59 protein-coding genes and 2 pseudogenes (2 of these 61 running past the window's edge) are annotated in these 55,352 nt (G+C 70.5%); 45 read left to right on the top strand and 16 right to left on the bottom strand.

Annotated features, from left to right (window positions below; translation table 11 throughout):
* The 3 genes from ACZ7SW_RS07975 to ACZ7SW_RS07965 form a co-directional block, all read right to left on the bottom strand.
* On the bottom strand, positions 1–244 hold the beginning of the coding sequence (locus tag ACZ7SW_RS07975) for an alpha/beta hydrolase (protein ID WP_470229646.1). Its footprint begins 734 nt before the window's first position; only the first 244 of its 978 coding nucleotides appear in the window; its start codon is at positions 242–244; its stop codon lies off the left edge, out of view.
* Between the two features lie 117 nt (positions 245–361).
* Positions 362–1,327 carry an aldo/keto reductase gene (locus ACZ7SW_RS07970; RefSeq protein WP_470229645.1) on the bottom strand — a complete coding sequence of 322 codons (966 nt, stop codon included), beginning with the start codon at positions 1,325–1,327 and terminating at the stop codon, positions 362–364.
* 34 nt (positions 1,328–1,361) lie between these two features.
* A complete protein-coding gene (locus tag ACZ7SW_RS07965) occupies positions 1,362–2,471 on the bottom strand; it encodes a zinc-binding dehydrogenase (protein ID WP_470229644.1) in 1,110 nt (369 codons plus the stop codon).
* A 104-nt stretch (positions 2,472–2,575) separates the two neighbouring features.
* On the opposite strand from ACZ7SW_RS07965, the gene ACZ7SW_RS07960 reads away from it, so the two are divergent.
* Positions 2,576–3,925, top strand: a complete 1,350-nt coding sequence (locus ACZ7SW_RS07960) for an amidohydrolase (RefSeq protein WP_470229643.1) — start codon at positions 2,576–2,578, stop codon at positions 3,923–3,925.
* A gap of 63 nt (positions 3,926–3,988) precedes the next feature.
* On the opposite strand, the gene ACZ7SW_RS07955 is transcribed toward ACZ7SW_RS07960, so the two are convergent.
* On the bottom strand, positions 3,989–4,711 hold the full coding sequence (locus ACZ7SW_RS07955) for an SDR family NAD(P)-dependent oxidoreductase (RefSeq protein ID WP_470229642.1): 723 nt from the start codon (positions 4,709–4,711) through the stop codon (positions 3,989–3,991).
* An 86-nt stretch (positions 4,712–4,797) separates the two neighbouring features.
* On the opposite strand from ACZ7SW_RS07955, the gene ACZ7SW_RS07950 reads away from it, so the two are divergent.
* The 9 genes from ACZ7SW_RS07950 (at position 4,798) to ACZ7SW_RS07910 (ending at position 14,504) form a co-directional block, all read left to right on the top strand.
* Positions 4,798–5,754, top strand: a complete 957-nt coding sequence (locus ACZ7SW_RS07950) for an aldo/keto reductase (protein WP_470229641.1) — start codon at positions 4,798–4,800, stop codon at positions 5,752–5,754.
* An 88-nt stretch (positions 5,755–5,842) separates the two neighbouring features.
* Positions 5,843–6,820 (top strand): methyltransferase family protein, encoded by a 978-nt coding sequence (locus tag ACZ7SW_RS07945; RefSeq protein ID WP_470229640.1) that lies wholly within the window; start codon positions 5,843–5,845, stop codon positions 6,818–6,820.
* A gap of 172 nt (positions 6,821–6,992) precedes the next feature.
* Positions 6,993–8,516 (top strand): ABC transporter substrate-binding protein, encoded by a 1,524-nt coding sequence (locus ACZ7SW_RS07940; protein ID WP_470229639.1) that lies wholly within the window; start codon positions 6,993–6,995, stop codon positions 8,514–8,516.
* 60 nt (positions 8,517–8,576) lie between these two features.
* Positions 8,577–9,518 (top strand): ABC transporter permease, encoded by a 942-nt coding sequence (locus ACZ7SW_RS07935; protein WP_116198683.1) that lies wholly within the window; start codon positions 8,577–8,579, stop codon positions 9,516–9,518.
* Complete coding sequence (locus tag ACZ7SW_RS07930; protein ID WP_470229638.1) at positions 9,515–11,341, top strand: dipeptide/oligopeptide/nickel ABC transporter permease/ATP-binding protein; 1,827 nt, start codon at positions 9,515–9,517, stop codon at positions 11,339–11,341. The genes ACZ7SW_RS07935 and ACZ7SW_RS07930 overlap by 4 nt, the downstream gene beginning before the upstream one ends.
* A complete protein-coding gene (locus tag ACZ7SW_RS07925) occupies positions 11,338–12,159 on the top strand; it encodes an ABC transporter ATP-binding protein (RefSeq protein ID WP_470229637.1) in 822 nt (273 codons plus the stop codon). Before ACZ7SW_RS07930 ends, ACZ7SW_RS07925 begins: the two co-directional genes overlap by 4 nt.
* 136 nt (positions 12,160–12,295) lie before the next feature.
* Positions 12,296–12,886, top strand: a complete 591-nt coding sequence (locus ACZ7SW_RS07920) for a TetR/AcrR family transcriptional regulator (protein ID WP_470229636.1) — start codon at positions 12,296–12,298, stop codon at positions 12,884–12,886.
* Between the two features lie 332 nt (positions 12,887–13,218).
* On the top strand, positions 13,219–13,947 hold the full coding sequence (locus ACZ7SW_RS07915; protein WP_470229635.1) for an alpha/beta fold hydrolase: 729 nt from the start codon (positions 13,219–13,221) through the stop codon (positions 13,945–13,947).
* A 47-nt stretch (positions 13,948–13,994) separates the two neighbouring features.
* Positions 13,995–14,504, top strand: a complete 510-nt coding sequence (locus tag ACZ7SW_RS07910; protein ID WP_470229634.1) for a hypothetical protein — start codon at positions 13,995–13,997, stop codon at positions 14,502–14,504.
* 10 nt (positions 14,505–14,514) lie between these two features.
* On the opposite strand, the gene ACZ7SW_RS07905 is transcribed toward ACZ7SW_RS07910, so the two are convergent.
* The gene (locus ACZ7SW_RS07905) at positions 14,515–15,723 is read right to left on the bottom strand and encodes an FAD-dependent oxidoreductase (RefSeq protein WP_470229633.1); all 1,209 of its coding nucleotides are present in this window, start codon (positions 15,721–15,723) and stop codon (positions 14,515–14,517) included.
* An 85-nt stretch (positions 15,724–15,808) separates the two neighbouring features.
* Here ACZ7SW_RS07905 and ACZ7SW_RS07900 point away from each other — a divergent pair, with 85 nt between their 5' ends.
* Positions 15,809–16,798 carry a helix-turn-helix transcriptional regulator gene (locus tag ACZ7SW_RS07900; RefSeq protein ID WP_470229632.1) on the top strand — a complete coding sequence of 330 codons (990 nt, stop codon included), beginning with the start codon at positions 15,809–15,811 and terminating at the stop codon, positions 16,796–16,798.
* Positions 16,799–16,801: 3 nt separating this feature from the next.
* On the opposite strand, the gene ACZ7SW_RS07895 is transcribed toward ACZ7SW_RS07900, so the two are convergent.
* Positions 16,802–17,440 carry a TetR/AcrR family transcriptional regulator gene (locus ACZ7SW_RS07895; protein ID WP_470229631.1) on the bottom strand — a complete coding sequence of 213 codons (639 nt, stop codon included), beginning with the start codon at positions 17,438–17,440 and terminating at the stop codon, positions 16,802–16,804.
* 112 nt (positions 17,441–17,552) lie between these two features.
* Between ACZ7SW_RS07895 and ACZ7SW_RS07890 the strand changes: the two genes are divergently transcribed.
* The 4 genes from ACZ7SW_RS07890 to ACZ7SW_RS07875 are packed head-to-tail and all read left to right on the top strand — an operon-like array spanning position 17,553 to position 22,775.
* Entirely contained in the window at positions 17,553–19,097 is a 1,545-nt protein-coding gene (locus ACZ7SW_RS07890) for an acyl-CoA synthetase (RefSeq protein ID WP_470229630.1), read from the top strand.
* A gap of 11 nt (positions 19,098–19,108) precedes the next feature.
* Complete coding sequence (locus ACZ7SW_RS07885) at positions 19,109–20,299, top strand: acyl-CoA dehydrogenase family protein (protein ID WP_470229629.1); 1,191 nt, start codon at positions 19,109–19,111, stop codon at positions 20,297–20,299.
* On the top strand, positions 20,296–21,618 hold the full coding sequence (locus ACZ7SW_RS07880; RefSeq protein WP_470229628.1) for an MFS transporter: 1,323 nt from the start codon (positions 20,296–20,298) through the stop codon (positions 21,616–21,618). The genes ACZ7SW_RS07885 and ACZ7SW_RS07880 overlap by 4 nt, the downstream gene beginning before the upstream one ends.
* Positions 21,615–22,775, top strand: a complete 1,161-nt coding sequence (locus ACZ7SW_RS07875) for a serine hydrolase domain-containing protein (protein WP_470229627.1) — start codon at positions 21,615–21,617, stop codon at positions 22,773–22,775. The genes ACZ7SW_RS07880 and ACZ7SW_RS07875 overlap by 4 nt, the downstream gene beginning before the upstream one ends.
* A 332-nt stretch (positions 22,776–23,107) precedes the next feature.
* Here the strand turns inward: ACZ7SW_RS07875 and ACZ7SW_RS07870 are convergent, their stop codons facing one another.
* On the bottom strand, positions 23,108–23,350 hold the full coding sequence (locus tag ACZ7SW_RS07870) for a hypothetical protein (RefSeq protein WP_470229626.1): 243 nt from the start codon (positions 23,348–23,350) through the stop codon (positions 23,108–23,110).
* 414 nt (positions 23,351–23,764) lie between these two features.
* Between ACZ7SW_RS07870 and ACZ7SW_RS07865 the strand changes: the two genes are divergently transcribed.
* Together ACZ7SW_RS07865 and ACZ7SW_RS07860 are read left to right on the top strand one after the other, a co-directional pair.
* Positions 23,765–24,337 (top strand): TetR/AcrR family transcriptional regulator, encoded by a 573-nt coding sequence (locus tag ACZ7SW_RS07865; RefSeq protein WP_470229925.1) that lies wholly within the window; start codon positions 23,765–23,767, stop codon positions 24,335–24,337.
* Between the two features lie 100 nt (positions 24,338–24,437).
* A complete protein-coding gene (locus ACZ7SW_RS07860; protein WP_470229625.1) occupies positions 24,438–24,965 on the top strand; it encodes a hypothetical protein in 528 nt (175 codons plus the stop codon).
* A 19-nt stretch (positions 24,966–24,984) separates the two neighbouring features.
* Here ACZ7SW_RS07860 and ACZ7SW_RS07855 read toward each other — a convergent pair whose 3' ends face one another.
* The 5 genes from ACZ7SW_RS07855 to ACZ7SW_RS07835 all read right to left on the bottom strand — a co-directional run bounded on the left by ACZ7SW_RS07855 (position 24,985) and on the right by ACZ7SW_RS07835 (position 27,110).
* The gene (locus ACZ7SW_RS07855; RefSeq protein WP_470229624.1) at positions 24,985–25,254 is read right to left on the bottom strand and encodes a metal-sensitive transcriptional regulator; all 270 of its coding nucleotides are present in this window, start codon (positions 25,252–25,254) and stop codon (positions 24,985–24,987) included.
* A 135-nt stretch (positions 25,255–25,389) separates the two neighbouring features.
* Positions 25,390–25,746 carry a mycothiol-dependent nitroreductase Rv2466c family protein gene (locus ACZ7SW_RS07850; protein WP_470229924.1) on the bottom strand — a complete coding sequence of 119 codons (357 nt, stop codon included), beginning with the start codon at positions 25,744–25,746 and terminating at the stop codon, positions 25,390–25,392.
* Positions 25,747–25,800: 54 nt separating this feature from the next.
* Positions 25,801–25,941 carry a hypothetical protein gene (locus ACZ7SW_RS07845; protein WP_470229623.1) on the bottom strand — a complete coding sequence of 47 codons (141 nt, stop codon included), beginning with the start codon at positions 25,939–25,941 and terminating at the stop codon, positions 25,801–25,803.
* A complete protein-coding gene (locus ACZ7SW_RS07840) occupies positions 25,938–26,336 on the bottom strand; it encodes a DUF302 domain-containing protein (RefSeq protein ID WP_470229622.1) in 399 nt (132 codons plus the stop codon). The genes ACZ7SW_RS07845 and ACZ7SW_RS07840 overlap by 4 nt, the downstream gene beginning before the upstream one ends.
* 333 nt (positions 26,337–26,669) lie before the next feature.
* Entirely contained in the window at positions 26,670–27,110 is a 441-nt protein-coding gene (locus tag ACZ7SW_RS07835) for a DUF6292 family protein (RefSeq protein ID WP_470229621.1), read from the bottom strand.
* A 720-nt stretch (positions 27,111–27,830) separates the two neighbouring features.
* Here ACZ7SW_RS07835 and ACZ7SW_RS07830 point away from each other — a divergent pair.
* The 7 genes from ACZ7SW_RS07830 (at position 27,831) to ACZ7SW_RS07800 (ending at position 32,600) form a co-directional block, all read left to right on the top strand.
* Positions 27,831–28,412, top strand: a complete 582-nt coding sequence (locus ACZ7SW_RS07830) for a flavodoxin domain-containing protein (RefSeq protein ID WP_470229620.1) — start codon at positions 27,831–27,833, stop codon at positions 28,410–28,412.
* A gap of 54 nt (positions 28,413–28,466) precedes the next feature.
* Entirely contained in the window at positions 28,467–28,919 is a 453-nt protein-coding gene (locus ACZ7SW_RS07825) for an acetate--CoA ligase family protein (protein WP_470229619.1), read from the top strand.
* Positions 28,907–30,031 carry an acetate/propionate family kinase gene (locus ACZ7SW_RS07820; protein ID WP_470229618.1) on the top strand — a complete coding sequence of 375 codons (1,125 nt, stop codon included), beginning with the start codon at positions 28,907–28,909 and terminating at the stop codon, positions 30,029–30,031. The genes ACZ7SW_RS07825 and ACZ7SW_RS07820 overlap by 13 nt, the downstream gene beginning before the upstream one ends.
* Positions 29,997–30,407, top strand: a complete 411-nt coding sequence (locus ACZ7SW_RS07815) for a hypothetical protein (RefSeq protein WP_470229617.1) — start codon at positions 29,997–29,999, stop codon at positions 30,405–30,407. The genes ACZ7SW_RS07820 and ACZ7SW_RS07815 overlap by 35 nt, the downstream gene beginning before the upstream one ends.
* Positions 30,404–31,030, top strand: a complete 627-nt coding sequence (locus ACZ7SW_RS07810; RefSeq protein ID WP_470229616.1) for a hypothetical protein — start codon at positions 30,404–30,406, stop codon at positions 31,028–31,030. Before ACZ7SW_RS07815 ends, ACZ7SW_RS07810 begins: the two co-directional genes overlap by 4 nt.
* Positions 31,031–31,140: 110 nt before the next feature.
* Positions 31,141–31,647 carry a universal stress protein gene (locus ACZ7SW_RS07805; RefSeq protein WP_470229615.1) on the top strand — a complete coding sequence of 169 codons (507 nt, stop codon included), beginning with the start codon at positions 31,141–31,143 and terminating at the stop codon, positions 31,645–31,647.
* Between the two features lie 401 nt (positions 31,648–32,048).
* Positions 32,049–32,600, top strand: coding sequence for an HD domain-containing protein (locus ACZ7SW_RS07800; protein WP_470229614.1), 552 nt, complete (start codon positions 32,049–32,051; stop codon positions 32,598–32,600).
* Positions 32,601–32,710: 110 nt separating this feature from the next.
* Here the strand turns inward: ACZ7SW_RS07800 and ACZ7SW_RS07795 are convergent, their stop codons facing one another.
* Genes ACZ7SW_RS07795 through ACZ7SW_RS07785 form a run of 3 tightly spaced genes read right to left on the bottom strand, consistent with a single transcriptional unit; the run spans position 32,711 to position 33,959 of the window.
* Positions 32,711–33,076, bottom strand: coding sequence for a hypothetical protein (locus ACZ7SW_RS07795; RefSeq protein WP_470229613.1), 366 nt, complete (start codon positions 33,074–33,076; stop codon positions 32,711–32,713).
* A complete protein-coding gene (locus ACZ7SW_RS07790) occupies positions 33,073–33,375 on the bottom strand; it encodes a hypothetical protein (protein WP_470229612.1) in 303 nt (100 codons plus the stop codon). The genes ACZ7SW_RS07795 and ACZ7SW_RS07790 overlap by 4 nt, the downstream gene beginning before the upstream one ends.
* The gene (locus ACZ7SW_RS07785) at positions 33,363–33,959 is read right to left on the bottom strand and encodes a hypothetical protein (protein ID WP_470229611.1); all 597 of its coding nucleotides are present in this window, start codon (positions 33,957–33,959) and stop codon (positions 33,363–33,365) included. The genes ACZ7SW_RS07790 and ACZ7SW_RS07785 overlap by 13 nt, the downstream gene beginning before the upstream one ends.
* Before the next feature lie 415 nt (positions 33,960–34,374).
* Between ACZ7SW_RS07785 and ACZ7SW_RS07780 the strand changes: the two genes are divergently transcribed.
* The 16 genes and pseudogenes from ACZ7SW_RS07780 (at position 34,375) to ACZ7SW_RS07705 (ending at position 47,539) form a co-directional block, all read left to right on the top strand.
* Positions 34,375–35,385 (top strand): Acg family FMN-binding oxidoreductase, encoded by a 1,011-nt coding sequence (locus ACZ7SW_RS07780; RefSeq protein ID WP_470229610.1) that lies wholly within the window; start codon positions 34,375–34,377, stop codon positions 35,383–35,385.
* Positions 35,385–36,263, top strand: a complete 879-nt coding sequence (locus tag ACZ7SW_RS07775; RefSeq protein WP_470229609.1) for a universal stress protein — start codon at positions 35,385–35,387, stop codon at positions 36,261–36,263. The genes ACZ7SW_RS07780 and ACZ7SW_RS07775 overlap by 1 nt, the downstream gene beginning before the upstream one ends.
* A 97-nt stretch (positions 36,264–36,360) precedes the next feature.
* Positions 36,361–36,762 carry a DUF6010 family protein gene (locus ACZ7SW_RS07770; protein WP_470229608.1) on the top strand — a complete coding sequence of 134 codons (402 nt, stop codon included), beginning with the start codon at positions 36,361–36,363 and terminating at the stop codon, positions 36,760–36,762.
* A 123-nt stretch (positions 36,763–36,885) separates the two neighbouring features.
* A complete protein-coding gene (locus ACZ7SW_RS07765; protein ID WP_470229607.1) occupies positions 36,886–37,524 on the top strand; it encodes a CBS domain-containing protein in 639 nt (212 codons plus the stop codon).
* Between the two features lie 82 nt (positions 37,525–37,606).
* A pseudogene (locus ACZ7SW_RS07760) lies at positions 37,607–37,691 on the top strand (hypothetical protein); the annotation flags it as partial.
* Positions 37,692–37,721: 30 nt separating this feature from the next.
* The gene (locus tag ACZ7SW_RS07755; protein WP_470229923.1) at positions 37,722–38,240 is read left to right on the top strand and encodes a polyphosphate kinase 2 family protein; all 519 of its coding nucleotides are present in this window, start codon (positions 37,722–37,724) and stop codon (positions 38,238–38,240) included.
* Between the two features lie 69 nt (positions 38,241–38,309).
* A complete protein-coding gene (locus ACZ7SW_RS07750) occupies positions 38,310–39,137 on the top strand; it encodes a universal stress protein (protein WP_470229606.1) in 828 nt (275 codons plus the stop codon).
* Between the two features lie 33 nt (positions 39,138–39,170).
* Positions 39,171–39,743: a CBS domain-containing protein gene (locus tag ACZ7SW_RS07745; RefSeq protein WP_470229605.1), complete on the top strand. Its 573-nt coding sequence runs from the start codon at positions 39,171–39,173 to the stop codon at positions 39,741–39,743.
* Positions 39,744–39,774: 31 nt separating this feature from the next.
* A complete protein-coding gene (locus ACZ7SW_RS07740) occupies positions 39,775–40,056 on the top strand; it encodes a DUF1918 domain-containing protein (protein ID WP_470229604.1) in 282 nt (93 codons plus the stop codon).
* On the top strand, positions 40,043–40,933 hold the full coding sequence (locus ACZ7SW_RS07735; RefSeq protein WP_470229603.1) for a universal stress protein: 891 nt from the start codon (positions 40,043–40,045) through the stop codon (positions 40,931–40,933). The genes ACZ7SW_RS07740 and ACZ7SW_RS07735 overlap by 14 nt, the downstream gene beginning before the upstream one ends.
* Positions 40,930–41,334 (top strand): hypothetical protein, encoded by a 405-nt coding sequence (locus ACZ7SW_RS07730; protein ID WP_470229602.1) that lies wholly within the window; start codon positions 40,930–40,932, stop codon positions 41,332–41,334. The genes ACZ7SW_RS07735 and ACZ7SW_RS07730 overlap by 4 nt, the downstream gene beginning before the upstream one ends.
* Entirely contained in the window at positions 41,331–42,440 is a 1,110-nt protein-coding gene (locus tag ACZ7SW_RS07725; RefSeq protein ID WP_470229601.1) for a CHAD domain-containing protein, read from the top strand. The genes ACZ7SW_RS07730 and ACZ7SW_RS07725 overlap by 4 nt, the downstream gene beginning before the upstream one ends.
* Positions 42,441–42,534: 94 nt before the next feature.
* Positions 42,535–43,149 (top strand): CBS domain-containing protein, encoded by a 615-nt coding sequence (locus ACZ7SW_RS07720; protein WP_470229600.1) that lies wholly within the window; start codon positions 42,535–42,537, stop codon positions 43,147–43,149.
* On the top strand, positions 43,146–44,042 hold the full coding sequence (locus tag ACZ7SW_RS07715) for a universal stress protein (RefSeq protein WP_470229599.1): 897 nt from the start codon (positions 43,146–43,148) through the stop codon (positions 44,040–44,042). Before ACZ7SW_RS07720 ends, ACZ7SW_RS07715 begins: the two co-directional genes overlap by 4 nt.
* Complete coding sequence (locus tag ACZ7SW_RS07710; protein WP_470229598.1) at positions 44,039–46,399, top strand: phosphoketolase family protein; 2,361 nt, start codon at positions 44,039–44,041, stop codon at positions 46,397–46,399. Before ACZ7SW_RS07715 ends, ACZ7SW_RS07710 begins: the two co-directional genes overlap by 4 nt.
* Positions 46,400–46,552: 153 nt before the next feature.
* Positions 46,553–47,539 (top strand): Acg family FMN-binding oxidoreductase, encoded by a 987-nt coding sequence (locus ACZ7SW_RS07705; RefSeq protein WP_470229597.1) that lies wholly within the window; start codon positions 46,553–46,555, stop codon positions 47,537–47,539.
* Between the two features lie 294 nt (positions 47,540–47,833).
* Here the strand turns inward: ACZ7SW_RS07705 and ACZ7SW_RS07700 are convergent, their stop codons facing one another.
* Entirely contained in the window at positions 47,834–48,571 is a 738-nt protein-coding gene (locus tag ACZ7SW_RS07700; protein WP_470229596.1) for a CPBP family intramembrane glutamic endopeptidase, read from the bottom strand.
* Positions 48,572–48,924: 353 nt separating this feature from the next.
* On the opposite strand from ACZ7SW_RS07700, the gene ACZ7SW_RS07695 reads away from it, so the two are divergent.
* From ACZ7SW_RS07695 to ACZ7SW_RS07675, 5 genes and pseudogenes are all read left to right on the top strand, one after another.
* A complete protein-coding gene (locus tag ACZ7SW_RS07695; protein WP_470229595.1) occupies positions 48,925–49,371 on the top strand; it encodes a CBS domain-containing protein in 447 nt (148 codons plus the stop codon).
* A 4-nt stretch (positions 49,372–49,375) separates the two neighbouring features.
* Positions 49,376–50,068, top strand: a pseudogene (locus ACZ7SW_RS07690) (SLC13 family permease); the annotation flags it as partial.
* Between the two features lie 112 nt (positions 50,069–50,180).
* Positions 50,181–51,950: a chloride channel protein gene (locus ACZ7SW_RS07685; RefSeq protein WP_470229594.1), complete on the top strand. Its 1,770-nt coding sequence runs from the start codon at positions 50,181–50,183 to the stop codon at positions 51,948–51,950.
* A 193-nt stretch (positions 51,951–52,143) separates the two neighbouring features.
* Positions 52,144–53,202 carry an alpha/beta hydrolase gene (locus ACZ7SW_RS07680; RefSeq protein ID WP_470229593.1) on the top strand — a complete coding sequence of 353 codons (1,059 nt, stop codon included), beginning with the start codon at positions 52,144–52,146 and terminating at the stop codon, positions 53,200–53,202.
* Between the two features lie 69 nt (positions 53,203–53,271).
* A protein-coding gene (locus tag ACZ7SW_RS07675; protein WP_470229592.1) for a penicillin acylase family protein crosses the window boundary here: on the top strand, positions 53,272–55,352 show its 5' portion. 355 nt of this gene lie beyond the right edge of the window; the window shows 2,081 of its 2,436 coding nt (coding positions 1–2,081); it begins with the start codon at positions 53,272–53,274; its stop codon lies off the right edge, out of view.

The following is a 55,352-nucleotide window of genomic DNA, read 5'->3' as shown; positions in this document are numbered from 1 at the left end:
CGCTCTCGTGCGGGGAGAGGATGGTGATTTCCAGGTCCGGCGCGCCTTCCGGGCCCGGGATCGTCTGCTCGACGACGGTGACCGGTGCGTCGCCGACCGCTTCGGCGGCGGGCGGGAACATCTCGGCCATCGCGCGGCGCAGGCCGGGGATCGTTTCGGGAGTGAACGGGGGTGCGTCGGCCGGAACGATCTCGGCGAGCGCGGGCTCGATCTCCGGGTCGAACGGGACGGGGGGATAGGTCAAGGCAGCCTCCTGAGACGGGCGGGTTTGCGGTCTGTGAGGGGAACCCTGAGGGAATCTGATTCCCTCAGGGTTCCCCTCACAGACGTGAAGTTCGGTGGCGCTGGGGTGACCGGCGGCTCAGGGACCTTCGGGATCTACGGCGTCGCGGTCGGCCCAGAACGGCTCCACCAGTGCGCGGATCTGCTCGGCCCCGACCTTCTCGACCAGTTCGACCGCGGCGAGGTTGTCCTCGAGCTGTTCCGTCCGGGTCGCGCCGAAGAGCGTCGTGACGTTCGCCGGATGCGTCAGCGTGAACGCGACCGCGAGGCGGGCCGCGCTGGTGCCGAGTTCCTCCGCGACCTTCACGACCTTGGCCGCGTCGCGGGTGATCCTCTTGCGGACGTCGCCGGGGTCGCGACCGATCTCGCGGGTCAGTTTGGTGCGCCCGGCGAGGATTCCGCCTTCGAGGACGTCGGAGGCCTGCATGACGAAACCGTCGGCGAACAGCCGGGCGAACGGTTCGCCGTCCGGAATGGACCGGCGGCCGACGCTGTACTTCAGCTGCGCGATCTGCGGACCCGGCACCTGCAGCGCCTCGGCGATTTCGCGCAACCGCGCGATGTTCCCGGCCGACCAGTTGTTGACGCCCCACGCCCGGATCAACCCGGAGCGGGTCAGCCCGGCAAGGTCTTCGACCAGGTCCTCCAGCGCGACGTCGTCACGGCGCAGGTCGCCGAGGATCACCAGGTCCGCGACGTCGAAACCGCCGCGCAGGAAGGCGTTTTCCAGCTGGGGGCGGAATCCCTGGTCGCCGAAGCCTTCGATCCACAGCTTCGCCGAGACCAGGTAGTCCTCGCGCGGGACGCGGGCGGCGCGGATGATCGCGCTCCAGAGCACGTCGGTGAACACCGGCGGATGGCCGGGCATGCCGTAGACGCCGACGTCGAACAGGTTCACGCCGGCCTCGACCGCGGCGCGGATCATCGCGACCGAATCGGCGAAGTCCATCCGGTCGTAGGTGTGCCAGGAACCGAGCGACAGCAGCGAAACGTCCAAACCGGACTTGCCGACCTTGCGGCGGGGCAGGGGCGAGGATGCGGACACGAGACCTCCTTGGCTCGTAAAGGGGAAAGGACGATCAGGGAAGCCGGGGGTCGACGACGGCTTTCGTCTCGTCCAGCCGGTGCATGGCCTCGATCCGCTCGCTCGCGCCGGACAGTCCGACCGGGCCGCCGAACAGCCGGTCCCACGGCATCCGGGAAGCGAACGAACCGAAGAACTCGATCGCGTGGTGGTAATCGGCGATGTCGCCGTTGAGCGAGCCGACGACGGTCAATTCCTTGCCCATCACCGTGCCGAGCGGGACCAGTGTCGGCTCGGGGCCGGTGCTGCCGACGATCACGACCCGGCCGCGCTGTGCCGCCATCGCGACCGCCTCGCGGCCGATCGACGGTGCACCGGCGAAGTCCAGCACGAGATCGCCGCCGTGCCCGCCGGTCAGTTCGGTGACGCGTTCGACGATCGCGTCCGAACCTCCGGCGACATCGACCACGTCGTCGGCACCGAACTCCTTCGCCAGCTCCAGCCGCGACGCGGGAGCGCCGACGGTGATCACGCTGCCCGCCCCGCTGAGGTGCGCGACGGCGGTCGCGAACAGCCCCAGCGCGCCGGATCCCTGCACCACCACGCGAGATCCGGGCCGGACGCCGCCGACCCGGTCGAACGCGCGCAGCACCGTTTTCGCCGCGCACCCGGCCATCGCGGCCCAGGTGTCGGGCACTTCCGCGGGCAGCAGCAGTTTGGCCGCGCCCGGGACGACGTAGGCGTATTCGCACAATCCGGCAGTCGCGAACGGCGCGACGTCCGACCGCTGCAGAAAGCCGTACCCGCGCCGGGAACACGCGACCGGCTCGCGCAGCACAGTGCAGCCGTAACACTCGCCGCAGGTCGATTCCGACCAGCCGATCCGGGCCCCGACGGCGATCTCGCGGCCGAGCGCGTCGCGCGTGTCCGGTCCGGCGGCCACCACTTCGCCGACCATTTCGTGGCCCAGCACCATCGGCAGCATGCCGGGAAAACTCATCTTCCCGGACCAGATCTCGACGTCCGTGCCGCACAGTGTCGCGCACGAGACGCGGACCAGCGCCGCGCCGGCTTCCAGCTCGGCGGGCAGCGGGAGTTCGGTCAGCTCCAGCGGCGCGCCGTGCTCGGTCAGCACCGCGGCGCGGGTGGAAGTCGGGACGGTCATGGGAAACCTTTCCGGGGACTGGCGGGCCCGGGAGGGCCGTGTGATGGGTTAGTCTACGGACGTCGACAAAAATGTCGAGTCCCCGAATCCCTCCAGGAGCGCCTGTGCCGACCTCAGTTGCGGATCTCGTCTTGCGGGCAGCGGCGGTGCACACCATGGCCGGTGCCGCGCCCGCGACCGCGCTGGCCGTGCGGGACGGACGCGTGCTGCGTGCCGGAACCGACGCGGACGTGCGGGAGCTGATCGGACCCGGCACCAAGGTGCTCGACCTCGGCGACCGCGCGGTCCTGCCGGGCATCAACGACGCGCACCTGCACGGCGCCTGGCTCGGAGCGCTGTGGCCGGACACCCTGTTCGCCGACGACGGCGCGCCCGGACCCGGCCCGGAAAAGCCGCTGCGCACCGCCGCCGAACGCCGCGCGGCCATCCTCCGCGCGGGCGAAATCCTTGCCGCGCTGGGCATTACGAGCTACACCGAACCCGGCCTCGGCCCGGGGGAGGACAACGGGCACATCGGCGCGTTCGGCATGTCCGTCGTCGAGCAGTACCGGGAACTGGCCGCCGAAGGTCTGCTGCGGGCCAGGGTGACCGCGCTCTGGCTGTACGGCGAACTCGACGGCCCGAGCACGTTCGACAACTTCCGCACCGGACTGGCCACAGTGGACGGACCGGGCGCCGACCCGCGCCGGCTGAACTTCCGCGGGGTGAAGATCTTCGCCGACGGCATCCCGCCGATGCGCTCGGCCTACACCCACCACTGCTACGCCGACGGCAGCCACGCCCATCTGCTCGTCGGCGGCGCGGACGACCCGGAACGCGAGGAGAACTTCACCCGGATGGTCCGCACCGCGCACGAGGCCGGACTGCAGGTCGGCGTGCACGCGACCGGCGACCGGGCGATCGAGCTGATGTTGGACGCGGTCGAGCGGGCGCGGGAGGAACGCGACGTCGACCTCGGTCACTACGTCATCCACGGCGACCTGGTGAGCGCGGCACAGCTGAAGCGGATGGCCCGGCTGGGGGTCGGGCTGTCCGCACAGGCCGGGATCGCGGTGCGGACCGCCGGGGTGGTCGACGCGGCGATGGGGCCGGGCAGTTCGGATGCCGCGTGGCCGCTGCGGGAGGCGCTGGACGCCGGGATCCCGTTGTGCCTGACTTCCGACGCGCCGGTGCTGCCGCCGGACTGGCGCAAGGAAATCGCCGCCGCGGACCAGTGGATGGGCCCGGCCGCGGACGTGCGACAGCGGATGGAAACCCTGCTTCGCTGCTACACCGTGCACCCGGCTCAGCAGGACGGTGCCGCCTCGTGGAAGGGCACACTCGCGCCCGGGATGGCGGCTGACCTTTGCGTGCTGTCCGCGGACCCCTATGCGGTGACTCCCGCCGAGTTGCCCGAGGTGGAGATCGACCTGACTGTCCTGGATGGACAGATCGTCTTCGACCGCTCCGCGTAACGTCTGTGAGGGGAACCCTGAGGGAATCAGATTCCCTCAGGGTTCCCCTCACAGACGGCTGGCTCAGGTGAGCAGCTGGCCGCCGTCGACGGGGAGGCTCGTGCCGGTGATGTGGGCGGCGGCCGGGCTCGCCAGGAACACCACTGCGGCGGCTACGTCCTCCACTGAAGCCATTCGACCGTCCGGGATTCGCGCCACCCACGCGTCATGCGCGGGCGAGCCGGGCGGCATGGCGGCGGCGAGCATCGGCGTCGCGACCGGGCCGGGCGCGACCGCGTTCACCCGGATCTTGTGCTCCGCCAGTTCGATCGCGGCCCAGCGGGTCAACGCGTCGACCGCTGCCTTGCTGCTTTCGTAACCGCCCATTCCGGGCGTAGGCTGCCGTCCGCCGATCGACGACAGGTTCACCACGACTCCCGGCTCGCCGCGTTCGACCATCCGGCGGGCGACCAGCTGCGTCATCAGGAACGTGCCGTGCACGTTGGTCGAGAGAATGCGCAGCAGGTCCGCGCCGGGGAGATCCAGCAGTCGGCCGTGGACGCTCAGCAGACCGGCGTTGTTGACCAGGACGTCGACCGGGCCGAGCTGGTCGAGCGCCGCGGAGATCGCGGCCTCGTCGGTGATGTCGAGCCGGATTCCGCGCCCGCCAACCGGTTTGGCGGCTTCTTCGGCGCCGTCGAGGTCGGCGAGCACCACGGAATCGCCGGCTTGGGCGAAGGCGGCGCCGATCGCGCGGCCGATGCCGCCGGCACCTCCGGTGATCAGCACGGTACGGGCAGCGGGCATCGTCGTTTCCTTTCGCCGGGAGCGGGGTACGCGGGCTTATAGTATACAAGCGTAGAAAATAAATCCCTTGAATCGCAGGAGGAATCGTGGCGACGGATCGACCTGGACTGGGCCCGGAGTTCCCGCGCGTGCCGGCGTTGTCGCTCGGCTCGTGGAACACCTGGGACCGGATGGAGTTCGGCGACGCGGTGGCGCTGATCGCCCGCGCGGCCGAACTCGGGCTCGCCTTCTTCGACGTCGCGCACTACGACATGGGCCCGCACGCCGAGGGCTCCACGACCGATCAGATCTTCGGCCGCGCGGTGCGCGAAGCCGGGCTCGCTCGGCAAGATTGGCTCTACTGCGGGAAACTCTGGCTCTGGGACTACCCGAACGTCGGCTTCGCGCAGCAGATGAACACCTCGCTGGAGCGGGTCGGCGTCGAGTCGGCAGATCTGGTCGTGGTCGGCGACTACTTCGGCGAAATCGACCTCGAGCGAGTCGTCGCGGAGGTGGCCGAGCAGATCGAAGCTGGCCGGTTCCGCGCGTGGGGCGTGAACAATTGGCGGATTGACGATCTCCGCAAAGCTTTTGACATTGCGCGCAAACGTGGTTTGGAGCCACCGGTTTTCGCACAGCTCAAATACGGGCTCGCGCGCCGGTCGATGGCCGAGGGCGAGTTCTACGCGCCGCTGTTCGCTTCCGGGGAGCTGACGCTGCAGGCGTCGGACATTTTCGAAGGCGGGCTGCTGGTCGGGAATCTGAAGCCCAGCCGCAAGATCGGGGCGGACGTCGGCGGCATCCGGGAGAAGATCGCCGCCGCCTGGCCGACGGTGCGGAAGATCGCCGAAGAGCTGGAAGCGTCGCCCGCGCAGCTGGGAATTGCCTTCTGCCTGGCCAATCCCGCGACCGCGAACGTGCTTGTGGGCGTGTCGCGGCAGGCGCAGCTGGAGGACAACGCGGGCGCGATCGCATTGCTGGAACGCGTCGGCGCGGACCGGATTCGCGAGCTGACTGGGGAGTTGTGGCTCGACCGCGAAGTCGCCGCCGACGGAACCTGGTGAAGGGGCTGGTGTTTTTTGTCGACGTGCGTAGACTAAAGCTTCCCGGGGTGCCCGGAGAGGCATCCCCGACGCCCTGAGGAGCCGCCACATGACGAAACCAGCGCCGGACCGCATCGTCGACATCGCCATCGGGTACATGGGCGCGAAGCAGTTGTTCGCCGCCTCGCGGATCGGACTGTTCCGCGCGCTCGCCGACGGTCCGCGCACGGCGCCGGAACTCGCCGCCGCCACCGGCACGGGCGAGCAGCTGACGCGGATCCTGGCCGACGCGATGAACGCGCGCGGCCTGCTGGAGCGCACCGACGGCCGCTACGAGCTGGCCGAGGACGCGAAGGAGTACCTGGGAGGGAACGGCGCTACGGATCTGGCACCGTTCCTGACCTTCCTCAACGAAATCAGCTACGGCCACTGGCTCCAGTTCGACGCCACTGTGGACAGTGGCAAACCGGGCGACCTCCAGATGGACGAGGGCCGCTGGGCGACGTTCATGGCGGGCGTGATGCGCTACAACTCGCTGCACGCGTCGATGCTCGCGCGCGCATTCGATTTCTCGCCGTACCGTTCGATGCTCGATCTGGGCGGATTGTCGCCGGAATTCGCGATCGGCGCGTTGCGGGCGAATCCGGCACTGGCCACTCGCTTCGTTTTCGGACCCGAGTCCACGCAAGGGATCACCGACGCGGTGAATGCGGCCGGCTGCGCGGACCGCACGAGCATCGACCCCGCGCCGACCGAATCCGCGGAACCGGGCGGGGAGCACGATCTGGTGATGGTGAACCACGTAGTGCACCGGTTCACCGCGGAACAGAACCGGAAAATCCTGGCCAACGCCCGTGCCGCCGCCGGAGACGGCGCGACGTTGCTGCTGCTGGACTTCTTCCTCGACGACGACGAACGGCAGCGCCCGATCGACGCGCTGCACGCGGGGGAGTACTTCGTGATCGACGGAACCGTCGTCTATCCGGAGGCGGAAGTCCGCGAATGGCTGGACGGTGCAGGATGGCGCGTATGCGATGTTCTCGCACTGCCCGGAAGCCCGCGCGTTCTGGTCGCCGACGCCGTCTGAAAACGGCCGCGGGGCCGGGAGATAACAAACGCATCCGGCCCGTTGATTTTTTAGCCGACAATCGTAGACTATCCCGCACCACGGCGAGCCGGGCCGCACTCGAAGGCACGCCGTTCCCGGCGGGGCGCCGAGCGACCCCGCCGGCGGTCCAGCACCCTGAGAGAGGGACTCAATGACGAGGACAAGGACAGCGGCGTTGTTCGCGGCGGCCGCCGCGGCGCTGCTCGCGATCGCCGGATGCACCGGCTCGGGCGCCACCGGGGCGGGCGCGGGCACCGACGAGCTGAAGGCGGGCGTGTTCCTCGACGTGACGTCGTGGGACCCGGCCAACGCCGACATCGGCTTCGACGGCCCGTACCTGTCCGCGGTCTACGACCCGCTGGTCGCCTTGGACAAGGACGCCAAGCCGATCCCCGCGCTCGCGAAGTCGTGGGACTGGTCGGCCGACCGGCTGAGCCTCACGATGCACCTGCGCGAGGACGTCGCGTTCGACGACGGCCAGAAGTTCGATTCCGCCGCGGCGGTGGAGAACCTCAACCACCTCAAGGCGGGCACCCGGTCCGGCCAGGCCTACACCGACGTGAAGAGCGTCGAGGCGAAGGACGCGTCGACCGTCGTGCTCCATCTGTCCGAACGCGACGACGCGCTGCTGTACTTCATGGGTCTCGGGCGCAGCTGGATGGCCTCGCCCAAGGCGATCAAGGCCAACTCGCTCGCCAACGGCCCCGACGGATCCGGCCCGTACACCTTCGACAAGGCGTCCTCACAGCCGCAGTCGCAGTACGTGTTCAAGAAGCGCGCGAAGCACTGGGACAGCGCGACCTACCCGTTCCCGACCGTGCGGCTGTTCCCGATCACCGACCAGGCGGCCAGCTTCAACGCGATGCTGTCCGGTCAGCTGAACGTCCAGTTCGCCAACGCGGCGAACCTGCCGAAGGCACAGCAGAACGGCTGGAACGTCGCGAAGAAGCCGGCGTCGTGGGTGGGCGTGCAGTTCGCGGACCGCACCGGCAGCCAGGTGAAGGCGCTCGGCGACCAGCGCGTGCGGCAGGCGATCTCCTACGCCTTCGACGCGGCCGGGATCCTCAAGGCGGTCGGCAATGACGCCGGAACGGTCACCGACCAGCTGTGGCCGAGCGGCAGCCAGGTGTACGACCCGGCGGGCAACGGCAAGTACAAGACCGATCTCGCCAAGGCCAAGCAGCTGCTCGCCGAAGCGGGCTACCCGGGCGGGTTCAGCCTGAAGATGCCGATGTCCACGATCTTCCAGGCGTGGCAGCCCGCCGCCGAGCAGACGTTCGGGCAGCTGGGCATCAAGGTCGACTGGCAGAACATGTCGATGCCGGACTACCAGAAGAACGCGCCGACGTACCCGATGTTCCTCGCGGTGATCGCGATGGACGGCAACGACATGGCCACGCTGACCGACCAGGTCACCTCGTCGCAGTGGTACAACCCGAAGCCGTCGGTCGACGCCTTCCCGGAGGTGAAGGCGCTCGTGCAGCAGGCGGAGCAGGCCCAGCCCGGCCCGGCGCAGACCGCGGCGCTCAAGGCGCTCAACACGAAGCTCGTGGACCTCGCCTGGTGGAACGTCTGGTACCAGGCCGACAACCTCTACTTCAGCGTCAAGGGCATCACCGTCACGCCGATCACCGGCATGATGTTCCCGACGCTGCGGTTCATCCAGCGCGGCTGACGCGCCCGTCGTCCCCGGGTCCGTCCTTTATGGAGGGACCCGGGGGAGGAGCCGAACGACATGCTCACATTCATCGTCAAACGCCTGGTGTCCGGGATCCTGCTGCTCGTGCTCGTCACGAGCGGCACGTTCTTCCTGGCGCACACGGCGGTGGGGGACCCGACCGCCGGGCTGCTCGGCAACAGCGCGACCCCCGCGCAGCAGGCGGCGCTGCGCGCCCAGATCGGGTACGACCGCCCGTTGCTCGTCCAGTTCTGGGACTGGCTGTCGCACGCGGCCACCGGCGATTTCGGGACTTCCTGGCGGAATTTCCAGCCGGTCGGCGAACAGATCGCGCTGCGCGTGCCGGTGACGCTGTCGGTCGTCGTGGCCGCGACGCTGCTCGCCGCGATCCTCGGCGTGCTCGTCGGGGTCATCTGTGGCCTGCGTCCCGGCGGCGTGGTCGACCGCGTGCTGAAGCTCGCGTCGGTGGTGCTGTTCGCGCTGCCCGGGTTCTGGGTCAGCCTCGTACTGGTCACGTGGTTCGCCATCCAGCTGCAGTGGTTCCCCGCGGTCGGCTACGTGTCGCCGGACCAGTCGGTGGTCGGCTGGCTGCGGTCGATCGCGCTGCCGTCGATCTCGTTGTCGCTCGGCGCGATCGTGATGATCGCCGAACAGCTGCGCAACGGCTTCCTCCAAGTCGCCAACCAGGACTTCGTCCGCACACTGCGGGCGCGCGGCCTGTCGTCGCGCCGGGTCACGACGCACGTGCTGCGCAACGCTTCGCCGTCCGCGCTGACCGTGCTGGCGCTGATGTTCGTCGGACTGCTCGGCGGCGCGGTGGTCGTGGAGATCGTGTTCAACCTGCCGGGGATCGGCAGCCTGACGCAGTCGGCGTCGCAGATCGGGGACATCCCGGTGCTGCTCGGCCTGACCGCGGTGACCGTCGTGTTCGTCGTGATCGTCAACTTCCTGCTCGACCTCGTGCTCGGGTGGGTCAACCCGAAGGTGCGCGACCGATGACCGCTGCCCCGTTCCCCGCCACGCTCGCCCCGGTGAAGCGGATTTCCCTGCGGCGGCGGTACTTCCGCCGCCCGGTCGGGGTCGTCGCGCTGATCGTGTTCGCGCTCGTCGTGCTGGCCGCGGTGTTCGCGCCGTGGCTGGCCCCGTACGACCCGAACCACGTCGACTTCGCCCTGACGCACGCCGAACCCGGCAACGGGCACCTGCTCGGCGGCGACTCCGCCGGACGCGACATCTTCAGCCGCCTGCTCTACGGCGCGCGGACCACGCTGTACGGCGGACTGATCACCTGCGTCACCGGCGTCGTGCTCGGCGTCCCGACCGGCGTGGTCGCCGGGTACTTCGGCGGCGCGACCGACCGGATCTGCTCGTGGATCAGCGACGCGCTGCAGTCCGTGCCCGGCATGATCGTGCTGCTGGTCGTCGCGGCCGGCACCGGCCAGGACTTCACCGTGCTGATGATCGCGCTCGGCGTGTTCCTCGCCCCCGGCTACTACCGCATCACCCGCGCCCGCGCGGTGACTGTGCGCAGGGAGCCGTACATCGACGCCGCGCGCGTGGCCGGTGTCGGCACGATGCGGATTCTGCGCACGCACCTGCTGCGCGCGGTGTACGCGCCGATCATCGTGCAGACCGCGCTCACCGCCGGGCTCGCCATCGGCATGCAGGCCGGTCTGCAGTTCCTCGGCATCGGCTCGGCGTCCACGCCCAGCTGGGGCCAAGCGATGAACGACGGCTTCGTGAACATGCTGACGTACCCGCTGATCCTGCTGTGGCCGTCGATCGCGCTGGGCGTGACCATCGCCGCGCTGGCCTTCATGGGCTCGACGCTGGCGGATCTGGTCAGCGTCCGCGCCGAACAGCCGACCCGGCGCGGCCGGGCTCGCGTGCGGGAAGCGCTCGCGGCTCCTGCCCCGGATGCGCTGGGCGGGGGTGCGGCTTCGGGCTCGCACGAGCACGCGGCGGCGGATTGCGCGCTGCGGATCGAGAACCTGCGGGTCGGCTACGCGACCGACAAGGGCGTCAAGGAGGTCGTGCGCGGGGTGTCGCTGGACGCGGCTCCCGGCGAGGTGCTGGGGATCGTCGGCGAATCCGGATCCGGCAAGACGCAGACGGTGTTCTCCGTGCTGGACCTCTTGCCAGCGGGCGGAACCGCGGTCGCGGACGGGATCTGGGTCGGCGGCCGCGAGGTCGGCAAAGCAGCGGAGCGAGCGAAACTGCTCGGCCGCGAGATCGGGTACGTGCCGCAGGAACCGATGACGAACCTCGACCCGTGTTACCCGATCGGGCACCAGCTCGTCGAGCCGCTGCGCCGCGTGCACGGGCTGGACAAGGCCGCGGCGAAGAAGCGGGCGCGCGAGGTGCTGCTGCAAGTCGGTCTCACCGACCCGGACCGGGTGCTGGCGAGCTACCCGCACCAGATCTCCGGCGGCATGGCGCAGCGCGTGCTGATCGCCGGCGCGGTGGCCGGGCGGCCGTCGCTGCTGGTCGCCGACGAACCGACGACCGCCCTGGACGTGACGGTGCAGGCCGAGGTGCTGGAGCTGCTGCGCGAACTGCAGGCCGAATACGGGATGGCGCTGGTGATCGTCACGCACAACTTCGGCGTCGTCGCGGACATCTGCGACCGCGTCGTGGTGATGAAGGACGGCCGGATCGTGGAAACCGGTCCGGTGGAACGGATCTTCCGCGCGCCCGAGGACCCCTACACCGCCGAGCTGATCAGCGCGTCGCTGGACGACACCGAAGGACGGGACGAGTTGGACGAAGCCTGGGAACGGCGCGGTCTGGCCCACGCGACCGGAGAGGAGGCCGGGCGATGACCGACGGTGCGCCGCTGCTCGCGATCGAGGACCTGGCGGTCGACTACCGGCTCAGCCGCCGGGTGCGCTTCCGGGCGCTGAAAGGGATTTCGCTGGATGTGCGGCCGGGCGAATGCGTCGGGCTGGTCGGCGAAAGCGGGTCGGGAAAGTCCACTTTGGGCAAAGCCGTGCTGGGCCTCGCCGCACCGGAGTCCGGCCGGATCACCTTCGACGGCGAGGACATCACCCACGCGCGGGGCGCGGTCCGGCGCCGGCTGGCGAGCGACATCCAGGTGGTGTTCCAGGATCCGTACGGGTCGCTGGATCCGACCATGACTATCGGCGAAGTCCTCGCCGAACCGTTGGTGGTGGCCGGGACTTCGCGCGCGGACGCCCGCACGGTGGTCGCGGACATGCTCGATCGGGTGCGCTTGCCTGCCGACGCGGTGCACCGGTATCCGGGGGAGTTCTCCGGCGGACAGCGGCAGCGGATCGCGATCGCGCGGGCGCTGGTCCGGCGCCCGCGGCTGATCGTGTGCGACGAGCCGGTGAGCGCGCTCGACCTGACCACGCAGGCGACGATCCTCGACTTGTTCCTGGAGCTGCAGCGCGAGACCGGGGTGTCGTATCTGTTCGTGTCGCACGATCTGGGGGTCGTGCACCGGATCTGTCACCGGGTTTCGGTGCTGTACCAGGGAGAGATCGTGGAATCCGGGCCGACGGCCGTGGTCACGCGCGCGCCGGAGCATCCGTACACGCAGCGGCTGCTGCTGGCCGCCCCGGTGGCCGATCCGGCCCGGCAGGCGGAGAGACGGGCGGCTCGGTTGGGACTGGGGTAGGTCCTTCTTCTCTTGGCTGCCGCCTTGGGGCGCGGCGGCTGGTTGTCCGTGCCCGCATTCCCGGCCGCACTGCTCCCGCGGGCGGCCTGGCAGGCTCACATCCGTCGCGGGAGAATACGAGTTAGAGTCTGTAACCATGCCGAAGGTCATCGATCACGATCAGCGACGACGGGAAATCGTCGAGGTCGCCAAAAAGCTGATCATCGAAGGCGGGTTCGAGGCTGCCACGATGCGCAGCATCGTCACCGCGGCCGGGTTCGCGAACGGTGCCCTCAAGCACTACTTCCCCAGCAAGGACAGCATCATCGCGGCGACGTTCGAGAGCGTGCTGCAGGAGACTTCGCAGCGGATGTCCGAACTGGACCCTTCGCTGGGGCCGGTGGAGTCGTTGCGGGGGTTTGTGGAGGCGGCGATTCCGACGGACGCGCATCAGATCGCGTCGGCTCGGGTGTTGCTGGTGCTGTGGGAGCATTCCGTGGCGAATCCGGATCTTGCTCGGCAGTATCGGGATTTGCTGGACAGCTGGCGGGCTGAGCTGACTGTGCGGATCGCTGCCGCTCGGGGGAAGGGGGAGTCCGTTGACGAGCCGGTGATCGGGGTGTTGGCGGATGAGATTATCGCGGTTTCCATCGGGGCTAATGTGACTAGTTTGATGCATCCGGTGGGGAAGGTCGTGGGGCGGTATCGGGCTTATGTGGACGGGTTGATGGCTCGGATCGGGGATTGAGGTCTCGGGGGTTTCGGCTCGTCGCCTGGCGGCGACATTGCGCACGGGGCGTGGGCGGGCACCCCGAAGCTGATTGTGATGACGGGCGGAGGGTGTTTGTCAAGGCGGGAAAGATGCCTTGACAAACACCCTCCGCCCGCATTTTGGCTTCGTATCGGGGTGCGGGGGTGGTGTGGGTGCTTGGTGGGTTGGGTGCGCGGGCTGCGGTTTGGTGGTGGACCCCCTCGCGTCCGGCGGTTGGTCGTGAGGGGAACCCTGAGGGAATCAGAGTCTCTGAAGGTGGCCCTCACGGAACGCTGGACCGGGTGCGGGGTTTTGTCTACGCTTGGAGAATGACTTCCGCGTTTCCGGTTATTCGCACGCTTTCCGTCCGGCCGGTCACTGGGCCCCCGGTGGTGCTGATTCATGGGTTCGCGTCTTCGGCGACCTCTGATTGGCCTGCCGAGTACTGGGCGGATCCGCTGGCGGCCGCGGGGCGGGAGACGATCGTGGTGCATTTGCCGGGGCATCCTGGCGGGCCCAAGGTCGCTGAGGCCGCGGAGGTCACGGCGACGCGGGTGGTGGACGCGCTGGCGGTATGTGCTGGTGCGGAGGAGGTCGACGTCGTCGGGTATTCGCTCGGGGCGCGGCTGGCGTGGGACCTCGCGTCGCATCCCAAGGTTTCGGTGCGGCGGTTGGTGCTGGGCGGGTTGAGTCCGCAGGAGCCGTTCGCGGCGGTTGATCTCGGGGCCGCGCGTCAGGCTGTCCAAGGTGGACCGTCGCCTGATGATCCGCTTACCGGTGCGATTACCGCCATGGCGGCGGCGGGGGACGCGGTGTCGCTGCTGAATCTGGTTGAGGGGCTGGCTAGCGAGCCGTTCGATCCGGGGGCGGGGGTGCCGCGGGTGCCGACGTTGTTCCTCGCGGGGCGGCAGGACTTCATGGCGCACGGGATCGAGCAGTTGGTGGCGCGGGTGCCGGGGGCGCGGTTGCGGCAGGTCGCGGGGGATCACCGCGGAGCGCTGGTGGGGGTGGAGCTGCGGGAGGCGGTGTTCGACTTCCTCGGGGCCGAGACCGTCTGAGCGCGCCGAAATGGCCCCGGCGGCGCAGTCGTGCCAGCCTGGAGCGCATGACGACTCCGGCGCAGCTCCGCAGAACCGCCCTGTCCTACCCGGAGACGGCCGAGCTCGCCGTTGACGGCACGGTCGCGTTCACGGTGCAGGGCAAGGAGTTCGCTGCCCTGCGACCGGACCGGCAGGTCGTGCTCCGGATGACTGCGTCCGATGTGGACGAAATGCGCGGGCAGCACCCGAGTGCGCGCCGGGTCGCCCGGGCTGGGGTGCGGTTGCCGATCGAGGACATCAACGGGCAGCAGCTCAACTATTGGGTGCGGCGGGCGTGGCTGGCCCGGGCGCCGAAACGGCTGGCGGCTCCGGTGGCCGCTGCGGGAACAGCGGTGGCGGGGGAGGTCGGCGACTTGCCCAAGGCGATCGGCAGCCCGGCGACCCGCGCTTTGCACGGTGCGGGGATCACGACGCTTGCCCAGACTGCCGAATGGACCGACGCCGAGTTGCTGGCATTGCACGGCGTCGGTCCGAAGGCGGTGCGAATTCTTCGCGAGGCGCGGAACTGGAGCTGAGCGGGTCTCGTCAGCGGCGCAGGCGAGTGGCCGCAGCCAGGAGCGGGGTTCCCAAAGCGGTCGCTGCCGCGCCCAGTGCGGTGTCAGTGGCGAGGATCCACCGGACGGTCTTCATCGCCAAGGTCAGGACCTCGCTGCCGCGCTGCCGCATTTCGGCTTCGAACCGGCCGACGGCAGTGGTGACGTCGGCTTCGCTGAGGTGCCGGACCAGGCTGGCGGCGTCGCGAATCGCCGCGCCTGCGCCCATTCCGGCGGTGGGCGGGGTGGCGTGGACGGCATCACCGAGGGCGGTGATCCGGCCTGCGGGCCAGGGGGCGAGGTCGGCCGCGCGGGTGGAGGCGGCGCTGAAGCGGAAGGCGGCGACGCTGTCCGGGTCGGCCTTGGCGATGACCTCCAGGGTGGGCTCGGCCCAGCGCCGCTCGCGGAAGGTGGCCAGGAGCGCGGTCTGCAGGTCGCGGCCGCGCAGGGTGCGGAGAGCGTCGGCGGGTTCGGGGAGCATCGCGCCCCAGATGTAGGTGGGGCCGGTGGTGACGGACATCCGCGATTCCGGGGCGTCGAGCGCGGCGTTGCCGACCGGGTCGAGGAAACCGATGTACAGCGCGGCTCCGTGCGGGGCGATCGCGGTGCCGGAGCGAGACCGCAGCCGTTGTTGCTCGGCCTCGCTGAGGTCTCGGCGGAGAGTGCGGCCGGAGAATCCGATGATGCCTGCCGGACGGTTCGTCGGACCGCCTGCCAGGTGCCGGGCGACCACCGAGTGGGCACCGTCCGCGCCCACCACGAGGTCGGCCGCAACCGGTGCGGCGTCGGCGAAAAGCACCTGCGGTCCGTCGTGGCTGACGCCGGAGACAGTGCGGCCTAAGCGCAGATCGTCGCCGACTGCTTCGGCCAGCAGGGTGCGCAGGGTGATCCGGTCGACGTCCACGCTGCCGCTGTTGCTCAGGTCCGGGCCGTGTCCGAGAAGCCGGCCGCGGCGGTCCCAGAACGCGTCGCGCTCGCGGAGCCGGAGCGCTGAAGCCGAGGCCAGTAGTCGCTGCATGATCTTCGGTTCCACCAGTTCTGACAGCGCCGCCTGCGCCCGGTCGTCCAAGGTGAGGTGGTAGCCGCCGGTCGCGGTCACGTCGGTGTCCCGATCGAACACCGTCACCTCGAATCCCTTGCCGCGCAACCCCGCGCCGAGCGCGAGCCCGCCGATTCCTCCGCCGACCACAACTACCCGCATGCCTGGCAGTCCTTCCGCTCTTGCTGGAACGGAACCCACCCTGCCCTGGGTAGTGGACACCGAGTGGCCAGTACAGAATGGGACGATGGCGAACACCTCGCACCGGGCGCTGCGGCTGCTGTCTCTGCTGGGTTCCGGGCGGGTGTGGCCGCTGCGCGAACTCGCCGCTCGGCTCGAGGCCAGCGAGCGCACCGTCCGCCGCGACATCGAAACCCTGCGCGGGCTCGATTACTCGATCGCGACCGTGCACGGACCCGACGGCGGCTACCGTCTCGGGGCCGGAAACACGTCGCCGCCGTTGCTGTTCGACCATGACCAGGCCCTCGCGGTCGCGGTGGCGTTGCAAACCGCACCGAGCACGATGTTCGGCCTCGGCGACGACGCTTCGCGCGCCTTGGCGACGCTGCACCAGGTGATGCCTGCCGCGCTGCGGGCGTCCATGGAATCCCTGCGTCTGACCCGGCTGCGGAACTACTGGGAATTCCCCGGACCGCCCATCGATCCGGCTGCCCTGACCGCCGTCGGAACCGCGGTCCGGCAGCGCCGGGTGCTCCTCGCCGAAACCCTCCGCCCGGACGGCACGCGCCCGGATCCCGGCGACGCCGACTTCCAGCCCGCGCACCGGATCGAGCCGCATCATCTGGTCGTCTGGGCGGCGAGGTGGTACCTGGTCGCTTACGACCGCACCGAAAGCCAATGGCGAGTGCATCGGGTCGACCGGCTGCACCCCCGGCCGACCACCCGGCAGTTCTCCGCGCGTGAGCTTCCGGCCGAGGACCTGGCCCAGTTCGTGATGAGCACCCACGATCGCGGCGACACTCCCGCGGAGTGGCCGTGCACGGGCTCGGCCCGGCTCAACCTTCCGGCGGACGTCGTCGCTCGCTGGGCACCGGGCGGGTCAGTCGTGGAACACCTCGACGCCAAGCATTCACGGCTCACGCTCGGCGCTTGGTCGTGGGCCGGGATCGCGGGCATTCTGGCCACTTTCGACGCCGAAATGACCGACGTCCGCCCGCCGGAACTCGTCGAAGCTTGCCGGCGGCTTACCCGGCGGTGGGCCACGATCGCCGGATAAACGTCAGGACTGCGGTGCGTCGGCTCCGGTCGGCGCGGGATCGGGCGGGTCGCCTTCGAAACCATTGGCCCAGTACCGGCCGCGCAGCGAAAGGTTCTGCAGCATCCCCGTAGCCTCTTCGGCCGACATCGGCGCGGGTTCCGTTTCCAGCCACCACCGCAGCACGGCGAGTTGTTCCCCGACCCACGCCCTCGCCAGCACGCCGAGGTCGATGCGCGGTTTGACGTCGTGGTGGTCGGCGCGGGACTTGAACACCGAGCACACCGCGTCGATGCGCGCGTCGGTGAACTGCCGCAGCGCCCGGCCGTCGCCCTCGCCGCGCAGGATGAGCAGGTAGAGATCGCGGTTTTCGCGGGCGTGCCGGAACAACTCGAGTGCCGGTTTGCCGGTGAAGCCCACTGAGGACGCCGGGACCAGCGGGCGCAGCTGTTCGTCCAGTTCTTCCTGGAGTTCGGTGACCACGTGCCGCAGCAGCGCGTCCTTGTCCGGGTAGTGGCTGTAGAACGTCGCGCGGCCCAGGTCGGCCCGTTCGGTGATGTCCTCCACCGTCACGTTGGCGTATCCGCGTTCGAGCACCAGCGACACCAGCGCGTCGCGGAGCAGGCCGCGGGTGCGGCGGGTCCGTCGGTCAGTGGTCGGCACTGGGCCCCCCTTCGGTCGTTGCCGGCCCGAGTGTAGCGAACTGTTGACACCGCGACCGTTAATAGACACAGTGTTCAGCATTGGTCAATCTGACGGAAAACAGGGAGTCGCCGTGAACCTGGGCAGCTATGTCACCCGCGCCAGCACGTTCTGGCCCGATCAGCAGGCGCTGGTGTGCGGCGAGCGGCGGTGGTCCTACCGCGAACTGGAGGAGCGGACGAACCAGCTGGCGTCCGCGCTGCTCGCGTCCGGCGTCGAGCGCGGGCAGGCGGTGGCCACCTTCTCCGGCAACAGCGCGGAGCTCGTCGAGACCGAGATCGCTTGCTACAAGGGCGGTTTCCTGCGCGTGCCGATCAGCGCGCGGCTGTCGGCGGGCGAGGTCGAGCACATCCTGGCCGACGCGGACGTGCGGGTGCTGCTGGTCGACGCCGAGCATGCCGAGACGGCGCAGAAGGCGGCCGCCGGGACGTCGTGTTCGCTGATCGATTACGACGGCCGCACGCCGGACGCCCGGTCTTACGCCGACGTGCTGGCCGCGGGTTCGCCGGAGCCGGTCGCGATCGAGGTGGGCGCGGACGATCCGGCGGTCCTGCACTTCACTTCGGGATCCACCGGGAAGCTCAAGGCCGCGGTGCAGACGAACGGAAACCGGCTGGCGAACATGCGCAAGCGGCTGATGAGCCCGGAAGGCGCGCCGTCCGCCTCGGAGCGGTATCTCGCGGCGGGACCGATCACGCACGCCACCGGAATGGGTTTGCTGGCAGCGTTTTCGCGAGGTGCGACGGCGGTGGTGCTGCCGCGGTTCGGTGCGGTGGAGTTTCTCGAGGCGGTCGAGAAGGAACGGATCACCTCGACGTTCCTGGTGCCGGTGATGCTGAACATGGTGCTGTCCCATCCCGCCGTCCACACCGCTGACCTGTCCTCGCTGCGCTGTCTGCGGGTGGGCGGCGCGCCGGTGTCGCCGCAGCGGTTGCGCGACGCGGTGGCGGTGTTCGGTCCGGTCGTGATGCAGGGTTACGGCCAGGGCGAGACCACCAGCGGGGTCACGGTGCTGACCTGCCAGGACGTCGTGCGCGGGATCGAGGAGGACCCGGAGCTGCTGTCCTCGGCCGGGCGGCCGTTGTTCGACTCCGAAGTCCGGGTGGTCGACGACGAAGGACGGCCGGTGCCTGCCGGGGAACTCGGCGAGGTGGTGGTGCGCGGCCCGGACTGCGTGACCGAGTACTGGCACGAGCCGGACCTGTCCGCGGAGACGTTCCGCGACGGCTGGGTGTACACCGGCGACATCGGCTACCTGCGCGCCGACGGCTATCTGTTCATTGTGGACCGCAAGAAGGACATGATCATCTCCGGCGGCTACAACATCTTCTGCACCGAAGTGGAATCCGTGCTCTACGAGCATCCCGCCGTTTCCGAGGCGTGCGTGGTGGGCGTGCCCGACGAGCAGTGGGGCGAAGCGGTGAAGGCGGTCGTCGTCCGCCGGGCCGAGGTCACCGCCGAGGAGCTGATCGAATTCTGCGCGGAACGGTTGGCGCGCATCAAGAAACCCCGCTCGGTGGATTTCGCCGACGAACTCCCGGTGAACCGCAACGGCAAGATCGACCGGCGCGCGGTGCGGGACCGGTATTGGGCGGGCGAAGCCCGGAAAGTCCACTGAGGAGGCCCGGCATGTCCTTCACTCTCACCCCGGCTTACGACGACAACCCGCGGCTGGCGGAGCTGGTCGGCCGGCTGCGCGAATACCTGTCCGGCGAACTCGCTGACTACGAGGCTGCTCTCGGGCTGACCCCGGAGACGCCGCTGACCCGGTCGATGGTGGAACCGGTGTGGAAACGCTGCCGGGCGCTGGGTTTCTACGGCGTCCACCTGCCCAGCGAGTACGGCGGACTCGACCTGACCTACACCGAACTGGCCGCGCTCAAGGAGGAAGTCGGCGCGTCCGGCCGGATCCTCTACCACTGCGTGCTCGGCGACTTCGGCGGCCCGCTGCGCGCGGGCGCGATCTTCACGACGGCCACCGAAGACCAGCGCGAGCGGTACCTGCTGCCGGTGGTCCGCGGGGAGCGCGCGTGCTGCTTCTCGCTCACCGAAACCAATGCCGGTTCGGACGTGCGGGCCATGCGCACCACGGCCACCCCGGACGGCGACGGCTGGCGGATCAGCGGGCACAAGGTGTTCTCCTCAGCTGGTCCCATCGCCGACTTCTCCGTGCTGGTCGCCCGGATGGCGGGGGAGGAGGAGAGCTACTCGGCGTTCCTGGTCGATCTGGACTCGCCGAGCTGCACTGTCGCTGACGGCGAGGTTCCGATGTCCGGCCAGCACATCGAGTCCGACATCATCCTCGACGACTGCTACGTCGGCTCGCAGCAGCTGCTCGGCGAGGTCGGCGACGGCCTGCGCATCGGGCTCGGCCGGGTCACCACCAACCGGCTGCTGCATTGTCCCACCGTGCTCGGCCACGCCCGTCGCGCGCTGGAGCTCACCATCGAGTTCGCCCGCACCCGCCAGGTGTTCGGCGGTCCGCTGGCGGCGCTGCAGTCGATCCAGCACAAGATCGCCGACATGGCCACCGCGTACTACGCGGCTCGCGCCATGACCTACGACGCACTGTCCGAATTGGACTCCGGGAGCAAACCGGCTACGGAGGCGTTCATGTGCAAGCTTTTCGTGGCGGAGAACGCCTTCCGCATCGCCGACGAGGCGGTGCAGATCCACGGCAAGGCCGGGTTGGTGCGCGGGGCCGAGGTGGAATGGCTGTTCCGCCGCCTGCGGATGTTCCGGGTGCTGACCGGGTCGTCGGAGATCCAGAAGAACGGGATCGCCAAGGCCCTGCTCCAGCCGTCCGGGACGCAGCGGTGAAGCCCGCCGGGACTCGGCCGCGGTCCGCCGCGCCGACGGACGGCGTCGCGGGGAGCAGCTGGCTGCGCCGTTGGTCAGTGGTGGCCATGCTGCTGCTGTTCATGCTGATCAACTACGGCGACAAGGCCGTCCTCGGGCTGGCCGCGCGGCCGCTCATGCACGAGTTCGGGCTGAGCCCGTCGCAGTACGGCCTGCTCTCCAGCGCGTTCTTCTTCCTGTTCAGCGTGTGCGCGCTGGCGGTCGGCCTCGCGTCGAGCCGCATTTCGACCAGGTGGATCCTCCTGGTGCTCGCGCTGGTCTGGGCGGTGACACAGGTTTCCGTAGTCGCCGCGAGCGGAATCGGACTGCTTCTAGTGAGCCGGATCGTGCTCGGTGCTGCCGAAGGGCCAGCGCAGCCGATGGCGTTGCACGCCGCCTACAGCTGGTTTCCCAATGCCAAGCGCAACATCCCCAGCGCGCTGATCGTCGGCGGCGGCGCGCTGGGCGGGGCGATCGCGACCCCCCTGCTCACCGTGGTGATCGTGCACTTCGGCTGGCGGGCCGCGTTCCTGGCCATGTTCCTGGTGGGCTGTGTCTGGTGCCTGTTGTGGCTGGTGATCGGCCGCGACGGTCCGGTCGACCACGCTCCCGCCGGTGCTGCGCCGGTCCCGGCCACCCGGGTTCCGTACCGGAGGATCCTGCTCTCCGGAACGTGGCTCGGCGGGTTCACCGGCGCGTTCGGCGCGTACTGGACTTCCACTGTGATGGTGGCCTGGCTGCCGTCCTACCTCGAAACGGCGCTGGGCTACAGCACCGGCGAGGCCGCCGCGATCGCGACGATTCCCTGGGTGGCCGGGTTGATCCTGACCTTCACGCACGGCGCGATCACCCAGTGGCTGCTGCATCTCGGCGTGCCCAGCCGGATCGCCCGCGGCGTCCTCGGCGGCTGTGTGCTGATCTTGGCCGGGCTGGCGATGGTGCTGCTGCCGACCGTGACGCAGCCCGCGCTGCGGATCGTCCTGATCGCCGTGGCGTTCAGCTTCCACGGCGTCACCTTCGCCAACGGCCAGACGGTCAACAGCGAGATCAGCCCGCCCGCACAGCGCGGCGCGGTGCTGTCGGTCAGCGTCGCGCTGGTCACCATTGCCGGGCTGCTCGCGCCGTATGTCACCGGTCGGCTCGTCGAGGCCGCCGCCGGACCCGCCGCCGGGTTCGCCACCGCCTTCGCGATTCCCGGAGTCCTGATGATGGCGGGCGGGCTGGCCGCGCTGTTCTTCGTCCGTCCGGAACGCGACGCCCGCCGCATCGCGGCCTTCGCCGTAGCCAAGGAGAAACCGTGACCAGTCCGTACACAGTGGACAATGCTTACTGGAGCCGCGGCTACGTCGACCCGGCGTTCGTCCGCCTCGGCATGACCCGGGCCAGGGAAACCGGCCCGACCCGCCGGGTGTGGCGCGGCGCGGGCCCGCGCTGGGACCTGCCCGAGGACCACCACGACCTCGACGACCTGCTGGTCGGGGCGCCGGAGGTCACCCTGGCCGAGTTCCTGGCCAGCGCGGAGACCGACGCGATCTTGGTGGCACACCGGGGAAAGATCGTGTATGAGCGGTACTTCCACGGCATGCGGCCGCACGACGTCCACCTGTCGGCGTCGGTCGCGAAGTCGTGGACCGGGCTGCTCGCCGCGCTCCTGATCGACGAAGGCGTGCTCGACGCCGACCAGCCGCTGGCCCACTACGCGCCCGAACTCGGCGGCACCGCGTTCGGCGATGCCACGATCCATCACCTGCTGCACATGGGCACGGTGATGAACTACGGCGGGCGGCCGTTCTGCAAAACCCTTGAAGCGCAACGGTATTTCGCCGCCGTCGGCATCGTGCCCCGGCCCGCGGGCTACACCGGTCCCGCCAGCGTCAAAGAACACCTCGCCACCGCGCAGGCCGTCGCGCCGCCGGGAACCGAATTCCGCTACGACAACGGCAACACCGAGGCCGTCGCGGAAGCCCTTCGCCGAGTCACTGGAAGCACCCTGGCCGAGCTGTGGAGCGAACGGGTCTGGTCCCGGCTGGGCGCGGAGGAGGACGGCGCGTACTGCCTGGATTCCACCCGAACGGAGATCGCCTGCGGTCGCTACAGCGCCACCCTTCGCGACCTTGCCCGGGTAGGGGAGATGCTGCGTCGCGGCGGCGCGGTCGGTGACCAGCAGATCGTGCCGGAACGCGTCGTCGCCGACCTGACCGACGTGCCGCCCGGTCCCGCTCAGCGAGCCTTGCCGACCGGTGCCGCCCGGCCGATCGGGTACCACAATTTCTGGTGGGTCCCGGACGACGGCCACGGCACGTTCGGCGCGCGGGGCATCCACGGGCAACGGCTGCAGGTCAGCCCGGGGCGGGACCTGGTGATCGCGCACTACGGCTCGCACGTGATGTCGCCGTCGGTCCCGGTGCCGCCGCTAGAAGCGGTTTTCGCCCAGATCGGCGACCACCTGACCGGGTAGCGCGGTTCAGGAGCTAGGTCGCGCTGCGGAATTCGACAGTGGATGACCGGCGGACCGCATCGACGGCCCGCCACCTGCCGGGTCGAGCCGACGGTCTCGTCTTGGTCAGCAGCCGCTGCGTTCCCGAGCAGCGGTCCGTGCCCGGGAACGCGGTCGTTGGCCAGCACTGGTCGAGCGGGCAGGGCCACTCCTTCGGGCGCGGCTCGGCGGGACTGTCCCGCTGCGACACCACCCTGGTGCCGGCCGTACGCCACCCCGCTTCGGCGAACGAGGCGGATCGTTCACCGGCGGACGTCACGGGTCGAAGTGACCTTCTGCCTCCGCGGCCGGGCCTAGGCGCCGAGGTCGAGGACCTGGCAGTCCGGGACCTCGACGACCTCGAGCCGGTATCCGGGCACCAGCCGTGCCTGGCCTGGCGTGAATTCCACCCAGACCGAGCCAGGGCGCAGATCGGGGGAGCGGTCGACGACAATCCCCGCCATGCCTTCGAACTGACCGCCGTGTGCGCGTACGTGAAGTCCGGCTGGGAATCCGCCTGGCCGGGCAGGCCCTGGGTCTCGGGTGCGGCGGGTCATGTCGTCCTCCTCCCCAGAGGAAAGCAGCGGGTTGCTGCTTCAACGGTGCCGCTCGCCGGAGCGGCGCGGGCAGAGCCGTACGCCCGAGTCTTTCGCCCAGGTCTTGAGGGACCGGTTGACTGCGGCGCAAGCGAAACGGAGGCCGTGACGGCGTCCTCGGCAGCAAGCGGCGGCAGCGGAGGGGCCGGGGGCGAGGGAAAGAGCCCCGTACCGCCGCCACCGCTCGGGGCGAGAGCGCCGCTGCCGATTCGTCGGGGTGGCCCGCTGGCAGCTCTCGCACCTTTGATTCTTCTTCCCGCCTTCGTGGAACGGCAGGGTGCAATGTCCTCGCCGGAGAGGACAAAGGACCGCGCCGAGGCCCGGGTCGGGTCCGTTGTCTCTGCTAGCGTTGCCCTTGTGGTGCACAAGGTCCGGGTGTCCGAAGCGCGGTCGAGGCTGCTCGCGACGGCCACCCGGATCTTCTACGCCGAAGGCCTCCACTCGGTGGGGATCGACCGGATCGTGGCGGAGGCCAAGGTCACCCGGGCCACGCTGTACCGGCATTTTCCCGGCAAGGAAGACCTCGTCGTCGCGTACCTGCAGGGTGTCTCCGAGATGGAACGCGACGGGATCGGGAAGCTCCTCGTCGGCCACCCGCCCGCGGCCGACGGCCTGCGCGCCATCGCCGGGTTGATCGCCGAGAGCATCCAGTCGGTGCATTTCCGCGGCTGCGCGTTCCTGAACGCGGCGGCGGAGTATCCGGACCCCGAACATCCCGTGCACCAAGCGGTCCTGGCGCACCGCGAGTGGTTTCTCGGCACGGTCACGGACTTGCTCGCACAGATCGGCCAGACTCCGCCGGAACCCGCGGCACGGCATTTCGTCATGCTGCGCGACGGTGCGATGGCCTCCGGCTGTTTGACGGACGCGGCCCAGGTAGGCGACACGTTCCTCCAGGGCGCCGAGGGCATCCTGCGGTTCCGTCTCCGCTCTGCGGAGAGCCCGTAACACTTCTGAAAGACCGGTTGGCGTTGACGCTGCCCGGGGTCTGCCGACAAGCTCAGGGAGAACGAACGTTCTATCTCTCTCGGCTCTCGGAAGGATCACCGTGACCATCGTTGACTCGCCCGCCGGAACCGCTCCGGCGTTGCGTCGGCTGTACTTCGTGCGATTCGCCTTCGCTGTCGTCTGGGCCGCGCTGCTGTTCCTCACGGCCAAGGCGCACGTCGGCCCGATCGGGGTCGTCCTGGTCGTCGCGTATCCGTTGTTCGACGTCGCCGCCGCGGTCGTGGACGCGCGCTCATCCCGTGCCGCGGGGTTGTACGTGAACATCGCGATCAGCCTGCTGGCGGGGATCGGCCTCGCGATCGCCAGCGCGTCCGGCGTCCCGGCGGTGCTGCGCGTTTGGGGCGCGTGGGCCGTCGTCGCCGGTCTTGTCCAGCTGATCGTGGCGATCGGCAGGCGGGGGATGGGCGGCCAGTGGCCGATGATCCTCAGCGGCGGCATCTCGGTGCTGGCCGGGGCGAACTTCATTCTCAGCGCTGGCGCGCCGAACCCGTCGCTGGCGACTGTGGCCGGATATGCGGTGCTGGGCGGGATTTTCTTCCTGGTCTCGGCGATCCGCCTCGGCCGATGACGCCGTCGATGTCTTCGGTTCAGGCGAGCGTGAGGAAGAGCTTCTCCAGCTGTTCTTCGGTCATAGCGGTCTCGTTGCCTTCACTGTCGGTGGAGACGCATTCGCGCAGGCCGCTGGCGATGATCTTGAATCCGGCCCGGTCGAGAGCGCGCGAGACCGCCGCGAGCTGGGTGACTACATCCTTGCAGTCTCGGCCTTCGTCGATCATCGCGATGACTCCGGCGAGCTGGCCCTGCGCGCGGCGGAGCCGGTTGCGGACCTGGGTGACGGTGTCCTGGTCGCCGATCATGGTGTCCTCTCCCTGGCGGTTCGGTGGGGTTGAGGGGATGCGTTCAGGCGCGGCGTTTGCGCCACGGCTACGAGCGCGGCGGCCGCGGTTCGGCCGGATGCCCGGGGCACCACTGGTCGGCGGGAACAGCCGCTTTCACTTGGGTGACATGCTGGCCGCAGCCGGCCCAGGTGGTTTTGCCGCACGTGCGGCACAAGCACGCCCTTCGGCCGGGGCGGGCAGTTCGGTGAGCACCGGACCGAAGAGGGCTCGGCCGTCGATCTCGGTGATCGGGCTGCCGCCGGTCTCCCCGAGCGCGTCCTGGCTCGCCTGGTGCGCGCGGTGCACGGCCGGGTCCGAGTCGGCGGAATTCGCTTGGTCGGCAAGGTCTTCCGGCAATTCGGCGTCGCGCAAGGCCGTGCGGAGCAGCGCGCTGTCCAACGGTTGCCGCTGCTCGTGAAGGCGGCGGCCGAGCGCGACGTGGAACCGGGCGGCCGCGGCCGGGTCTTCGATCGCGGCGCGGACCCGGCCCGCGTGCAGCGAGTCCTCGACCCGCTGGCGGTGCGCCTACGGAACCGTGTTTCCTTCGTTGAGCACAGCGAGGCTCATCGGCCGAATGGAGAATTCCGCGCCCGTGCCGGCGAGCCAGCGGTACGCGAGCCAGGCGAACGGGCAGACCGGATCCCCGTAGAGCACCACGTCGGTCATGCCAGCTCCCGGTCGAGCGCGTCGAGTGCGGATCCGAGCCGTTCGGCGGCTTCCGCGGCGACCTCGCCCGCCTCGGGTGCGACCTCGGCCATGACGGCGGGATTGATCGCCTCGACGGTCGTGCCTTCGGGTTCGTTCTCGCGGACTACCACGTTGCAGGGCAACAGCAATCCGATCTCGCGGGTCGCGGTCAGCGCGCGGTGGGCGAGCGGCGGATTGCACGCGCCCAGGATGGTGTAGCGCTCCATCCGCTCGTCGAGCTTCTCGCGCATGGTCGCCTGCACGTCGATCTCGGTCAGCACGCCGAAACCGGCACCGGCGAGGGCGGTTCGGGTCTCGGCCAGCACTTCGTCGAAACCCGCGGTTGGGTAGGTGCGGGACAAGCTCAGCTTCACGGCGGCTCCTTTCTTCGCCGTTCACGATACCCCCGGGGGCATCGAGTATGCCCCCGGGGGTATCGCGGACCGCGAAGCAGGTCGGCGTCCGGCTTCGCCGCACGGCTGCGGTTGGAAACGGCCCGTCGCGCCCTGGCTTTCTCCAAGGGGTGCGGGATGTGCGCGCAGGAGTGGCCCTGTGACGCGATCGGTATGGCCCCGGAGAAGCGTGACCACCGCGAAACCCGGCGCCGGAGCATGAATCCGGCTACTGGCGTCCAGCTCGCACCGCGAGGTCGAGCACTGGAGGAACCGCCCGCACGACGCTGACCGCCGTACGCGACGGGGGATTCCTCACTGGCCGAACAGAGTGCGCGGAGTCCGGTAGTCGCGAAGACGGGCGATGAGGCCGGCCCGCCCGCGGTTCAGATCCGGCGGCGCGGGCGGCGGCGTGCGCCGGGTCCGCGCGCGGACCGAGCGGACGAATTCCCGGACCTGGGAAGGGGGCGGCACCAGTTCGCCGCCGAGGTAGGCCACCACGAGCAGGTCTTCGCCGGAATGGGTTTCGATGGTGAACGACCAGCCGTGGCGTTCGTCCCAGACCAGCGCCGTGTCGCGGCCGGGATGGACGGCGAGCTGCCCGTCGAGCGCGAGGTAGGCCGACATCGGCGAGTCGAGATCGATCGTGGAGGACTCCGGGCCGACATCGGCCGCGGTGCTCACCGCGTCGAGATAGGCGCTCATTCCGCAGAGCAGGCGGTATTCGTAGTCGGTGGTCACTTGCTGGACGCTCATCAACTCTCGTTTCTGCTACCGCGTGGCACGGCGGGTCTCTCGGCGCCGGCGGGTTCCGTCGGGCGGAGTTCGCCTATGCCCGGAACGCGGCCTTCCCGTTGCCGGCCCGGCCGCCGGTTCGCGACAGTCAGGCTGACAGCGGTGCCCGGCTGCCCGTCTCAAGGCTGCGCTTCGGGCGGACGCCGGAAAAGGGCCGAAGGTCCCCGGCTCCGCCCGTTGTGGACAGAGACCTGAGCGGCGAGCAGTCCGAAGATCAGCAGGATCGGCGGATATGTCAGCAGTTCGCGCAGGAGGAGGAGCTTATTTCACGCTGCCCGCGTCGTGGCCGGGCCCGGCGAGCCCGCGGTCCGTTCGCGCGGCCTGGTCGAGGGAGCCCTGCGACGCGGATTCCGGTGACGGGGAAGTCGCCGGGGTCATGGCCCGAATCTCCCGCCGGACAGGGGCGGGAGGCAGCGCCTCTCGGGCGGGACCAAAGACTCCGGCGCTGCGGACGTCCGCCCGCAGCGACCACGGGTCACGCCGTCTTAGCGTCGGCTTCGGCACGAGCGGGTCCCGGCCGGAGGAGGTGCGCGATGGGCGAGAGGGAAAAGGCTCTGACCGAGGAGAACGCCCGTCGCTGCGGCGGTGCCCGCGCATCGCGGACCAGCGGGCGGCCAAGGAGAACGAACGCGTCCTGCCCGGTCGCGGTGGCCGGCTGAACCCGAAGGAGGGCGAAAGGTCATGAGAATCGTTGTCGCGGTGGCGACCCGGCACGGGGCGACCCGCGAAATCGCGGAGCAGATCGCTGCTTCCCTGCGCGGAGAACTCGCGGAAGCGGGCACGGCCGCGGAGATCGTGGTGGCCGACGCGGGCGGGGTCACGTCATTCGACGGCTGCGACGCGGCGGTGCTCGGCAGCGCTGTCTACATCGGACACTGGCTCGAGCCTGCCCGTGAACTGGTCCGGGCGCGTCAGGACGAGCTGGCGCGGATCCCGGTATGGCTGTTTTCCAGCGGTCCGGTGGGGGAGCCGACCCAACCCGGCGAACAACCGGTGGACGTCACCGACGTGCTCGCCCGCAGCGGAGCGAGGGAACACCGGCTCTTCGGCGGCCGGATCGACCGGTCCCTGCTTCGGTTCCCGGAACGCGCGATGGTCGCCGCGCTGCGGGTGCGCGACGGCGACAACCGCGACTGGCCGGTCATCCGCGCGTGGGGCCGGGCCATCGCCCGCGAGCTGAGTGCGCTGGAGGCCGGTGACCTTCGTCCATCGCCTTCAGGCAATCCGGCCGCGTCGCCGCGCCGGGTGCCCGGAGTTGCATGAAGGTGCGACACCACCCGCGAAGAGAGAAACACGCACCGATCGCGATGAAGACGGATGCCATGGGGGCTGCTGCACAAAACGGCGGGCGGCGTGCTGCTCGGCGTGGCGATCCAACCGATGGCCGACCAAGGCCGCGAACTGCTCGTGGGCATGCGATCGGACCCGGTGTTCGGGCTGGGCGGGGTCGACACCGACCTGATGGCCGACCGCGCCGCGCGGCTCACCGGCCCGGGCGCGGACCTGCTGCTCGACGGCCCGCGCTCGGCCGAGGCGCGGTGGGCGTCCGGCATCGACCGGGCCGCCGGACGCGAACTGCTGCGGAAGACCGGACGGCTGGCGACGCTCGTGCCGGAACTGGCGGAACTGGACGTGAATCCAGTGGCCGCAGGGGGGACGGGTGCGCCGCGCTCGACGTCCGGGTCCGGCTGGAGCGCCGGAAGCCCGCCGATCCGCACCTGCGCAAGCTGTCCGGCTGACCGAGCGAGGAGAAGCCAATGCGAATCCTGACCCTGAACCCCGGGTCCTCCAGTTTGAAGGCGGCGGTCGTGCACGACGGCGCCGCCGTCGGCTGGGCGGCCTGGCAGAACGGATTGTCCCGCGCTGTCGTCGATGCCGTGGAGCGCTGGCCTCGGCCGGACGCGGTCGCGGTGCGGTTCGTCCACGGCGGCGCGCAGAAGACGCCGGTTCTGGTGACCGACCGGGTGATAGCGGACCTCGACCGGCTTGTTCCGCTGGCACCGCTCCACCAGCCGCTGTCGCTGGAGGTCGCCCGGCAGGTCCGGAAGCTCCTGCCCGGCGTGCCGGTGGTGGCCTGTTTCGACACCGCGTTCCATGCGGAGCTGCCCGACGCGGCCGCGCACTATCCGCTGCCGCGCGAGTGGACGCAGCAGAACCGGTTGCGCCGTTACGGATTCCACGGTTTGTCGGTGCAGTACGCGGTGCGCCGTACCGCGGAGCTGCTGCGGCGGCCCGTCGATGAGCTGCAGCTGGTCTGCGCCCACGTCGGAGCCGGGGTCTCGGTGACCGCGGTGCGTGGTGGGCGGAGCGTGGACACCTCGACGGGGTTCACCCCGCTGGAAGGGCCCGCGATGGCGACCCGGTCCGGTTCGATCGACCCGGGATTGCTGCTGCACGTCATGAAAACCGCGCCGATGGGTCCCGACGAGCTGGCCGACGCGCTGTGTCTCCGGTCCGGCCTCGCCGGGATGAGCGGGACCAGCGGCGACCTCGGAGAGGTGCGGACGGCCGCCGCGGCCGGGAACGCCGACGCCGCGCTGGCGGTCGAGGTCTACGTCCACCGGCTCCGCCGGGAAATCGGCGCGGCGGCGGTCAGCCTCGACCGCCTCGACGCGCTGGTGTTCACCGGCGGGGTCGCGCAATACCAGCCGGAAACAGTCGCCGAGGTCGCCCGCGGCCTCGGCGTGCTGGGGGTGCGAGTCGGAGGGCCCGGGCAGTCCGACGCGGACCGGGTGATCAGCGCGTCCGGCTCGGCCGCGCCGGTGCTCGTGGTCCGCGCCCGGGAAGACCTGGAACTCGCCCGCGGTGCGGAAACCGTGCTCGCCGATCTGGGAAATGAGGTGCATCGTGCACGTTCTGCTGACCGAAGCGAAGTTCGGTGACTGCGACGCGCTGAGCGGGCCGTTGCGGGACGACGGGTGCCGGGTCAGCCGGTGCCATTCGCGGGAAGGGATCTGCCGCGCCCTCGTGCCGGGCTGCTCGTGCCCGCTCGACGACCGCGCCGACCCGCCGGTGCTCGCGGTGGACGTCCGCGGCACCGGGGACGAGGTCACGGCGCGCGAGTTCGGGGTCGTGTGCGCGCTGCGGAAACTGGTCCCGGTGGTGCTCGTCCCGCCGGAGCCGGGACTGCCGGTGGCGGCGCCCGCCGGGCTCGCGGACCGGGTCACGGTGACCGATGCCGAGACTGTGCTGGCGACCTGCCGGCCAGCGTCCTCGATCCCGAGGCCGAGACCGAAACCCGCCGGAGCGATCGGATGACCGAAGTCGCTTTCTCCTGGGACCGCTGCGCGCGGGCGGTGCTCGTGGACGCGCTGGCCCGGCTGGACGTGCGCCGCTTCGTGGTCGAGACCCGGACCGGCGAGCTGGCGATCGCCCGCGTCGGCCGCCTCCGGCACGATCCCGGCGGACGGCACGTGCTCGCCGGATGCGGCACCGCGCTGTCCGCCGCCTGGATCGTGCTGCGGGGACTGGGAATCCGCCCGGTATTGACGTTTCCGGACGATCCGGGCCGCCCGGACGTGGTCGCGGCGGTGACCCCCGGAGCGGACGACCCGGCGACCGCGAGCGACTGGAACCGGTACCTCGCCTTGCGCGCGGTCGCCGGGCCTCCGCGAGGCCGTGCGGTGCCGGTCGACGATCCGGTCGTGCTCGCCGCGCTGGCGGAGGAGAACCCCTGGCCGCGCACCCGGGTGTCGCGGCACGCGGGCGGCCGGGGTCTCGGGGTGGTCGCCGAAGGCGCGAGCTGCGTCGACCGCGTTCTGGTCGGCGCGGCGGCCCATTCGCTGCGGGTCGCCGCCGCGGTCCGCGGACTGACGACTGAGGTGCGCCCCGGGGACCAGGGCAGGGTGCCGCAGGCGGTCCTTCTGGTGTTCGAGAGCTGATCCGGCGTTCGCCGAACATCTCGCGCGCGGGGCTCACGCCGGTTTCGGTCGACCCGGACGCCGCGTCCTGCCGGAAAAGGAGCGCCGAATCGGATGTGGAGGAGAAAACCATGACCACAGCGAATGAACACGAAATCGTCGTAGGCGTCGACGGATCGGCGGGCAGCGCCGCGGCGGTCCGCTGGGCACTGGCGGAGGCGAAGACGAGCGGCCGGACCGTGGTGGCGTTGCGGGCCTGGACGTTCGACCCGCTCGCCGACCTGGAATCGGCCGTCACCCGTTCGCCGGGCGAAATCGCGTCCCGGTACCAGCACGAACTGGACCACGTGCTGAGCGAGGCGCGGGCCGAAGCCGAAGGAGTGCGGGTGCGCAGCGGCACGATCGACGGCGCACCCGGCCCGGCACTGGTCCGCGCGTCAGCGGAGGCGGCGATGCTGGTGCTGGGCAGCCACGGGCACAGCCGGGTGCTGCGCATGCTGGTCGGCTCGGTCTCCGAGCACTGCCTGCGCCACGCGCGCTGCCCGGTGGTGATCGTCCCGGCCCGGTCGGCCGAAGAGCGGGAACCGTTGCCGGAAGCGGAAACCGCGGGCGTGTACTACCCCGGGCCCTTGTTGTGAGGAGAGGAAAATGGAGAGGGTGCGCCGGATTCGCTCGGTGACGACGACCGGTGTCACGCGGGTCGCGGCTCAGTTGATGGAGACGCACCGGCTGCCGGTGCTCGAAACCGGACGGCACGATGGCCGGGATCGTCTCCCGGGCGGACCTCGTGCGGGCGTGTTCGCGTCCGGACAACGACATTCGCGAGGAAGTGCGTGCACGAAGGGGTGGTCGAGGTGCGGGAGCAGCTGCGAGTGAAGCTGGACGACCGGAAGATCCAGCCGGGGAGCCCGCGGCGGGAGCGCTGTTCCCGGACCGGCCGATCCGTCGTCCGGGAGCTCGTCGGGCCGCGACCTCGTGGAGGTGCGGCGTTCCCCGCGACCGGGGCAGCAGGTCTGGCGGGCCGGTAACGTCGGACGGCATGGAACTCGTGGCGGAAGCGCGAGAGGTCGGCGAGAGGTTCGTCAAGCCGCTGGGGCGGCGTTGGGAGCACGTGCGAGCTGTCGCGAGTCGCGCGGAGGAGCTTGCTCGCGCGGTCCCCGAGGCGGAGCGGCCGACGCTCGTCGCTGCGGCCTGGCTGCACGACATCGGTTACGCGCCCGAAATCGGCCACACCCGCTTCCATCCGCTCGACGGTGCCCGGTACCTGAAAGCGAACGGATGGCCTGAAGCGGTGGTGAACCTCGTCGCGCAGCACTCCGGCGCGAGGTTCGAGGCGGAGCAGCGGGGCAGGTCGGAGCAACTCGCCGAGTTTCCGTTCGAAGACACCGCGCTCCTGGACGCGCTGGTCGCCGCCGACCTGACGACCGGCCCCGGCGGGGCTCGCGTTTCGTACGACGAGAGGATCTCGGAAATCCTCTCCCGCTATCCCGTTTCCGACCCAGTCCACCAAACCTGGCTGATCGCGGCGCCTGTCCTGCGCGTGGCGGTCGAACGCACGGAACGTCGGCTGGCTGCGGCTCAACGCGAGTAGATCTGCCAGCGTCGTCGGATCGCCCAGCCTTGACGAATTCAGCTCACCCGCGGAACAACGCCGCCTTCAACGCGCCGCTGTCCTGCGGATGCGCGAAAACGTCATACGCCTCATCCATCTCCTGCAACCCAAACCGGTGCGTGACCATCCGGCCGACGTCGAGGTGCCCGCTGGCCAGCATCGGCGTGCTGGACGTGTCGACGAGACCGGTGGTGATGGTGACGTTCCGGATCCGAGGGCTGGACGGTCACCTCGGCGCAGGCCGCTTTGGCCGCCGCGAGCCGGGTGGGTTCCTTGTCGGTCACGATGATCGACGACGGGCTGTAGAGCCGGGCCGCGGTGATCGCCGCGAGGCCGATCGGGTCCGCGCCGACGATCGCCACGACGTCGCCGGGGCCGACCTGTCCATTGCGGACTCCGACCTCGTCGGACGTGGGGATGAGGTCGGCCAGCAACAGTGCCGCTTCGTCGCTCACCGACGGCGGCAGCCGGTAAACGGAGGTGTCGGCGAACGGGACCCGCGCGAGCCGTCGACTAGTTGGCCGAGGATCCAGCCGCGTTCGATCTCGGGGACGTCGCCTTTCCGGATGAGCAGGTCGGTGCCGCAGAGGGGGACGGCGTCGGTCCGGACGATCGCGTCGGTCGGTGCGAGGATTTCCGGGTCCGGGTGGTCGGTCCACGTCCGGCGTCCGGGGCCGTCGGACACGAGTGCCTTCGCCGGACTGCGGGCGTCCGCCAGGACGGCGGACGCCCGGAAACGGTTCAGCGCAGCCAAGTCCGGTCGCCGACGAAGGCGGACCAGCGGCGGCCGATGCCCCAGGTGTCCCCGGCGCACGTCGCGGCGAGCGCGATCAGGACGAGGGCGTAGACCAGGTGGTAGTCGAGGATCGGGTTGGTCGAATGCGTGGGCGCACCCGCGCCGGTGGTGCGGGCGGGCGGCCATTCCGCGGCCCACATGAGCACCAGGAGCACGGTGCCGGAGATCGCGGCGATCCGCAGTCCGGCTCCGGTGACCAGGGCGAGTCCGATGCCGAGCAGGCTCAGCATGAACAGCCAGTCGGCCCACCAGGTTCCGGCCCACGCGTGGAACATCGGCGCGAACGGGCCGACGTCGACCTTGCTCAGGAATCCGTTGGTGGGCGAGCCGCCGTGGAGCCAGGCTCCGGCGGAGGGCGTGGAGTAGCCCAGGCCGAACAGTTTGTCGGCGAACGGCCACAGGAACAGCACCCCGGCGGCGATCCGCAGGACTGCGAGCGCCCGGGCCCCGTAGCTTGCCCAAGGCTGCTGCGCGACCGTTTCGGTGTGGCTGGCGGGAATCCGGCTGGCCGGGGGTGTGCCGTGCTGGGATTCGACGGACATGGGGACCTCCATTCGTCTCTGGCCCGAGTCTGATCCGTCGGGCGACGGCGGCTCTGGAGCCGAAAGTCCCCGCCGGACGGGCCGTTGGGCGCGGACCGGCGCGGAGAAGTCCTCCGGCGTCGACGTGCGGCCGGGGACAGTCCGGCTGAGCAGCTGCCAGCTCTGGCCAGCCGCTCGTCGGGGGAGGCCGCGGGCGCGGCGGACCGCTGCCCGGGTCCACTGGCGAGGCGGATTCCGAGCCGTTGCGCGAGATCCCGCCGGCCCGCTGCGGCGGGGCAGCACTTTGGACGGTCGCGGCGGAGACGGTCGGGAGCATCGGTGACGTTGGTCCCTGCATCCGGTGGCTTGCGACCGGCGCGCGGAGTGGGCCGCTGGGGGTTGGCTCTTCTTGTCCGGAACGACAGGAGTGACCGCGATGGAGAAGACAGCCACTGCGTCCGTCCGCCGGTCCGGCGAGTGGACGCTCGCCGAAGCGGAGGTGCTGGGCCGTTCAGTCCTGCGCGCGCCCTCGGTGCACAACACGCAGCCTTGGCGGGTCGAGCTGACCGACGGCGCGATCCTGCTGCGCGAGCGCACCGATGTCACGTTGCCGCACCACGATCCCCGCCGCCGTGATCTGGCGATCTCCTGCGGGACGGCGCTGGCGAATCTGGAGCTGGCGGTGCGGGTCCTCGGCCGCCGGGCCGAGGTGACCGTGCTGCCGTGCCCGGAGCAGCCGGACGTCGTCGCCCGGGTCGACGCGGCGGAGCCGTTGCCGCCGACCGACCAGGACCTGCAGCGCTACGGGGCGATCATGGTGCGGCGCAGCCACCGCGGCGCGTTCACCGGCCTGCCGGTCGGCACCGCGCAGACCGCGCGGGTTCTCCGGGCCGCGGTGACGACCGGGGTCGAGGCGACCCGGATGGGCGAAATGGATCGGCTGGCGAAGCTCTTCGAGCACGCCGCCCGGGCCCTCCAGGACGACGGACCCTACCAACGCGAACTTGAGCTCTGGACGATGCGGGACGAGGCCGCGCACCGGCACGGAGCGGGAATCCGGTTCTCCGCCCTGCCGCCCGGTGAAGTGCCGTGGGCGGGACTGGTGCGCCGGACGACAGTCGTGCCCGACCCGGTCGTGCTGCGGGAACGGCTGGAGGCCGAAACGGTGCTGCTGTTCACGACGGCCGGCGACGCGCGCATCGACCACATCCGCGCCGGCTACGCGTTGGAGCGCAGCTGGCTCGAAGGAGTCACCCTCGGATTGGCCGGTGCGGTGCTGACACAGCCGCTGCGAGTGCCCGAGGTGCGCTCGGCGCTGTGCGAGGACTGTCAGCTCGCCGGGTTCCCGCAAGCGCTGCTGCGGCTGGGGCGTTCGACCAGGGTGACGCCGTCGAGCCTGCGTCGCGGTGTCGCCGAGGTGCTCGGCGAGAGGTGGCGGGAGCGGTGATGGACACCAGCCCGATCCTGGTCGGCGTCGATGGAAGCGAACACGCCGCGGCAGCCGCACGATGGGCGGCGCGCGAGGCGGTCTTGCGCCACGTTCCGCTGACCGTGCTGGTGGCGTTCGGCCTCGCGGACAGCGGCTTCGCGGGCGGACGGTATCCGCCCGCGGAGTGGCTGGAGGCGAAAGAGATCGCAGCGGAGGAGGTGCTGCAAGCCGTCCGGGAGGATCTCGAGCAGGCCGAGCCGCGCGTCCGGATCGCCGTCGAGACGAGCCCGGCGGGCCCCGAGGTCGCGCTGCGGGAATCCTCGGCGAAAGCGCGGCTGCTGGTGCTGGGCGCACCGACCGGCACGCTGTCCGGGCTTCTCGCGGGATCCCCGGACATCGACCTCGCCGCGCACGCGCACTGTCCGGTGGTGGTGGTCCGGGGCACGGTCCACACCGAAGGCCCGGTTGTCGTCGGCGTCGACGGAAGCCCGCTCAGCGACGCGGCGATCGCCTGCGCTTTCGAGGAAGCCGCGGTCCACGGAGTGCCGCTGGTCGCTCTGCACGCCTGGCTCGACGCCGACCGCACCCGGCTGTTCGGCGACCGCGATTTCCCGTTCGAGGCGAGGGAAGCCGAGCACCGGCTGCTGGCGCAACGACTGTCCGGCTACGGCTCGCTGTACCCGGACGTGCGCGTCGAGCAGGTCGTCGAACAGGACCGGCCGCGCGACCGGTTGCTCGAGTGGAGCGCGCGGGCCTCGCTGGTGGTGCTGGGCAGCCGCGGCCGGGGCGGGTTCACCGGCATGGTGCTCGGCTCGACGAGCCACGCACTGCTGCACCACGCCGGATGTCCGGTGCTGGTCGTCCGGACGGGTGCCCACGCCGCGGACGACTGGTGAACGCGGTCCCCGAGACGGAGCGCCGTTGGCGAGAACCCGGCGGAAATTGGCTCTCCGGCCGGTTACCCACGCGGGCCCGCCGCTCTAGCGTCGGACTGTGCTCATCGTTTCCGCCGTTCTCATCGGCATTGCCTACACGCTGCTCAACTCCTTCCTCGCCGAGCCGCACCGCCGCAGTTTCAACGCGATCATGGTCGCGGGCGCCGGAGCCGCATACCTGAGCAGCGGCGCTTTCGGCCCCGTGGAACTGATCTTCACGGCCGCGGTGACGTACTGCGCCTATCGCGGCCTGAAATCCTGGGCGTTCGTCGGGCTCGCCTGGCTCCTGCACACGGCCCTTGATGTGCTGCACCACCTCAAGGGCGCGCCGATTCTCCCGTTCGCGCACACTTCGTCGCTGGGCTGCGCGATCTGCGACCCGGTGATCGCCATCTGGTGCTTTACCGGAGGAATGTCGGTAAAGGACGTTCGCGCGAAACTGGTCTCCGTACGGGCCTGACCTCGCTTCTGTCACCGAGGACATTGGTCCTTCGCGCCGATGACTCCGGACCGGCGTGCCGGGGCGGTCCCCCTGTCTATTTTCGAGGCAGCACAGGGAACACGCGGACCTCACGGAGGAACGATGAAGACGATCACGACACCGGTTTCCGAGGTGATGACGGCCCGCCCGCTCTGTGTGCGGGCCGAGACTCCGGTGAAAGAAATCGCCGCGATGCTGGCCAGGGAAGGGATCAGCGCGGTCGCGGTCGTCGACCACGCCGGGTCCCTCGTCGGCGTGGTGTCCGAAAAGGACTTGCTGCCGATGGTGCGGGGCGGCCAGTTCCGGTGGCGGCGCCGCGGGGAAGCCCGGAAAGCCGAGGGGCGGAGCGCGCGCGAGGTGATGACGGCTCCGGTCGTCACGATCGCCGCGGACGACACGGTGTCCGCGGCGGCGGCCAAGCTGGAGAAAACCGGGCTGCGGCGATTGTTCGTCGTGCGGGACGGCCGCCCGGCGGGAGTCGTCGCCCGGCGCGACGTACTGCGCGCGCTGACCCGTCCGGACCCCGAGATCGAACGCGACGTCGTGACCGGCATCCTGTACGAGACGCTGCACCTCGGCCCGGACCGGGCGCGCGCCATGGTGCACGCCGGAGTGGTCACCGTCGCCGGCCGCGTGGAGCGGCGCAGCGAGATCGCTCCGGTCACCCGGCTGATCGAAGCCGTCCCGGGCGTGGTCGCGGTCTGCAACGGCCTCGACTACGTCTGGGACGACGTCGCCTGACGCGAGTGGCCGCGAAACGCGGGAGGGCCCGGCTGCCCGGGCGGTCTACGAGGCGGAGCTGGCCCGCCTCCAGATCGAACTGGTGAAACTGCGGGAATGGGTGCGCCACGAGGGAGCCCGGCTCGTCGTGGTGTTCGAGGTATGCGGCGGGCAAGGGGAGCGCGATCAAGCGCTTCACCGAGCACCTCGGCCCGCGCGTGGTGCGGATCGCCGCGCTGCCCGGCCCACTGACCGGGAGACCACGCAGTGATACTTCCAGCGGTACGTCGCGCAGCTGCCCGCGGCGGGGGAGATCGTGCAAGTACTGGTTCTCCGCGAGCCGGGACGAACAGGAACGCCGCTTCCGCACACGGATCGAGGATCCGCTCCGCCGCTGGAAACTGTCCACAGTGGATCCCGAATCGGTGTCGAGATGGGACGGCTACTCGCGCGCCAAGGACGACATGTTTGTGCACACGGACACCCCGGATTCCCCGTGGTACGTGGTGGACGGCGACGAGCAACGGCGCGGCAGGCTCAACATGATCGCGCACCTGCTGTCCAGTGTGCCGTACCGGGAGGTCCCGCCTCCGCCGGTGAAGCTGCCGCCCCGCCCCCGCGGTTCCGGCTACGCGCGGACCGACCGGCGTTTGCTGCGCGCGGTGCCCGGCCACGCGGCGGCCCTGCGGACACAACATCCCGCTTTCGTCCCCGGGGGAAGGGACTTCGGGCTCTGACCCGCACCGGCCTCGGCGAGCGACGGTGGAAGGGGCCGCCGGAACCGGCGGCGGAACGGGAGGCGAGCGGTGACCGCGAACAAGCCCGGCGACGTGGTGCTGGTCGGGATCGACGAATCGGAGACCTCGCTGGCTCCGGTCCGCTGGGCGGCCGAGGAAGCGAAGCGGCGGGACTGCCGGCTGGAGCTGTTCCGCGCCGGGATCGGCGAGCCAGCCGACGTTTCCGGGGAAGGCTCGGAGCGGAAGGCGCATGAGCTGTTCGGACGCACGCACCGCTGGCTGAGCTGGGCCGCGCGGGTGGCCGAGGACACGGCTCCGGGGGTGCGGACCCAACTGGTCGCGAGCGTCGGATTCGCGGCCGATCTGCTCATCGAACTCTCCCGGTCGGTGTCGTTGGTCGTGCTCGGTTCGCACGGGCTCGGCGGGCTGCGCGGCGCGGCGATCGGTTCGGTCGCCTCGCGGGTCGCGGCGAGCGCGTCCTGTCCGGTGGTGGTCGTGCGCGGGCGCACGGTCGCGGACGGTGCGGTCGTGGTCGGCGTGGACGGTGACGAGCGCGTGCTGGAGTTCGCCTTCGACGCGGCGGCGACCGGGCAGACGCGCTTGGTCGCGGTGCGCGCGTGGCATGGGGCGCTGCCCGACGAGCCCGGGTGTCCCGAGGCGGAGGATCGCGCGCTGCGCGAGCGGATTGCCGTATGGGCGGAGAAATACCCGGCGGTCGAGGTCCGCACGCTGGCGGTGCGGGAGCGTTCGGCCGCGCGGGCGCTGATGGCGGTCGAGGACGCGCGACTGGTCGTGATCGGCAGTCGCGGCCGCGGCCCGCTCGCGGGAGGGCTGCTCGGGTCGACCGGGAACCGGTTGCTCGCGCACTCGGAGTGCCCGGTCGCGGTCGTGCACTGAGCCGCCAGTCCGACGAGAAGCGAGGAGAATGCCGTGCGAGCACGGGACATCATGACCCGGCCGGTGGTCCGGGTCGGACCGGGAACGTCGGTCCGCGAAGCGATCGCGCTGCTGACCGACAACTGTGTCGCGGCGCTGCCGGTGGTCGACGAGGGCAATCGGGTCGTCGGCCTCTTCACCGAGGCGGACGCGCTGGCCGGCGTCCTGACCGGCGAACCGGTAGCCCCGGATCTGCGAGTGGACGCCGTGATGACCAAATCGGTCGAGACGGTCGGCCTCGACGCCGACGGGAGCGACATCGCGGCGCGGATGCTCATCGACCGGTTGCGCAGCGTGCCCGTGGTCGACGAGGGCGGGCTGGCCGGGATCGTCAGCCGCCGCGATCTGCTGGCTCCGCTGGTCCGCCGCGACGACGCGATCGCGTCCCGGCTGCGCGCGCTGCTGAGCGATTACGGCGGGCATCAGCACCGGTGGGACGTGTCCGTCACCGGCGGGATGGTGAACGTCCGCGGCGCGTTCGCCGACGAAGCCGAACGCCGGCTCGTCTCCGCTCTCGCCCGGACCGTGGAAGGTGTGCTGGCAGTAGAGCTTTCCGCCGCGCGGTGAGTTCCGCGGGCATCCGGACCGAGGAGGAGAAATGCGCGCACAGCCCGGCGACTGGCTGGTGGTGAGGGGCGTCCGGCTGGATCTGCCGGAGAAGCGCGGCCGGATCGTCGCGACCGGGAAGCCGGACGGCAGCCCGCCGTTCACGGTGCGCTGGCTCGCCGACGACCGCGTCACGACGGTGTTCCCCGGATCGGACGCGATCGTGCTCACCGAGGCCGAGGTGTCCGAACAGGACCGGAGCGAACGCGACCGGTTCGACCGGTCGCGCGTGCTGCGGCGGGCCAGGAGAGGAGCGCGTGATGCCCGGACCTGACGAAAGAGTGGTGCTGGCCGGGATCGACGGTTCCGCGTCGGCGCGCAACGCCGCGGTGTGGGCGGCCCGGGAAGCACAGAACCGGAGCTCGCCGCTGCGGCTGGTGCAGGCGTACCTGATCCCGTCGCCGGGCCTTACCGATCTGTTCGTGGCCGACGTGCGCAGCGGGCTGGAGAGCCAAGCGAAGAGCTGGCTTGACGAGGCCGAAGCCGCAGTGCGGCAGCAGCGGCCCGCATTGCGGATCGAGCGAGTCGTCGCCGAAGGGAGCCCCGTCGCCGTGCTGCTGCGGGAAAGCCGCGGCGCCGAACTGGTGGTGCTGGGTTCGCGCGGGCTCGGCGGGTTCACCGGGCTGCTCGTCGGATCCACGGCGGTGGCGCTGGCGGCGCACGCGCTGTGCCCGGTCGTGGTCGTGCGCGGGCGGATGCCGGACGACGTCCCGCTCTCGGCCGGACCCGTCGTGGTCGGGCTGGACGGTGCGGCCGACAGCGACGAAGCGCTCGGGTTCGCCTGTGCCGAAGCGACCGCGCGGAAAACGTCGCTCGCGGTCGTGCACACCTGGAACGAACTGGGCCTGGACGGTTCCCCGCGGAGCATGGAGATCGTGCCGGACGAGATCGCGGCGGGCGAACGCTGCCGGATCGAGGGGCAGCTCGCGCTGTGGCGGGAGAAATATCCGGACCTGCTGATCGACGTGGAGATCGTGCGCGGACGGCCGGTGCGCACCCTGCTGGAGCACGGCGAGGACGCGCAGCTGGTCGTGGTCGGCAGCCGGGGCCGCGGCGGGTTCACCGGGATGCTTCTCGGCTCCACCAGCCAGGCCCTGCTCGCACACTCGACCTGCCCGGTGGCGGTCGTCCGGCCGAGGAGCCTGCCGTGACCACGGCGCGCGGCCGGGCCGCCCAACGGGTGCTCGCGACCTACGAGACGGTTTTCGCGGCGGGGGCACTGGCCGGCGGCATCTGCCTGATGGTCGGCGCGCCCGGGTTCCGGCTGCCGATCGCCGCCCTCGTGCCGCTTGGGCTGTCCAGCTGGGAGCTGCCCGGGCTGGCTCTTGTGATCGCGATCGGCGGCACGCTGAGCTGGGCCGCGCTGGCGGCGTGGCGCGGCGACCCGGGGGCGCACTGGTTCGGATACGCCGCGAGCGTCGTGCTCGCCGGCTGGCTCGCGATCCAGTTCGTCGTGCTGGGCTTCGGCGAGCCGGTGCAGTGGGTGACGCTCACCCTGGCCGTGCTGCTGGTCCTGCTGTGCAGGTTCGCGCAGCGGGCGGTGCCGTCATGACGCGCGCGGCGCGGCCGGTGACGTATTACGACACGACCGGCCTGCGGCTGCGGCGGAACGGAATGGCGATCAGCCGCGCGGGCAGCGCGTGGCAGCTCGATTTCGGCGACGGCCGGGGATGCCGCGTCGAGGCTCCAGGCGTGGAACAGGTGCCGCACGAGCTGTCGAAGCTGGTCCGCGCGTACAGCAGGGACCTGGATTTGGTGCCGATGCCAACGCAGCCCGGCGACGAACGGGGCGCTGGCGAGGAGCCCCGCACGGCCCGGCAGGTGGTGCTCGCTTATCTGGAGCGCCAAGTCGAAGCGCTCGCGCGCGCCGATCTCGCGGTGCGGCTGGAGGAACCCGAAAGCGTGCACGATCTTCGGGTGGCCGCCCGGCGGATCCGGGCCACGCTGGAGACTTTCGCGCCGGTGCTCGGCGGGCGGCTCGCCGGGAGATTCCGGTTGGCGTTGCGCTGGCTCGGCGCGAGTGTCGGACCGGCTAGAGACCCCGAGCTGCGACGTGCCCGGTTCGTCGCCGTGCTGGACCAGCTGCCGCCCGGTTCGGTTTCGGACGAGGTGCGCACCGGTGCCGAACAGGTTTTCGCCGCGCAGGCGGACGAAGCGGCCGCCGAGTGCGCGGTCGTCCTCGACTCGCCGCGGTACCTGCGACTGCTGAACGCGCTCGACGTGTTCCTGGTCGTGCTGCGCGAGCAAAGCGCTGGCGCACAAGGAAAACGCGCGCGTCGAGCGGCGGAGAAGGTGCTTCCGGGACTGGTCTGGACGGTGGTCGAGGAAACCGATTCCCAGGTCGGCGAGGGAACCGTGCACGCGGTGCGCACGAGCGTGAAGCGACTCCGGTACGCGGTCGAGGCGGCGGGCACGGCTTTGCCCGTCGATCGGTCCCAGGTGCTGAAGACCTTGCGGGGATTGCGAGAACTGCTCGGCGAGTACCAGGACGCCGTGGTCGCGCAGGGCAGGCTGCGCGCGCTCATCGAGGCCGGCGAGGGGACGCGGGCCCACACCCTGGTGCTGGAAGCCGAGATCCGCTGCGCCCAGCAGTGCGCCGAGGCGCTTCCCGCCGCATGGCGCGAGGCATACCGGCAGCTGGCTCCGCTGCGGCGCTGAGGACGTTGGTCCTTCGCACCGGTGACTCCGGACCGGCGTGCCGGACCGGTCCCGTTGCCTATTTTCGAGGCAGCACAAGGAAAGGACGGACCTGATGCGCGCACGCGATCTGATGTCCGCACCGGTGCGGACAGTCCACTCGTGGACGCCCGCGAAGGAAGCGGCCGAAATTCTCTCCGAGCACGGTTTCACGGCGCTGCCGGTGGTGGACGACGACGACCGGTTGATCGGCATCGTCACCGAGGCCGACCTGATCCGCGGCCGGATTCCGGCGGACGCGCGGTCGGAGTACCGCCGTCCGCACCACCCCGGCACGGCCGAAACGACCGTCGGTGCGGTGATGACCTCTCCGGCGACCGCGATGTCGTCCGGCACCGACGTCGCCGATCTGTGCCAGGCACTGGTGGACGCGCAGATCCGGGCGATGCCGATCGTCGACGGCAGCCGGGTGATCGGCATCGTCACGCGCGGCGACGTCGTGCGGGTGCTCGCCAGGGAGGACCACGCGATCGCCGCGGACGTCCGGCACCGCCTGGAGATCTACGGCGGAACGGGCCGCTGGGAGGTCGAGGTGCACGACGGGATCGTGCGGATCGCCGACCGCTACGCCGACGAAACCGATCGCCACGTCGCGACGCTGCTGGCCTTGGCGGTGCCCGGCGTGGTCGGAGCGGACACCGTGTCCGCGGAACAGGAGGTGGGGCGATGACTGACCGGATTCGCACGGTGCTCGTCGGGATCGACGGGTCGGAAGGCGCCGCGGCGGCGGTCCGCTGGGCCGCCGGGCTGGCGGTGGGGCGCGATCTCGAACTGGAGCTGGTGCATTGCCTGCAGCTGGCCGGGCTTGCCTACGGCGGCGGTCTCGCCGGCGGCACGGTGCTCTTCGAAGGCATCCAGCAGGACGGCGAACGCATCGCGGCCGAAGCGCGCGAGCTGGCGTTGTCCGTGGACCCCGCGCTCGAGGTCCGCAGCGAGGTGTTCACCGATTCGGCTCCGGCCCTGCTGATCGACCGCTCCAAGAAAGCCCGGATGGTCGTGCTCGGCCGCGCCGGGAGCGGTGGTTTCACCGGCATGCTCGTGGGCGCCACGACCTCGGCGGTGGTGAGTCACGCCGGTTGTCCGGTGGCGGTGGTCGGCGGGAAACACGGTGACGGCGCGGTGCCGCAGGACGGGCCGGTGGTCGTCGGTGTCGACGGCAGCCCGAACAGCGAGGCGGCGATCGCGGCGGCGTTCGAGGAGGCCAGCTTCCGGAAGGCCCCGCTGGTCGCCGTGCACGCCTGGGTCGACGTCGTCTACGACTCGACCGAGAGCTCGGCACGGCTCATGCCGCAGTGGGAAACCCTGCAGCCGACCGAGGAACGGCTGCTGGCACAGCGGCTCGCCGGCTGGCAGGAGAAATACCCCGACGTCGAAGTGCGGCGGAAGCTGGTCCGGGACCGGCCGCGGCACGTGCTGCTCGACGAGTCCGACCGGGCGCGGCTGCTGGTCGTCGGCAGCCGCGGGCGCGGCGGGTTCGCCGGGATGCTGCTGGGGTCGACCAGCCAGGCGCTGGTGCACCACTCGTCGTGCCCGGTGCTCGTCGTGCGGGAGCCGAAGCGGTGACGGCCACCGAGGTTACCGTCGCGACGCTCACCGACGAGGAATTGGCGCGCGTCGACGCCCAGTGGCGCGCCGCGAACTACCTCGCCGCGGGCCAGATCTACCTGATGGGCAATCCGCTGCTGCGGGAACCGCTGACCGCCGGGCAGGTCAAACCCCGGCTGCTCGGGCACTGGGGCACCTCACCCGGCCTGAACTTCGTCTACGCCCACCTCAACCGCGCGATCCTGGTCCACGACCTCGACGCGATGTTCGTGACCGGACCGGGGCACGGCGGCCCAGCGCTGCTCGCGAGCACCTGGCTGGAGGGCAGCTATTCGGAACTGTGGCCGGAGGTTTCGCGCGACGAGGAGGGGATGGACCGGCTGTTCCGGCAGTTCTCGTTCCCGGGCGGGGTGCCGAGCCACGTGTCCCCGCACGTGCCCGGCTCGATCCACGAGGGCGGCGAACTGGGCTACTCGCTCGCGCACGCGTTCGGCGCCGCGTTCGACAATCCGGGCCTGCTCGTCGCGTGCGTCGTCGGCGACGGCGAGGCGGAGACCGGTCCGCTGGCGGCGAGCTGGCAGGCGACCCGGTTCCTCGACCCGAGCCGCGACGGCGCGGTGCTGCCGATCCTGCACCTGAACGGCTACAAGATCGCGAATCCGACCGTGCTGTCCCGGATCCCGCCGTCCGAATTGGACTCGCTGCTGCGCGGCGCGGGCTGGGCCCCGGTGTACGTCGAGGGCGACGAGCCGGCGGCGATGCACCAGACGATGGCCGCCGCGCTGGACGCGGTGGTCGCCGATCTGGCCCTGCTCCGCCGCGACGGCGCGGGACCGTGGCCGATGATCGTGCTCCGGTCGCCGAAAGGCTGGACCGGACCGGCCACAGTGGACGGTCAGCAGGTCGAAGGGACCTGGCGGGCGCACCAGGTCCCGCTGACCCGGGTCCGGGAGAACCCGGCGCACCTGCGGCAGCTGGAAAGCTGGCTGCGGTCCTACCGGCCGGAAGAGCTGTTCGACGCCGCGGGCCGCCCGGCCGCGGCGGTCACCGCGCTGATCCCGTGCGGCTCGCGAAGAATGGGCGCGAACCCGCACGCGAACGGCGGAGTGCTGCTGCGCCCGCTCTCGCTGCCTCCGGTCGCCGAGCACGCGGTGGAGGTCGCTTCGGCAGGGGAGAGCCTCTCGGAACCGACCCGGGTGCTGGGCCGTTTCCTCCGGGAGGTGTTCCGCGGCAACGCCGAACGCGCGAACTTCCGGCTGTTCGGGCCGGACGAAACCGCGTCGAACCGGCTCGACGCGGTGTACGACGTGACCGCGAAGACGTGGGAGCTGCCCGCCGGCCCGCTGGACAACCGCCTCGCGCCGGACGGACGCGTGATGGAGGTGCTCTCGGAACACCTGTGCCAGGGCTGGCTGGAGGGCTACCTGCTGAGCGGCAGGCACGGGCTGTTCTCCTGCTATGAGGCGTTCGCGCACATCGTGGATTCGATGGTGAACCAGCACGTCAAATGGCTGCGGGTGCACCGCGAAATCCCGTGGCGGCGGCCGGTGGCGTCGCTGAACTACCTGCTGACCTCGCACGTCTGGCGACAGGACCACAACGGTTTCTCCCACCAGGACCCGGGTTTCGTGGACCACGTGGCGAACAAGGCCCCGGAGGTCGTGCGGGTGTACTTCCCGCCGGACACCAACACGCTCCTGGAAGTGGCCGCGCACTGCCTGCGCAGCCGGGACTACGTGAACGTGGTGGTCGCGGGCAAGAACGAGACTCCGGACTGGCTCGACCCGGAGGAAGCCGGGCTGCACTGCGCGCGCGGCCTGGGCATCTGGGAATGGGCGAGCACGCACGTGGACCGGGAACCGGACGTCGTACTGGCGTGCGCGGGCGACGCCCCGACGCTGGAAATCCTCGCCGCGGCGGCGATCCTGCGCGAGGAACTGCCGGAACTGGCGGTCCGGGTGGTGAACGTGGTCGACCTGATGCGGCTGCAACCGGAAGCCGAACACCCGCACGGACTGGGCGACCGGGAGTTCGACGCGCTGTTCACCCCGGACCGTCCGGTGATCTTCGCCTACCACGGATACCCGTGGCTGATCCACCGGCTGGCCTACCGCCGGACGAACCACGCCGGGCTCCATGTGCGCGGCTACACCGAACACGGCACCACGACGACGCCGTTCGACATGCTGGTGCGCAACCGGATGGACCGGTTCCAGCTGGTGATCGACGTGCTGGACCGGGTACCGGGACTGCTCGCGACGACCGCCCCGCTGCGGCAGCGGATGACGCGCACGCAGGAACGGCACCGGCACTGGATCACCGAGCACGGCGAGGATCTGCCGGAGGTGCGGGAATGGCGATGGTGGGGCCGGTGACCGCCGCTTCCGCGGCATCTCGGCTCCGGCGCGGCTGATACCGCCGGGTTCCCTGAGGCCGTTGGTCCCTCGAATTCGGGACTGGTTCCGCTACTCCGCGAGCCCGCGGGGAGAGACGCTCGGTTCAGTGCCCACCTTCACCCGGAGACCGCGATGAACGTTTTCCTGCCGCTCGTAGTCGACCAAGCGCTCGCGGCCGCCGTGCGCGCTCCGTCCCCGCAGAACACCCAGCCGTGGCGGTTCGTCGTCGACGGCGCCCGGATCGAGGTGTGGCTGGACCGGGACCGCGTCCTGCCGGTCGCCGACCCGGCCGGGCAAGAGGCTCGGCTGTCCTGCGGTGCGGCGGTGTGCAATCTGGTGCTCGCCTTGCGGGTCAACGGCGTGCGCAGCCGGGTGCGGATCGTTCCGGACGCGGCTGACCGCGATCTGCTGGCGGTGGTCTCGATCGAGGGGAACACCCGTCCGTCCACTCTGGACCGCCGGCTCGCCGAGGCGGTCTTCCGGCGGCACACGAACCGGCGTCCGATGTCCGACCGGGCGGTGCCGGCGTCCGCGCGGGCGATGCTGCGTTCGGCCGCGCTGGGCGAGGGCGGCCAGCTGGAGTTCCTGGACGGTTCGGGCCGCTACTCCCAGGTGTCCGCGCTCGTCCGGCGGGCGGAAACCGAGCAGGCCACCGACGCGAACTTCCAAACGGAGACAGCGAAGTGGACAGGTCGCGCGGCGGAATGTCCGGACGGCGTCCCCACTGCCGCGTTCGGTCCGCCCGCGGACGTCCCCGGCGTGGTGTCGCTCCGCGCGTCGCACGAGAACCGCTCTATCCCGCCGCGGCCGTTCGAGCAGGATCCGGTGCTGGCCGCGGTGCTGACCCGAGACCAGGGCGCGGCGGCCGACGTCCGCGCCGGGATGATCATGGAACGCGTCCTGCTGACCGCGACCGCGGATGGCCTGGCGACGTCGTTCCTGTCGCAGCCCTTCGAGGCCCGGTCCACGCGGGCGCAGCTGCTCGCGGTCTTCCGCGGCATTGGGCACGTGCACACGCTGCTGCGCATCGGGTACGGGCTGCCGACCCGGACGACCGCGCGGCGGCCCGTCGCCGAGGTGACGACCGTGCGCAGCTCGCCGGAGGTCCCGGCGTTGTGATCCTTCCAGCGCGCGGGATTCTTCTTTGGACGGCGCGCTCGCGGGGCGATCCGGGGGAGGGGCCGCAGGAAAGGCACGAGAGATGGAATCGTCGGCTGACCACGTCAGGCGGTGGTGGCACTTGCTCGTTCCGGGACCCGGTTCAGTGGCGCGGGCTTCGGATCGATTCCAAGCAGGTTTTCTCGCCGCGGCGGTTGCTGGCCGCGGTCCCGTGCGCGGCCGCCGCTGGGTCTTCGCTGGCTTGGCATTGACCGCAGAACTGGAGAAACACCCCCCATCCCTGAGCGTGGCGTTTTAGCGGGCGACCGCCCAAGCGAGCACCAGTCCGCCCGAGTTCGTGGCCACGTGCACGAGCGCCGGGGCGAGCAGACCGCGGCCGAGGTAGCGCCACCAGCAGAGAAACACGCCCACTCCGGCCGCAGCGAGCATCGCCAGCAGCGAGACGACCGCGAGCGGCAGGCCGCCGACGGTCTGGCGCACCGCTTCGTTCTGGGTGAGGGCGAGCGACGGGAGCAGATGCCACAGCCCGAACAGCGCGGACGCGCCGAGCACGGGCCGCCAGCGCCAGCGTTCGCCCGCGCCGAGCAAGGCCGGGAGCACGCCGCGGAAGGCGACTTCTTCGACGAGCACGGTGCCGAACGGGATCCGCACCAGAGCCAGCCACACAAGCTGGCCGAATCCGTGCGAGCCCACCCGCCCGTCGTGGAACAGCACCCGCAGCGGCGGGATCGCGACGGCGAGACCGAACCCCAGCGCCACGCCGGCGAAGCCGCCCAGCCCGAACCGCAGCGCCCGCCGCACCTGCTGACGGCTGAGCCCGATCTCCGCCCAGCGGACCCCGGTGACGCGCGCGAGAAGAAGGAGCACGGCCGCGGTGACCGTGCCGCAGACCGGATAGGCCCAGCCGGGCAGTACTCGATTGGCCAGCACGGTGGCCGTCGCGAGCAGCGAGACGGCGGCGCCGACGGCGAGGGCTCGGTGCCCGGCAGCGGTGGCTTCCGGCTGTTTCGGGGCGATCGCGGAGAAAGACATCGTGAGCCAGTGTGCCTGGGGAATGGGGCAACGGCGACGAGAACCGTACGTGGATCTTTCGCGGGCGGTCACTACAGCTCCCCGCTGACCACCGAGTCCGAGAATCAAGCGCTGGCAGACCGTCCAAGCAAGACGACGGGTTCCGTCCTGGTTCCCGCGTACCCGCCCGGTTTGCCCCGGGCCGGTCTTTGCGGCATCTTTACGCGTGGTGTGCCGGGAAGTCTGGTCGGCCTGCCCGTGTCCAGCCGGGCGACGGGCGGTCCGGTCGACCCCGAGGAGCCCCATGGCGTCAGGCGCGCGGAAAGAATTCCTGAGTCCCGGCGGCACCGTCCGCCCCGCCGTAGCCTGGGGGCATGCGCGCAGCGGACCTGGCCGAGGAGTTCCCGGTCGTCGACCTCGACTCGGACGCGCTGGCGGCCGCGCGCCTGCTGGCCGAGCACCGGCTGCCGGGGCTGGTGGTGACGGAGGCGTCCGGGTGCCCGCATACGGTGCTGCCCGCCTCCGACGTCGTGCAGTTCCTGGTTCCGCCGTACGTGCGCGACGATCCGTCGCTGGCCGGGGTGCTCAGCGAGTCGATGGCGGACCGGGTAGCGGACAAGCTGGGCGGGCGGACGGTGCGCCAGCTGCTGCCCGACGAACCGCGCGAGCTGCCGAGGGCGGACGGGGACGACACGATCCTGGAGGTCGCCGCGATGATGGCCCGGCTGCGCTGCCCGCTGGTGGCGGTCATGCGGGACCGGACGTTGCTCGGCGTGATTTCCGCGTCGCGGCTGCTGGAGCACGCGCTGACGCCTCGCTGACCGCTCGTTCACGGTCGACCCGCAGCGGGTCGCCGACGTCATGGCGCTCAACGAACGCGAGGCGATCCGGCAGCCGAAGCTGCTGATCAAATCCGGTGCCGTGCTGCTGCTGGTGTTCGCCGGGTTCGTGCTGCATTCGGTGGTGCACCTGGACCCGTCGGTCGTCGCCTTGCTGGGCGCGGGCCTGCTCGTGCTGCTCTCGGGCACGCCGCCCAAGCAGTATCTGGACGGGGTCGAATGGGAAACCCTGCTGTTCTTCGCGGGGCTGTTCATCATGATCGGGGCGCTGGTCAAGACCGGCGTGATCGACTGGCTCGCGAAGCTCGCCGCCGGCGCCACCGGCGGGAACGCGCTGCTGGCGGTCTTCCTGATCCTCGGGGTGTCCGCGCTGCTGTCCGGCGTGATCGACAATATCCCTTACGTGGCAACGATGAGCCCGCTCGTGCTCGCGCTCACCCACGACATCCCCGACCCCGCGCATTCCGACGCCCTGTGGTGGTCGCTGGCGCTCGGCGCGGACTTCGGCGGCAACATGACTGCGGTCGGGGCCAGCGCGAACGTCGTGGTGCTGGGCCTCGCCGCCCGCGCGGGCGCGCCGATTTCGTTCTGGGAATTCACCAAGAAGGGCGCGGTCGTCACGCTGATCACCGTGCTGGTCGCCGCGCCGTACCTGTGGCTGCGCTACTTCGTGTTCTGACGTAACGCGGTTTCCGGGCAAAACGGACGGAAATCCTTGCTGCGCCGAGGAGATCGCCGGGTGTGAGCGATCCCGCAACCATGTCCGTGCGCAATTGTTGCATACTGCACTGATGTTGTCGGGTGAGAGTGCGGGGCAACGCGGGCTGGTCGTGTCGGCGCGGCCGCCGGTGGGCCAGTGGGTGCGGGAGAGCCGGACCGGGCTGGTGGGGCTGGCGGTGCTGATCGGCGCGGGCGCGGGGCTGGGCGCGGTGGTGTTCCGGTGGCTGATCACCACGTTCACGCACGTGTTTTCCGGGCACGAGGACTATTCGGCGGCCGGGCGGGCGGCGCATTCGTGGTTTCCGGAGCTGGGGCCGTGGTTCCTGTTGCTGGCCCCGGTGCTGGCGGGTTTGGTGTACGGGCCGCTGGTGTACCGGTTCGCGCCGGAGGCGCGCGGGCACGGGGTGCCGGAGGTGATGTACGCCGTCGCCGAGCGGGGCGGGCGGATTCCGGTGCGGGTGAGCGTGGTGAAGGCGCTGGCGTCGGCGTTGACGATCGGCTCCGGCGGTTCGGTCGGCCGGGAGGGGCCGATCGTGCAGATCGGGTCCGCGCTGGGATCGGCGCTGGGCCGGGCGGCGCGGTTGCCGGAGTCGCGGCTGCGGGTGCTGGTGGCGTGCGGTGCGGCGGGCGGGATCGCGGCGACCTTCAACGCGCCGCTGGCCGGTCCGTTCTTCGCGATGGAGCTGATCCTGCGCGATTTCGCCGCCGAGTCGTTCGGGGCGGTGGTGCTCGCGAGCGTGACGGCGAGCGTCGTCGGGCGGGCGGTGCTGGGGAACGCGCCGTTCCTGGATCTGCCGCCGTTCACGTCGCGGAATCCGGTGGAGTATCTGCTGTTCGTGGCGCTGGGGCTGGTCGTCGGCGCGTGCGGGGTGCTGTTCACCCGGGTGCTGTACTGGATCGAGGACCTGTGCGACCGGCTGTGGCGGGGCCCGGAGTGGCTGCGCCCGGCCGTCGGCGGGATCTTCCTCGGCGGGCTGCTGCTGGCGCTGCCGCAGATGTACGGGGTGGGCTACCCGGTGCTGCGGAACGCGGTCGAGGGCAAGTACGTCTTCGGGTTCCTGGTGGTGCTCATGCTGGGGAAGATCGTCGCGACCAGCCTGACGATCGGGATCGGCGGGTCGGGCGGGGTGTTCGCGCCGTCGCTGTTCATCGGCGCGATGGCGGGCACGGCGTTCGGGATCGGGGTGCACGCGTGGCTGCCGTCGGTCACCGCGTCGCCGGGGGTGTACGGGCTGATCGGGATGGGCGCGGCGTTCGCGGGCGCGGCGCGGGCCCCGATCACGGCGGTGATCGTGCTGTTCGAGCTGACCGGGCAGTACACGGTGATCCTCCCGATGCTGACCGCGATCGTGATCGCCACCGCCGTGAGCCGGACGCTGAGCCGGGACACGATCTACACGCTCAAGCTCCGCCGCCGAGGCATCGATCTGGACAAACATCCCTCCGCGCGGCGGCTGGCCGACACCAAGGTTTCCGCGGTCACCGAACCTCTGCCGGAGCCGTTGCGCGAGAACCTGCCGCTGGAGCTGGCCGCACACGCGCTGGCGCTGTCGGGCCACGGAATCCTGCCGGTGATCGACGAGGACGGCCGGTACCAGGGCTGCGCCACCGCCCGCGCGGTCGCCGAGGCGGTGGCCGAGGACCATGAGGGCCGGGTCGGGGACCTCGCGGAGCTGCCCCCGCTCGTGACGAGCGACTCCACGCTCGCCGACGCGCTCGACGCGCTGGCTCAGGCCCCGGGCACCGGTCTTCCGGTGCTGACCGGAACCGATGAGCTGACCGGGTGGATCACGCACCAGTCGGTGCTGTCCGCGCTGGAACCCGCCGCGCACGGCAGTTGAGTGCGACGGGCCGGAAGAGCGAGCCGCTGACCTCGACGGGCACGCATCGGCCATAGGAGGCCATAGGAACTGAGCGCCTGGCTCGTGATCGGCCGAAAGTGGCCGGTTCGTGGCCTGGCATGGCCGGGCACCGGACGGCGATCCTTGGCCGCATGCCCATACTGGCGCTCCGCGTTGAACATGGACCCCTCCGGTGAGATCCCTGCCGCGCGTCCTTGCCCGGCTGGCCGCCGCCGTCGTGGCAGCTCTCGCCGTGCTGGCCCCTCCCGCCGCGCACGCCGACGAGTCGGTCCCGCCTGTCTTTTCCGACGGATTCGGCCTGACCCAGGTCGGCTCGGCGACCGGAACCGGCACTGCTTTCGTCCTCACCGTGACCACCGGACAGGTCGCGGGCCAGCACCACCTCAAGATCATTCTCCCGGCCGGCTACGGCTCCCACCCGGCCCAGCGTTATCCGGTGCTGTACTTCCTGCACGGATCCCCGGACGACCCGGCCGCCCAGAACTATCCGGCGCTGGCCTCGTCCGCCTCGATGATCATCGTCGTCCCGGACGGCGGCCACCGCGGCTGGTACGCCAACTGGCGCGACCAGAACACCGTCCTCGGCGCGCAGAACTGGGAGAACTTCCACCTCGACCAGGTGATTCCGTTCGTCGACGCCAACCTGCGCACCATCGCCGCCAAAAACGGCCGCGCGGTCGCGGGGGTGTCGATGGGCGGATTCGGCGCCTTGCACTACGCCGAGGACCGCCCGGACCTGTTCGGCCAGGTCGCTTCGCTCTCCGGGGACATCGACATGTCAGTGGACTCGATGGACCTGCGAATGGTCGCTGTCGCCACGGTGACCAACGCTGTCGGCGCGATCTGCGCTTCCGCGTCCGGTACCGACAATTGTACCCAGGATTCCTACGCGCCTGGCGTGGACAGCGACGCTCTGTTCGGCTCGCCCTACCCGGTATTCGACGCCGATCGGCTGTGGAACGCCGTCGACCCGTCGACTCACGTGGACAGACTGGCCGGCGTCGGAGTCTCGATCTACGTCGGCAACAACGACGCGCTGGAATTCTGGCTGGAGGGAGCGGCGAAGCACGTCAAGGACCACCTCGACGCGCTGCGTCTGCCCTACTACTACGTCGATTACGGCAACGGAGCGAATTGGGGCACTGGCTGCAACGGCGGCCACAACAGCCACTGCTGGGAACAGGACCTCGTCGATTACCTCCCGCGCCTGGAAAAGACGTTCGCCGCTTGAGCTTCCGGAAATCTCTGGCACCGAAAACAATCCGCTGAGATCGCCTTAACCGCGAGGAAGGACGGTTCGATGGCGAGCAGGAGGAGAACCAGACCCGGACGGTTGTTCGTTTTCCCGGCCGCGGTATTGCTGGCCGCGACGACGGCGGCGTTCCCGGCGATGGCGACGGACCACAAGCCGACGATCCGGTACACCGAGTACGGCATCCCGCACATCATCGCGTCGAACTGGGAAGGAATCGGCGAAGGATACGGATACGCCGCGGCGAAGGACAACATCTGCACTTTGGCCGACACCTACCTGACGGTCAACGGCCGGAGATCCCGGTTCCTGGGTCCCGACGGCAAAGCGAGTCCGGGGGAGCACCAGGACACCACCACCAATCTCAACAGCGATCTGTACTTCCAGCGCATCAACGACAATCACGTCGTCGAGCGCTTGGTCGCCAAGCCGGCCCCGGACGGGCCGGAGCCGAGCGTGAAGGAAGCCATTCGCGGCTACGTCCAGGGGTACAACCGGTACCTGGCCGAGACCGGGGCAAGCAACATCTCCGACCCGGCCTGCCGGGGTGCGGCCTGGGTCCGTCCCATCACGGAATCGGACGTTTACCGGCATGCGCACGCCGAGATCATCATGGGCAGCGCCGAGCCGCTGCTGGACGGCGAGGTGAACGCCGCGCCCCTGGGGGTCGCGGCGTCGCCGCGAGCACTCCCCGCGGAGGAAACCGCCCGGCGGATCGCCGACGCGATGGCCGCCAACCGTCGGCAGGGGATAGGCAGCAACGCGCTGGCAGTCGGTTCGCAAGGCGTGGCCGGGGGCACCGGCATGCTGCTGGCCAACCCGCATTTCCCGTGGCAGGGCAAGAACCGCATGTGGCAAAGCCAGCTGACGATCCCCGGTCAGGTCGACGTCTCCGGTGCCAGCCTGCTCGGGTTCCCCGCGGTGAACATCGGGCACAACAACGACGTCGCGTGGAGCCACACGGTCGCGACAGTCGCCCCGTTCGGGCTTTTCGACGTGCAGGTGGATCCGCTGCACCCGACCGTTTACCTGGTCGACGGCAAATGGGAGAACATGACCTCGCAGCAGGTCAGCGTCGAGGTGCTGAACAAGGACGGTTCCGTCGGCACGGTCGCCAGGACGCTGTGGTCGACCCGGTACGGCCCGATCACCACTTCGCTCCAGGGCGTTCCGCTGCCCTGGACGGTCAGCGCGCACGCGGTCCGCGACGTGAACATGGACAACCTCCGGGCGTTGAACACCTGGTTCCACCTCGATCAGGCCAAGGACGTGCACGACGTGGTCGACACCCTGGAGCGGACACAGGGAGTTCCGTTCTTCAACACCGTCGCCGCCGATCGCGGAGGCAACGCGCTGTACGCGGACATCCAGGCCGCGCCGAACATCACCGACGAGCACGCGCAGTCGTGTCTCACCCTGACCGGCCAGTTGCTGTTCAACCAGGTGAAGCTGCCTAACGTGCCGCCGATCTCCATCTTCGACGGCAAGCGCGGCGAATGCGACTGGCCCAACGACCCGAACGCGGCCGCCCCCGGCGTGCTGGACCCGCACCGGCAGCCGCGGCTGATCCGGCCCGACTTCGTCGGCAACGCCAACGACAGCCCGTGGCTGGCCAATCCGGCCCAGCCCTTGGCCTATCCCCGGGTCATGGGCGATTCGACGACGCCGCGATCGCTGCGCACCCAGCAGCTGATCTTGACCGCGCAGAACCGGATCAACGGCGCCGACGGCTTGCCCGGCCGGGGATTCACCCCGGAGACCATGCGGCAGCTGCTGTTCGCCGACCACAGCCGGGCCGCCGATCTGGCTCTCGATTCCGTGGTGTCGATGTGCCGCGACCTTCCCTTCGGGCTCATCCTGGTCGACGGCGTCCTGGTGAACGTGAGCGAGGCGTGCCCGATCCTCGCCGGCTGGAAGGACCACAGCTACACCGTCGACAGCCGGGGATCGTGGCTGTTCGAGAACTTCTGGTTCTCCCTGTCCGGGGGCAACCTGTTCGCAAGCGTTCCGTGGCGGGTCCCCTTCGATCCCCAGGATCCGGTGCACACCCCCAATTCGCTCGACACCGGCAACTCCGCGGTGCACGACGCGTTCGGCCGCGCGGTCCTCGCGCTGCGCAACGCCGGCAT

Source organism: Amycolatopsis sp. NPDC114484, from assembly GCF_055633755.1.
The sequence above is the reverse complement of the archived record's forward strand: the minus strand, read 5'-3'. Positions and strand labels throughout refer to the sequence as shown.

Coding starts and splice junctions, on each gene's coding strand:
- ACZ7SW_RS07965 (WP_470229644.1), bottom strand. CDS start 2,471: ATGACCGTCCCGACTTCCACCCGCGCCGCGGTGCTGACCGAGCACGGC.
- ACZ7SW_RS07955 (WP_470229642.1), bottom strand. CDS start 4,711: ATGCCCGCTGCCCGTACCGTGCTGATCACCGGAGGTGCCGGCGGCATC.
- ACZ7SW_RS07945 (WP_470229640.1), top strand. CDS start 5,843: ATGACGAAACCAGCGCCGGACCGCATCGTCGACATCGCCATCGGGTAC.
- ACZ7SW_RS07940 (WP_470229639.1), top strand. CDS start 6,993: ATGACGAGGACAAGGACAGCGGCGTTGTTCGCGGCGGCCGCCGCGGCG.
- ACZ7SW_RS07935 (WP_116198683.1), top strand. CDS start 8,577: ATGCTCACATTCATCGTCAAACGCCTGGTGTCCGGGATCCTGCTGCTC.
- ACZ7SW_RS07930 (WP_470229638.1), top strand. CDS start 9,515: ATGACCGCTGCCCCGTTCCCCGCCACGCTCGCCCCGGTGAAGCGGATT.
- ACZ7SW_RS07925 (WP_470229637.1), top strand. CDS start 11,338: ATGACCGACGGTGCGCCGCTGCTCGCGATCGAGGACCTGGCGGTCGAC.
- ACZ7SW_RS07920 (WP_470229636.1), top strand. CDS start 12,296: ATGCCGAAGGTCATCGATCACGATCAGCGACGACGGGAAATCGTCGAG.
- ACZ7SW_RS07915 (WP_470229635.1), top strand. CDS start 13,219: ATGACTTCCGCGTTTCCGGTTATTCGCACGCTTTCCGTCCGGCCGGTC.
- ACZ7SW_RS07910 (WP_470229634.1), top strand. CDS start 13,995: ATGACGACTCCGGCGCAGCTCCGCAGAACCGCCCTGTCCTACCCGGAG.
- ACZ7SW_RS07905 (WP_470229633.1), bottom strand. CDS start 15,723: ATGCGGGTAGTTGTGGTCGGCGGAGGAATCGGCGGGCTCGCGCTCGGC.
- ACZ7SW_RS07900 (WP_470229632.1), top strand. CDS start 15,809: ATGGCGAACACCTCGCACCGGGCGCTGCGGCTGCTGTCTCTGCTGGGT.
- ACZ7SW_RS07885 (WP_470229629.1), top strand. CDS start 19,109: ATGTCCTTCACTCTCACCCCGGCTTACGACGACAACCCGCGGCTGGCG.
- ACZ7SW_RS07870 (WP_470229626.1), bottom strand. CDS start 23,350: ATGACCCGCCGCACCCGAGACCCAGGGCCTGCCCGGCCAGGCGGATTC.
- ACZ7SW_RS07855 (WP_470229624.1), bottom strand. CDS start 25,254: ATGATCGGCGACCAGGACACCGTCACCCAGGTCCGCAACCGGCTCCGC.
- ACZ7SW_RS07845 (WP_470229623.1), bottom strand. CDS start 25,941: ATGACCGACGTGGTGCTCTACGGGGATCCGGTCTGCCCGTTCGCCTGG.
- ACZ7SW_RS07835 (WP_470229621.1), bottom strand. CDS start 27,110: ATGAGCGTCCAGCAAGTGACCACCGACTACGAATACCGCCTGCTCTGC.
- ACZ7SW_RS07830 (WP_470229620.1), top strand. CDS start 27,831: ATGAGAATCGTTGTCGCGGTGGCGACCCGGCACGGGGCGACCCGCGAA.
- ACZ7SW_RS07825 (WP_470229619.1), top strand. CDS start 28,467: ATGCCATGGGGGCTGCTGCACAAAACGGCGGGCGGCGTGCTGCTCGGC.
- ACZ7SW_RS07820 (WP_470229618.1), top strand. CDS start 28,907: ATGCGAATCCTGACCCTGAACCCCGGGTCCTCCAGTTTGAAGGCGGCG.
- ACZ7SW_RS07810 (WP_470229616.1), top strand. CDS start 30,404: ATGACCGAAGTCGCTTTCTCCTGGGACCGCTGCGCGCGGGCGGTGCTC.
- ACZ7SW_RS07805 (WP_470229615.1), top strand. CDS start 31,141: ATGACCACAGCGAATGAACACGAAATCGTCGTAGGCGTCGACGGATCG.
- ACZ7SW_RS07800 (WP_470229614.1), top strand. CDS start 32,049: ATGGAACTCGTGGCGGAAGCGCGAGAGGTCGGCGAGAGGTTCGTCAAG.
- ACZ7SW_RS07785 (WP_470229611.1), bottom strand. CDS start 33,959: ATGTCCGTCGAATCCCAGCACGGCACACCCCCGGCCAGCCGGATTCCC.
- ACZ7SW_RS07780 (WP_470229610.1), top strand. CDS start 34,375: ATGGAGAAGACAGCCACTGCGTCCGTCCGCCGGTCCGGCGAGTGGACG.
- ACZ7SW_RS07775 (WP_470229609.1), top strand. CDS start 35,385: ATGGACACCAGCCCGATCCTGGTCGGCGTCGATGGAAGCGAACACGCC.
- ACZ7SW_RS07765 (WP_470229607.1), top strand. CDS start 36,886: ATGAAGACGATCACGACACCGGTTTCCGAGGTGATGACGGCCCGCCCG.
- ACZ7SW_RS07740 (WP_470229604.1), top strand. CDS start 39,775: ATGCGCGCACAGCCCGGCGACTGGCTGGTGGTGAGGGGCGTCCGGCTG.
- ACZ7SW_RS07735 (WP_470229603.1), top strand. CDS start 40,043: ATGCCCGGACCTGACGAAAGAGTGGTGCTGGCCGGGATCGACGGTTCC.
- ACZ7SW_RS07725 (WP_470229601.1), top strand. CDS start 41,331: ATGACGCGCGCGGCGCGGCCGGTGACGTATTACGACACGACCGGCCTG.
- ACZ7SW_RS07720 (WP_470229600.1), top strand. CDS start 42,535: ATGCGCGCACGCGATCTGATGTCCGCACCGGTGCGGACAGTCCACTCG.
- ACZ7SW_RS07715 (WP_470229599.1), top strand. CDS start 43,146: ATGACTGACCGGATTCGCACGGTGCTCGTCGGGATCGACGGGTCGGAA.
- ACZ7SW_RS07705 (WP_470229597.1), top strand. CDS start 46,553: ATGAACGTTTTCCTGCCGCTCGTAGTCGACCAAGCGCTCGCGGCCGCC.
- ACZ7SW_RS07700 (WP_470229596.1), bottom strand. CDS start 48,571: ATGTCTTTCTCCGCGATCGCCCCGAAACAGCCGGAAGCCACCGCTGCC.
- ACZ7SW_RS07695 (WP_470229595.1), top strand. CDS start 48,925: ATGCGCGCAGCGGACCTGGCCGAGGAGTTCCCGGTCGTCGACCTCGAC.
- ACZ7SW_RS07685 (WP_470229594.1), top strand. CDS start 50,181: ATGTTGTCGGGTGAGAGTGCGGGGCAACGCGGGCTGGTCGTGTCGGCG.